Origin of the sequence: Paucibacter sp. M5-1, from assembly GCF_027498415.2 — a bacterium.
Lineage (GTDB): Bacteria > Pseudomonadota > Gammaproteobacteria > Burkholderiales > Burkholderiaceae_C > Roseateles_E.
In genome coordinates, this window is the sequence record NZ_JAPZLM020000001.1 from 3588408 (window position 1) to 3641605 (window position 53198).

At 68.9% G+C, this 53198-nt stretch carries 59 protein-coding genes (2 of these 59 cut by a window edge); 20 read left to right on the plus strand and 39 right to left on the minus strand.

Annotated elements, in window-relative coordinates; all coding sequences use genetic code 11:
• A protein-coding gene (locus tag O5M90_RS16850; protein ID WP_440402195.1) for an L-glutamate gamma-semialdehyde dehydrogenase crosses the window boundary here: on the plus strand, window positions 1–60 show its final stretch. Its footprint begins 3543 nt before the window's first position; the window shows 60 of its 3603 coding nt (coding positions 3544–3603); its start codon lies beyond the left edge, outside the window; it ends in the stop codon at window positions 58–60.
• Window positions 61–212: 152 nt separating this feature from the next.
• Here O5M90_RS16850 and O5M90_RS16855 read toward each other — a convergent pair whose 3' ends face one another.
• From O5M90_RS16855 to O5M90_RS16875, 5 genes are all read right to left on the minus strand, one after another.
• Window positions 213–656 carry a DUF4826 family protein gene (locus tag O5M90_RS16855; RefSeq protein ID WP_269839651.1) on the minus strand — a complete coding sequence of 148 codons (444 nt, stop codon included), beginning with the start codon at window positions 654–656 and terminating at the stop codon, window positions 213–215.
• Window positions 657–1039: 383 nt separating this feature from the next.
• Window positions 1040–1279 carry a tautomerase family protein gene (locus O5M90_RS16860; protein WP_269839652.1) on the minus strand — a complete coding sequence of 80 codons (240 nt, stop codon included), beginning with the start codon at window positions 1277–1279 and terminating at the stop codon, window positions 1040–1042.
• Between the two features lie 30 nt (window positions 1280–1309).
• Window positions 1310–2023: an SDR family NAD(P)-dependent oxidoreductase gene (locus tag O5M90_RS16865; RefSeq protein WP_269839653.1), complete on the minus strand. Its 714-nt coding sequence runs from the start codon at window positions 2021–2023 to the stop codon at window positions 1310–1312.
• A 244-nt stretch (window positions 2024–2267) separates the two neighbouring features.
• Entirely contained in the window at window positions 2268–3200 is a 933-nt protein-coding gene (locus tag O5M90_RS16870) for a LysR family transcriptional regulator (RefSeq protein ID WP_269839654.1), read from the minus strand.
• 120 nt (window positions 3201–3320) lie between these two features.
• The gene (locus O5M90_RS16875; RefSeq protein WP_269839655.1) at window positions 3321–4259 is read right to left on the minus strand and encodes a LysR family transcriptional regulator; all 939 of its coding nucleotides are present in this window, start codon (window positions 4257–4259) and stop codon (window positions 3321–3323) included.
• A gap of 167 nt (window positions 4260–4426) precedes the next feature.
• Between O5M90_RS16875 and O5M90_RS16880 the strand changes: the two genes are divergently transcribed.
• Complete coding sequence (locus tag O5M90_RS16880) at window positions 4427–4831, plus strand: RidA family protein (RefSeq protein ID WP_269839656.1); 405 nt, start codon at window positions 4427–4429, stop codon at window positions 4829–4831.
• A gap of 9 nt (window positions 4832–4840) precedes the next feature.
• Here the strand turns inward: O5M90_RS16880 and O5M90_RS16885 are convergent, their stop codons facing one another.
• From O5M90_RS16885 to O5M90_RS16895, 3 genes are read right to left on the minus strand one after another with little or no spacing between them, the layout of a single operon-like run.
• Window positions 4841–6868, minus strand: coding sequence for a DEAD/DEAH box helicase (locus O5M90_RS16885; RefSeq protein ID WP_269839657.1), 2028 nt, complete (start codon window positions 6866–6868; stop codon window positions 4841–4843).
• Window positions 6865–7302: a c-type cytochrome gene (locus O5M90_RS16890; protein ID WP_440402197.1), complete on the minus strand. Its 438-nt coding sequence runs from the start codon at window positions 7300–7302 to the stop codon at window positions 6865–6867. The genes O5M90_RS16885 and O5M90_RS16890 overlap by 4 nt, the downstream gene beginning before the upstream one ends.
• A gap of 5 nt (window positions 7303–7307) precedes the next feature.
• Entirely contained in the window at window positions 7308–7700 is a 393-nt protein-coding gene (locus tag O5M90_RS16895; protein WP_137944341.1) for a hypothetical protein, read from the minus strand.
• 372 nt (window positions 7701–8072) lie between these two features.
• Here O5M90_RS16895 and O5M90_RS16900 point away from each other — a divergent pair, with 372 nt between their 5' ends.
• A complete protein-coding gene (locus O5M90_RS16900; protein WP_269839660.1) occupies window positions 8073–8546 on the plus strand; it encodes an Lrp/AsnC family transcriptional regulator in 474 nt (157 codons plus the stop codon).
• A 16-nt stretch (window positions 8547–8562) separates the two neighbouring features.
• Here O5M90_RS16900 and O5M90_RS16905 read toward each other — a convergent pair whose 3' ends face one another.
• Window positions 8563–8901 (minus strand): hypothetical protein, encoded by a 339-nt coding sequence (locus O5M90_RS16905; RefSeq protein ID WP_269839661.1) that lies wholly within the window; start codon window positions 8899–8901, stop codon window positions 8563–8565.
• Between the two features lie 184 nt (window positions 8902–9085).
• On the opposite strand from O5M90_RS16905, the gene O5M90_RS16910 reads away from it, so the two are divergent.
• From O5M90_RS16910 to O5M90_RS16935, 6 genes are all read left to right on the plus strand, one after another.
• Window positions 9086–9682, plus strand: a complete 597-nt coding sequence (locus O5M90_RS16910; protein WP_137944338.1) for a hypothetical protein — start codon at window positions 9086–9088, stop codon at window positions 9680–9682.
• 4 nt (window positions 9683–9686) lie between these two features.
• Window positions 9687–10238, plus strand: a complete 552-nt coding sequence (locus tag O5M90_RS16915; RefSeq protein ID WP_269839662.1) for a hypothetical protein — start codon at window positions 9687–9689, stop codon at window positions 10236–10238.
• A gap of 31 nt (window positions 10239–10269) precedes the next feature.
• Entirely contained in the window at window positions 10270–11568 is a 1299-nt protein-coding gene (locus O5M90_RS16920) for a hypothetical protein (protein ID WP_269839663.1), read from the plus strand.
• 87 nt (window positions 11569–11655) lie between these two features.
• Window positions 11656–11796 carry a hypothetical protein gene (locus tag O5M90_RS16925; RefSeq protein WP_171018366.1) on the plus strand — a complete coding sequence of 47 codons (141 nt, stop codon included), beginning with the start codon at window positions 11656–11658 and terminating at the stop codon, window positions 11794–11796.
• Between the two features lie 24 nt (window positions 11797–11820).
• Window positions 11821–13554: an ExeA family protein gene (locus O5M90_RS16930; protein WP_269839664.1), complete on the plus strand. Its 1734-nt coding sequence runs from the start codon at window positions 11821–11823 to the stop codon at window positions 13552–13554.
• Window positions 13555–13560: 6 nt separating this feature from the next.
• A complete protein-coding gene (locus tag O5M90_RS16935) occupies window positions 13561–14190 on the plus strand; it encodes a general secretion pathway protein GspB (RefSeq protein WP_269839665.1) in 630 nt (209 codons plus the stop codon).
• A gap of 1 nt (window position 14191) precedes the next feature.
• Here O5M90_RS16935 and O5M90_RS16940 read toward each other — a convergent pair whose 3' ends face one another.
• Together O5M90_RS16940 and O5M90_RS16945 are read right to left on the minus strand one after the other, a co-directional pair.
• Window positions 14192–15097, minus strand: coding sequence for an SDR family oxidoreductase (locus O5M90_RS16940; protein WP_269839666.1), 906 nt, complete (start codon window positions 15095–15097; stop codon window positions 14192–14194).
• A 42-nt stretch (window positions 15098–15139) separates the two neighbouring features.
• Window positions 15140–15988, minus strand: coding sequence for a helix-turn-helix domain-containing protein (locus tag O5M90_RS16945; RefSeq protein WP_269839667.1), 849 nt, complete (start codon window positions 15986–15988; stop codon window positions 15140–15142).
• A gap of 230 nt (window positions 15989–16218) precedes the next feature.
• Between O5M90_RS16945 and proC the strand changes: the two genes are divergently transcribed.
• The 4 genes from proC (at window position 16219) to O5M90_RS16965 (ending at window position 20250) form a co-directional block, all read left to right on the plus strand.
• Window positions 16219–17034, plus strand: coding sequence for a pyrroline-5-carboxylate reductase (gene proC, locus O5M90_RS16950; RefSeq protein WP_269839668.1), 816 nt, complete (start codon window positions 16219–16221; stop codon window positions 17032–17034).
• 12 nt (window positions 17035–17046) lie between these two features.
• Entirely contained in the window at window positions 17047–17580 is a 534-nt protein-coding gene (locus tag O5M90_RS16955) for a chorismate--pyruvate lyase family protein (protein WP_137944324.1), read from the plus strand.
• A gap of 56 nt (window positions 17581–17636) precedes the next feature.
• Complete coding sequence (locus O5M90_RS16960; RefSeq protein WP_269839669.1) at window positions 17637–18209, plus strand: histidine phosphatase family protein; 573 nt, start codon at window positions 17637–17639, stop codon at window positions 18207–18209.
• 193 nt (window positions 18210–18402) lie between these two features.
• A complete protein-coding gene (locus O5M90_RS16965) occupies window positions 18403–20250 on the plus strand; it encodes a diguanylate cyclase domain-containing protein (protein WP_440402198.1) in 1848 nt (615 codons plus the stop codon).
• Here O5M90_RS16965 and O5M90_RS16970 read toward each other — a convergent pair.
• Together O5M90_RS16970 and O5M90_RS16975 are read right to left on the minus strand one after the other, a co-directional pair.
• Window positions 20235–20729 carry a GFA family protein gene (locus O5M90_RS16970; protein ID WP_269839671.1) on the minus strand — a complete coding sequence of 165 codons (495 nt, stop codon included), beginning with the start codon at window positions 20727–20729 and terminating at the stop codon, window positions 20235–20237. The genes O5M90_RS16965 and O5M90_RS16970 overlap by 16 nt on opposite strands.
• Window positions 20730–20732: 3 nt before the next feature.
• On the minus strand, window positions 20733–21077 hold the full coding sequence (locus O5M90_RS16975; protein ID WP_269839672.1) for a hypothetical protein: 345 nt from the start codon (window positions 21075–21077) through the stop codon (window positions 20733–20735).
• 115 nt (window positions 21078–21192) lie between these two features.
• Here O5M90_RS16975 and O5M90_RS16980 point away from each other — a divergent pair, with 115 nt between their 5' ends.
• On the plus strand, window positions 21193–22257 hold the full coding sequence (locus O5M90_RS16980) for a serine hydrolase domain-containing protein (RefSeq protein ID WP_269839673.1): 1065 nt from the start codon (window positions 21193–21195) through the stop codon (window positions 22255–22257).
• Window positions 22258–22341: 84 nt separating this feature from the next.
• Window positions 22342–23088: a substrate-binding periplasmic protein gene (locus O5M90_RS16985; RefSeq protein WP_269839674.1), complete on the plus strand. Its 747-nt coding sequence runs from the start codon at window positions 22342–22344 to the stop codon at window positions 23086–23088.
• Here the strand turns inward: O5M90_RS16985 and O5M90_RS16990 are convergent.
• The 5 genes from O5M90_RS16990 to O5M90_RS17010 are packed head-to-tail and all read right to left on the minus strand — an operon-like array spanning window position 23085 to window position 27685.
• Window positions 23085–23564: a Fur family transcriptional regulator gene (locus O5M90_RS16990; RefSeq protein ID WP_137944317.1), complete on the minus strand. Its 480-nt coding sequence runs from the start codon at window positions 23562–23564 to the stop codon at window positions 23085–23087. The genes O5M90_RS16985 and O5M90_RS16990 overlap by 4 nt on opposite strands.
• Window positions 23561–24346, minus strand: a complete 786-nt coding sequence (locus tag O5M90_RS16995) for a metal ABC transporter permease (protein ID WP_262972134.1) — start codon at window positions 24344–24346, stop codon at window positions 23561–23563. The genes O5M90_RS16990 and O5M90_RS16995 overlap by 4 nt, the downstream gene beginning before the upstream one ends.
• Window positions 24346–25251 carry a metal ABC transporter solute-binding protein, Zn/Mn family gene (locus O5M90_RS17000; protein ID WP_269839675.1) on the minus strand — a complete coding sequence of 302 codons (906 nt, stop codon included), beginning with the start codon at window positions 25249–25251 and terminating at the stop codon, window positions 24346–24348. The genes O5M90_RS16995 and O5M90_RS17000 overlap by 1 nt, the downstream gene beginning before the upstream one ends.
• Window positions 25232–26395, minus strand: coding sequence for a hypothetical protein (locus O5M90_RS17005; RefSeq protein ID WP_269839676.1), 1164 nt, complete (start codon window positions 26393–26395; stop codon window positions 25232–25234). The genes O5M90_RS17000 and O5M90_RS17005 overlap by 20 nt, the downstream gene beginning before the upstream one ends.
• Before the next feature lie 18 nt (window positions 26396–26413).
• Window positions 26414–27685 (minus strand): hypothetical protein, encoded by a 1272-nt coding sequence (locus O5M90_RS17010; protein ID WP_269839677.1) that lies wholly within the window; start codon window positions 27683–27685, stop codon window positions 26414–26416.
• A gap of 98 nt (window positions 27686–27783) precedes the next feature.
• Here O5M90_RS17010 and O5M90_RS17015 point away from each other — a divergent pair, with 98 nt between their 5' ends.
• Entirely contained in the window at window positions 27784–29262 is a 1479-nt protein-coding gene (locus O5M90_RS17015; protein WP_269839678.1) for a protein adenylyltransferase SelO, read from the plus strand.
• A gap of 18 nt (window positions 29263–29280) precedes the next feature.
• Here O5M90_RS17015 and O5M90_RS17020 read toward each other — a convergent pair whose 3' ends face one another.
• From O5M90_RS17020 to O5M90_RS17030, 3 genes are read right to left on the minus strand one after another with little or no spacing between them, the layout of a single operon-like run.
• Window positions 29281–30075 (minus strand): substrate-binding periplasmic protein, encoded by a 795-nt coding sequence (locus O5M90_RS17020; RefSeq protein ID WP_269839679.1) that lies wholly within the window; start codon window positions 30073–30075, stop codon window positions 29281–29283.
• A 10-nt stretch (window positions 30076–30085) separates the two neighbouring features.
• Entirely contained in the window at window positions 30086–31000 is a 915-nt protein-coding gene (ubiA, locus tag O5M90_RS17025; RefSeq protein WP_269839680.1) for a 4-hydroxybenzoate octaprenyltransferase, read from the minus strand.
• On the minus strand, window positions 30997–31512 hold the full coding sequence (locus O5M90_RS17030) for a GNAT family N-acetyltransferase (protein WP_269839681.1): 516 nt from the start codon (window positions 31510–31512) through the stop codon (window positions 30997–30999). The genes ubiA and O5M90_RS17030 overlap by 4 nt, the downstream gene beginning before the upstream one ends.
• A 78-nt stretch (window positions 31513–31590) precedes the next feature.
• On the opposite strand from O5M90_RS17030, the gene O5M90_RS17035 reads away from it, so the two are divergent.
• A complete protein-coding gene (locus O5M90_RS17035) occupies window positions 31591–32298 on the plus strand; it encodes a YebC/PmpR family DNA-binding transcriptional regulator (RefSeq protein ID WP_262972127.1) in 708 nt (235 codons plus the stop codon).
• Between the two features lie 3 nt (window positions 32299–32301).
• On the opposite strand, the gene O5M90_RS17040 is transcribed toward O5M90_RS17035, so the two are convergent.
• The 6 genes from O5M90_RS17040 to O5M90_RS17065 form a co-directional block, all read right to left on the minus strand.
• Window positions 32302–33297, minus strand: a complete 996-nt coding sequence (locus O5M90_RS17040; protein ID WP_262972126.1) for a branched-chain amino acid ABC transporter permease — start codon at window positions 33295–33297, stop codon at window positions 32302–32304.
• A complete protein-coding gene (locus tag O5M90_RS17045; RefSeq protein ID WP_137944308.1) occupies window positions 33294–34181 on the minus strand; it encodes a branched-chain amino acid ABC transporter permease in 888 nt (295 codons plus the stop codon). Before O5M90_RS17045 ends, O5M90_RS17040 begins: the two co-directional genes overlap by 4 nt.
• A 26-nt stretch (window positions 34182–34207) precedes the next feature.
• A complete protein-coding gene (locus O5M90_RS17050; RefSeq protein ID WP_137944307.1) occupies window positions 34208–35428 on the minus strand; it encodes an ABC transporter substrate-binding protein in 1221 nt (406 codons plus the stop codon).
• Window positions 35429–35467: 39 nt separating this feature from the next.
• A complete protein-coding gene (locus O5M90_RS17055; RefSeq protein ID WP_137944306.1) occupies window positions 35468–36181 on the minus strand; it encodes an ABC transporter ATP-binding protein in 714 nt (237 codons plus the stop codon).
• Between the two features lie 2 nt (window positions 36182–36183).
• A complete protein-coding gene (locus O5M90_RS17060; protein ID WP_137944305.1) occupies window positions 36184–36954 on the minus strand; it encodes an ABC transporter ATP-binding protein in 771 nt (256 codons plus the stop codon).
• Between the two features lie 104 nt (window positions 36955–37058).
• Entirely contained in the window at window positions 37059–37634 is a 576-nt protein-coding gene (locus O5M90_RS17065) for a LuxR C-terminal-related transcriptional regulator (protein WP_262972125.1), read from the minus strand.
• A 112-nt stretch (window positions 37635–37746) separates the two neighbouring features.
• Between O5M90_RS17065 and O5M90_RS17070 the strand changes: the two genes are divergently transcribed.
• Window positions 37747–39921, plus strand: coding sequence for a 3-hydroxybutyrate oligomer hydrolase family protein (locus O5M90_RS17070; RefSeq protein ID WP_269839682.1), 2175 nt, complete (start codon window positions 37747–37749; stop codon window positions 39919–39921).
• A 22-nt stretch (window positions 39922–39943) separates the two neighbouring features.
• On the opposite strand, the gene O5M90_RS17075 is transcribed toward O5M90_RS17070, so the two are convergent.
• The 5 genes from O5M90_RS17075 to O5M90_RS17095 form a co-directional block, all read right to left on the minus strand.
• Window positions 39944–40717, minus strand: coding sequence for a ParA family protein (locus O5M90_RS17075; protein ID WP_269839683.1), 774 nt, complete (start codon window positions 40715–40717; stop codon window positions 39944–39946).
• 96 nt (window positions 40718–40813) lie between these two features.
• Complete coding sequence (locus O5M90_RS17080; protein ID WP_137944301.1) at window positions 40814–41002, minus strand: hypothetical protein; 189 nt, start codon at window positions 41000–41002, stop codon at window positions 40814–40816.
• A 14-nt stretch (window positions 41003–41016) separates the two neighbouring features.
• Entirely contained in the window at window positions 41017–41547 is a 531-nt protein-coding gene (locus O5M90_RS17085) for a GNAT family N-acetyltransferase (RefSeq protein WP_269839684.1), read from the minus strand.
• A gap of 41 nt (window positions 41548–41588) precedes the next feature.
• Complete coding sequence (locus tag O5M90_RS17090; protein ID WP_269839685.1) at window positions 41589–42356, minus strand: substrate-binding periplasmic protein; 768 nt, start codon at window positions 42354–42356, stop codon at window positions 41589–41591.
• A 70-nt stretch (window positions 42357–42426) separates the two neighbouring features.
• Window positions 42427–44067: a peptide chain release factor 3 gene (locus O5M90_RS17095; protein ID WP_269839686.1), complete on the minus strand. Its 1641-nt coding sequence runs from the start codon at window positions 44065–44067 to the stop codon at window positions 42427–42429.
• A gap of 464 nt (window positions 44068–44531) precedes the next feature.
• Between O5M90_RS17095 and O5M90_RS17100 the strand changes: the two genes are divergently transcribed.
• Window positions 44532–44972, plus strand: coding sequence for a hypothetical protein (locus O5M90_RS17100; protein ID WP_440402204.1), 441 nt, complete (start codon window positions 44532–44534; stop codon window positions 44970–44972).
• On the opposite strand, the gene O5M90_RS17105 is transcribed toward O5M90_RS17100, so the two are convergent.
• Window positions 44947–45564: a DJ-1/PfpI family protein gene (locus tag O5M90_RS17105; protein ID WP_269839688.1), complete on the minus strand. Its 618-nt coding sequence runs from the start codon at window positions 45562–45564 to the stop codon at window positions 44947–44949. The genes O5M90_RS17100 and O5M90_RS17105 overlap by 26 nt on opposite strands.
• A 79-nt stretch (window positions 45565–45643) precedes the next feature.
• On the opposite strand from O5M90_RS17105, the gene O5M90_RS17110 reads away from it, so the two are divergent.
• Window positions 45644–46399 (plus strand): NAD-dependent epimerase/dehydratase family protein, encoded by a 756-nt coding sequence (locus O5M90_RS17110; protein ID WP_269839689.1) that lies wholly within the window; start codon window positions 45644–45646, stop codon window positions 46397–46399.
• Here O5M90_RS17110 and O5M90_RS17115 read toward each other — a convergent pair.
• The 6 genes from O5M90_RS17115 to katG all read right to left on the minus strand — a co-directional run.
• Window positions 46365–47528, minus strand: coding sequence for an ABC transporter permease (locus tag O5M90_RS17115; protein ID WP_269839690.1), 1164 nt, complete (start codon window positions 47526–47528; stop codon window positions 46365–46367). The two genes, O5M90_RS17110 and O5M90_RS17115, sit on opposite strands and share 35 nt — an antisense overlap.
• On the minus strand, window positions 47528–48706 hold the full coding sequence (locus tag O5M90_RS17120; protein WP_269839691.1) for an ABC transporter permease: 1179 nt from the start codon (window positions 48704–48706) through the stop codon (window positions 47528–47530). The genes O5M90_RS17115 and O5M90_RS17120 overlap by 1 nt, the downstream gene beginning before the upstream one ends.
• Window positions 48703–49680 (minus strand): HlyD family secretion protein, encoded by a 978-nt coding sequence (locus O5M90_RS17125; RefSeq protein ID WP_269839692.1) that lies wholly within the window; start codon window positions 49678–49680, stop codon window positions 48703–48705. Before O5M90_RS17125 ends, O5M90_RS17120 begins: the two co-directional genes overlap by 4 nt.
• A gap of 17 nt (window positions 49681–49697) precedes the next feature.
• Window positions 49698–51086 (minus strand): TolC family protein, encoded by a 1389-nt coding sequence (locus O5M90_RS17130; protein WP_269839693.1) that lies wholly within the window; start codon window positions 51084–51086, stop codon window positions 49698–49700.
• Entirely contained in the window at window positions 51087–51587 is a 501-nt protein-coding gene (locus O5M90_RS17135; RefSeq protein ID WP_137944291.1) for a Dps family protein, read from the minus strand.
• Between the two features lie 226 nt (window positions 51588–51813).
• Window positions 51814–53198, minus strand: partial view of a catalase/peroxidase HPI gene (gene katG, locus O5M90_RS17140; RefSeq protein ID WP_269839694.1) — the 3' portion only. It continues 766 nt past the right edge of the window; the window shows 1385 of its 2151 coding nt (coding positions 767–2151); the start codon falls outside the window, past its right edge — the gene reads right to left on this strand; it ends in the stop codon at window positions 51814–51816.

Consider the following 53198-nt stretch of genomic DNA (forward strand, 5'->3'; position numbering starts at 1 on the left):
CTGACGATCAATACCGCTGCCGCCGGGGGCAACGCGGCGTTACTGGCTGGGGGGCATTGAGGCGGGAGGGAGCGCCGTCAGCTGCCCTCTCGCACAGTCATGAGATGTTTGCAGTCGATCGCTAGGGTCACCGATCGGGGGTCAGACTCAAGACATGACCCCGATGTGGTACCCCAATTCCGTAGCTGGTGCACGTCCGCTTGATCAACCGTTCAAGCATCCTCGTCTTCCCAGGCTTCTGGATCATCAACCCATTCGAGCAAGAGAGCGGCCCTCGATGCCAGCATGGGTGCGAGCTCCTCGTCTTGCTCGCCCGAACCAATACGGAACGTCGGATGCTTCTCTCCGCGCGCCATGTACTGCGCGGCTTCTTGCCAGAGTGAGGCTATGGCTTGAACCGCTTCGCGCGGGTTGCTGGCCCTGCTTCCGGAGACATAGTCGTTGGGCATGTCACCGGAGATCGCCCACCAGCCAACAGAGGTCTGGGATGCAAGATTCTCTATGGCCCAAACAGAAACAAACGGCGCGACATGCCAAGCCGGGTTCTCGCCGATTCGGCCGTGCGATAGCCCCTCGCCGCGCAAATATTCGGCAACTTCACGGCGGCGCTCAGCGCACCATTGAGCGTCAATCTCTGGATCGTCGAAGTCGGGCATTTGATGACGTTTAGGCAGTCAGCGCTTATCTGGCGCCGCAAGGCATATACCAAGCGGTCGAGCACAGCCGGGGGCAGACAAACCGCATCGAATTGACCACCCGCCCGATATCGCCGGCTCTTGGGGATTGGATCGAATCTGACGAGGCCATGCGCCGAATTATGGGCGTGCGGCTGGTTGCGAGGCTGCGGAATTGCCCTCGCCACCCCTTTGGGGGAGCGTCCGGCGTGGTCAGCGACACGCATTTGGCAAGACCTGTCACCGGACGAGCCTAGGGACCGGGTTGAGGGTCAGCTCACGAGCACACGCTGACGATCAACCCGGCCGTCACCGGGACAAGCGGCACCGACGAGCAGCCGCTTGCGCCGCTGCATTGCCGTCCGTCAGTTGCCGGCAGCCTCGGCAAGCCGCCGTCGATGCTCCAGGGTTGGCAGACCGCCACGGCCCCAGTTGTCGGTGGGGACTTCTTCAATGACGACGAAGGTGCTGTCGAGCGGTTTGCCGAGGACATCCCTGAGCAGTTCGCTGACGCCGCGGATCAGGGTGGCCTTTTCTTCGGCGGTGGCGCGGTCCTGGCCGGGCTTGGAACCCTCGCGGGTGATCTGGATGGTGACGATGGGCATGATGGCTTGCTCCTGTGGCTTGTCTCGATCTCAGTGGCCGGCGCTTTGGCCACCATCGACATGCAGGATCTCGCCGGTCACGAAGTTCGCACCATCGAGGTAGAGCACGGCGTCGACGATGTCGGCGATCTCGCCGTTGCGGCCGACCGGGTGCAGCGCGGCCAGCCACTCGTGCGTGGACTCGTGATGCATCGGCGTCTTGATGATGCCGGGCGAGACCGCGTTGAAACGGATGCCCTTCTTCGCGTACTCGATGGCCAGCGATTTCGTCGCGGCGTTCAGCCCGCCCTTGGTCAGCGAGGCGGTGACCGAGGGCACGTTCGAGTTCGCATGGTCGACCAGGCTGGTCGTGATGCTCACCACATGGCCCGAGCCCTGGCGTTCCATCTGGGCGACGGCGGCCTGGGTGATGTGGAAGAAGCCGGCGACATTGGTCGAGATGTTCGCTTCGAAATCCTCCAGCGTGTACTGCGTGAAGGGCTTGGCGGTGAAGATGCCCGCGTTGTTCAGCAGCAGATCGATGCGGCCGAAGCGTTGCAAGGCTTCGTCGACGACGCGGCGGGCGGTGTCGGCCGAGCCGATGTCGCCGGCCACCGTGACCACGCCCGGATCGTCGGACGGCTTGATCGAACGGGACGTGGCGACGACGCGGTAGCCGCGCTCACGCAAGCCCTTGACGACGCCGGCACCGATGCCTTGGGATGCGCCGGTGATGACGGCGACCTTCTGTTGTTGATTGCTCATGTTTCATTGCTCCTGATGGGACGCCATAAAGAGAGTGGCGACGGCTCCGTGGCCGAAATCGACCATGGCCTGAATCTAGGGATGCCGGGCCGGCAGCAGAAGTCACCACGATGGAACGACTGAATTGCGCGCTGAGGTCACCCGGTTGTGCCGGGCTACGCCGGCGCTGCGGACATGCTCGACAGGATTAGCGCGCTGCGCGAGCGCTTCGAGGGGGGCGGCGGTCAGCCGCTGAACCCAGGCTTCAGCGTTCGGCGCTGACGGGGCCGTGCGCGAGCTCCTCGATCAGGAACTCGATGAAGGCCCGCACCCGCAGCGCGGTGTGCTCGCGGTTGGGATAGATCAGCGAGAAGGCGCGGGAGCGCCCGCCAAATGCCGGCAGCAGTTCCTGCAGGCGTCCCGAGGCGAGGTCTTCCTGAACGATGTAGCGGTAGGTCTGCAGCAGTCCGGCCCCCTGGCGCGCCAGCGTCACCATGCCCAGGTAGTCCTCCACGCAGCGGTAGCTGGGCGGCGTGGCCAGGTCGACGTCGCGGCCGTCGACGCGGAATTGCCATGCGACGAACTGCCCCGTGCTGGGCAGCACGAATTGCAGGCAGTCATGCCGGGACAAGTCGTCCAGCGACTGCGGCACGCCCGCGCGGGCCAGGTAGGCGGGCGAGGCCACCAGCACCAGTTCCGCATCCTCCAGCTTGCGGGCGATCAGCGAGGAGTCGGGCGGCGTGCGGCCGCGTATCGCCAGGTCGAAGTCCTCGGCGGTGAAGTCGACGTTGCGGTTGCTCAGGTTCAGCTCGAACTGCACCAGCGGATAGCGCAGGCGGAATTTCGGCAGCAGCGGCAGCACCCGGTAATGCCCGTAGGGCGAGGCCATGCTGATGCGCAGCAGTCCGCTGGGTGCTGTCTGCGCGCCGGTCAGCTTGCTTTCGGCCTCACGCATCAGGCTCAGGGCCTGACGGCAGTGGTCGTAGTAGGTGCGCCCGCTGTCGGTCAGGTGGATGCGCCGCGTGCTGCGCACAAAAAGACGCACACCCAGGCGCTGTTCCAGGCGGGCGACCGACCGGCTGACCGCCGCCGGGTTCAGCCCCGCCGCCTGCGCCGCCGCCGTGAAGCTCTGCATCTCGGCCGCCAGGCAGAACAGTTCGAGACTGCCCAGCATCACGTCGTTGAGATGGCGTTCCATGGCTTGCGTCGCGCGGTGGGGATTCATGATTCTATGGAGCAGCTGGGGCCTGTTGATCCGCTTTCCCCTGGGCGATCCGGCGGCGCACGCAATCTCGCCGTGCCGGCCGGGACAGGCCGCTCAGGGACGGCTCGTCCCCAGCGCATCCTCCGCCATCAACTCCTCAATCCAATCCATGAACACCCGCAGCTTCGCGCTGACATGCCGTGTCGGCGGGTAGGCGAGGTACATGGGCATGGCGTCGATCTGCCAGTCGTCGAACAGGGGCAGCAGCTCGCCGCGTGCCGCATGGGGCTCGGCCATATAGCGCGGCAGCCAGAGCACGCCCATGCCGGCGAGGCCGGCCGCGAGATAGGCGTTGCCGTCGTCGGCCGCGACGATGTAACGGCCACTGACCTCGACGGACTCCCCGGCGGCGCCCCGGCCGCGTCGCATCGGCATCGTCGCGACCCGGCCGCTGCCGGAGCGCAGGAAGCCGACGATGCGGTGGGGCGTGGCGGCGTCGTTCAGCTCGGCGGGATGGGTGGGTGTTCCGGCGCGCTGCAGGTAGTCGGGCGCGGCATAGACGCCCAGCTGCAGTTCGCCAACGCGCCGTGCGATCAGCGAGGGCACGGTGACCTCGCCGCCGCGCAGCACGCAGTCGACCTTGTCGCCGATCACATCGACGATGCGATCGCTGACGCCCATATCGATCTGGATCTCCGGATAGCGCGCATGGAACTTGGGTAGCGCCGGCATCAGGACCAGGCGTGCGAACGGGCTCGGCACGTCCACCCGCAGGCGGCCGCGCGGCGCCGCCGTGAGGCCGGCCAGCCCGGCGTCGGCTTGCTCCAGGTCCGCGAGCACGCGCACGACCCGCTCGTAGTACGCGGCCCCCTCGGGCGTCACCGTCACCCGGCGGGTCGTGCGGTGCAGCAGCTTGACGCGCAGCCGCGCCTCCAGCTGCTGCACCAGCTGGGTCACGGTGGTCTTGCTCAGGTGCAGGGTCTGCGCCGCTTTGGTGAAGCTGCCCGCCTCCACCACGCGGGCGAAGGCTTGCAGCGCGTCGAATCGGTCCATCGGCAGGGTCAGCTTGTGAGAGGCAGGGGGTGAGGGCTTGGCGGCGATTGTCCTGAATCGCCAAACAGTCATTGTGCGAGCTGCTTGTTTATCGCGCGGCGCGGTCTCCCTAAAGTCCGGGCATCCGGTCCCTTTTCACTTCATTCATCCCTTCAAGGAGTTTGCGCATGTCCACACGCGATGTTGTCATCCCCGCCGGCCGCCACGCGCTCTACGAGCTGCACCGCTACTCACCGGCCATCCGCTCGAACGGTTTGCTGTTCGTTTCGGGCCAGGTCGGCAGTCGGCCAGACGGTTCGCCCGAGCCTGAACTCGATGAGCAGGTGCGCCTGGCCTTCCGCAATCTCAACGCCATCCTGGCCGAGGCCGGCTGCAGCTTCGCCGACGTGATCGATGTGACGGTCTTCATGGTGAACCCGCAGGACCATTTCGAACGCGCCTGGGCTGTGGCTGCAGAGTACTGGGGCGAGGCGCCGTATCCGACCGCCACCGCCGTCGGTGTCACCTGGTTGTCCGGCTTCCAGTTCGAAATCAAGGTGATCGCCAAGCTGCCGGAGGCCGGAGCGCGCTGAAGCGCGGGCTTAGCCCTCCGCCAGGGCCCGCGCGCGCCAGAACCCCGCATCGATCAGCTGCTCGGCGCCGCTGACTTCGTTGACCAGCCAGAACTGTCGCCCGTCCGGGCTTAGCCGGCTGACCTCGCCGGTGTGGCGGCCGGCCCGCACGCGACGGCCCAGGGCATTGGCCGGGAAGTCCGGCTGCCGCGCCAGATCCCTGAGATCCAGCGCCACGCGCGCATCGCCGGCCAGGCGCAGGCGCTGCACCAGGGGCGCGAGCAGGGGGCTGGCCGCGTCGCTGGCCGACAGATAGATGATCAGCTTGGCCTGGGCCCGGCTGAACGCGACATTGAGCAGGCGCTGCGCCTCCTCGCCATGCAGAAAAGGCTGGCTGCCGTCGACCGGATCGAACAGCACCACCGGCGCCTCGCTGCCCTGGGCGCGGTGCACGGTGCTGACCTTGACGGCCGCGTCGGGCACGCCGTGCTCGCGCAGGCAGCGGCGTATCAGCGCGCGCTGGGCGCGAAACGGCGTCAGCACGATCAGCTCCTGCGCCCGCCAGTCGCCGCTGGCGAGCGCTGCTGCCACGGCCTCGGCCATCGCCTCGGCCGATTCGCGCCGCACCGGCCCGCGCTCGGCCGCCGACCAGGCGCCGTCGCTCCTGACGCGGCGCAGCTGCACATGGGTGTCGGCATCGGCCTCGCCCAGCGCGCGCCGGCGCGCCGCTGCCCAGGCGGGCGCGGCCTGCGCGTCGGCGGCCACCCGCAGCGCGCCCGCGTAGAACAGCGCGCTGACCAGTTCGCTGATCGGCGCGGCCATGCGCGACTGCTCGTCCAGCAGGGCCACCGAGGGGCCCTGGCGCGGCATCTCGGCAAAGGCCGAGCGGCCCAGCCAGCGGCGCGCGCCGCGATCCGGGCTGCGCAGCACCGGCGAGAGCTGCTGCGGGTCGCCGGCGAACAGCCGGGCGCGGCCTAGCGGCATCAGCGCCAGCGCATGGGCCAGGCTGACCTGGCTGGCCTCGTCGAAGACCAGCAGGTCGAACGGCGGCTCGTCGGCATCGCTGCCACTCAGCTCGCGCAGCGTCTTCAGCGTGAAGGCGGCGCGGGTGGTGGTCATGCTGGCCAGCCGGCAGCGCCGCAGCACCTGCAGCGAGGCGGCGCGCAGCTCCTCGCGCAGCGCCGCGACACGGTCGGCCCAGGCCTTCAGCGCGCCGGCGTCGCCGCGCGCCGAAGGCCGCGCCGCCTCGGCCCGCGCCAGCTGGCCGATCAGGCCCTGGTCGTCGCTGGGGATCAGGTGCTCGCGGCCGGCATAGGCCGCTGCATCGAAGCGGGTGCCCAGGCGCTGCACGCTGGCCCGGTACTGCTCGCGTCGGCCTTTTTCCAGCGCCTTGTCCACCGCGATGGTGGCCAGGTCCACCGCCTGGTTGGTGGTCGAGAGCAGCAGCACGCGGGCCTCGGGCCGGCGCTCCAGGTACTCGGCCAGCAGCACGCCCAGAGTCGTGGTCTTGCCGGTGCCGGGCGGGCCCCACAAAAAGGCGCTGCTGTGCTGCACCAGGGCCAGCGCGGCGCTCTGCGCCGGGCGCAGCCAACGGAACGGCGCGCCGCTCAGCGCCGTGGCGGCGTCCACCGGGCGGGGCCGGCCCAGATCGGGCAGGCAGGCCAGCGCGCGCTCGGCCCAGGGCGTGTCCCACCAGGCCTCGGCGACGGCGTTCAGAAAGCGGGTCGGGTACAGGCGTATCAGGCAGTCCGGCCCCGGCGGCGCGCTGCTGGCGTTCTGCAGCAGCAGCTGGTCCTCTTCGGCCAGCACGGCCAGCACGCTGGCCCCGCCCTTGACCGGCGCGCCCCACCAGGCCGAGGCCCCGTCCAGGCTGTCGTCCAGCAGGACCTGGGCCGAGGCGGCGCCCGGCCGCTGGCCTTCGGCATAGACATAGCCCGGCTCCAGCGTGACGCGCCACAGCGCGCCCTCGCGCTCGCTGCGCAGCACCTTGAAGTCGTAGAACTCGGGCGTCGCCGCCAGCTCGGCGGCCAGCGCCGCGCGCAGATCGGCCAGGCTCATCGGGATGAGGGAGGGGAGGCCGGCAGGCTTGCCAGATAGACCAGCAAATTCGCCATCTTCTGGTCGTTGTAGCCGATGCTGAAGAAGCGCATCTTGGTGCCCGGCACACTGCGCTCGGGGTCGCGGATAAAGGCCGCCAGGCTATTCGCCGACCAGACGATGCCGGAGTTCTTCATCGCGGCCGAGTAGCTGTAGTCGGGCGTGGACCCGGCCGGCCGCCCGACGATGCCGTTGAGCTGCGGCCCGAAGCCGCCGCGCGCCGAGGGGCCGAGCTGATGGCAGGACGCACAGGCGGCGATAAAGGTCGCCTTGCCGGCGGCGATATCGCCCACCGGGCCGGCCGCGCTGGCGCCCGAGGGGCCGAGCGCGAGCAGGGCGGTGAGGGCCAGGCTGGCGTAGGTCGACAAAGTCTGGGAAGGCAAGGCCGCGAGCACCGGGGTCAGGACTTGATCTGCCCGCCGCTTGCACTGCTGTCGTGGGGGCGCTTGGTCGCGGGGCTGTCAGGGCAGCCCACGAACTTGGCCGGCTCGACAGGCACAGGCCCGAACCACTCGACAGCGCCGGCAATGCCACCGAAGCGAACAATCCATGCCCGCGTCCCGCCCATATCGACCAGGCCGTTGTATTTGTAGCCATCCATCGCCAACGGCGAGTCGAACAGCACGAAGCGCTTGAGCTGGGTCTCGAGCTTTGCCGGAAATTCCGGTGCGGCGCCAAGCGCCGGCGCCTCGCTGAACTTTGCCAGCAAGCCGGCTCGATCACAGGGCGAGGCAGTGGCCGCATGAGCCGAGACGGCGAGCATCAGCGAGACGGCGAGGGTGGGCTTGCGCATGTGAGTGATCTCATGGATTGCGTTGATCTGCCACTGCGAGGCGCAGGGCTGATGACGACAGTATCCCAGCGCCAACGACGACGCTGCCTCGCGGATGCGGATGGCTTCATGCGATCTGGCTCGGCGACATGCCCCCCAAAGCGAAACCCCAAGCCACATCGCTGTGCTTGGGGTCGGGTGGCGTTCAAACCGGTGCTCTTGTGAAGCGGTGGTCCTGACGCGAGATCGGGCGGGTGGCCTGGGCGCTGTCGGAGTGGGTAACTCAGTGACTTCAGTGTAGGGAACAGGGCCTGGCAGATGATTGCGAAGATGGCTTTGAATTCATTCAATGCGCAATAATCTGCCAAGAATCAATTTTTTTGGGGTTGCTGATTGGCCATCGATAAGTTTGACAGGCAGATTCTGGAAATTCTTCAGAAGGAAGGCCGCATCCACAACCAGGAACTGGCGGACCGGATCGGGCTGTCGCCCTCGCCCTGTCTGCGGCGGGTGCGGGCGCTGGAGGAGGCCGGGCTGGTGAGCGGCTACCGCGCGGTGGTGGACGCCAAGAAGCTGGGCCTGACCCTGATGGCCCTGGTCCATATCTCGATGGATGTGCACACGCCGGAGCGCTTCGCTGGCTTCGAGGCCGCAGTGGCCTCGCTGCCCGAGGTGCTGGAGTGCCTGCTGATCACCGGCCAGGCCGCCGACTACCAGCTGAAGGTGGCGGTGCGCGATATGGACCATTACCAGGCCCTGCTGCTGGGCCATCTGACCCGCATCCCCGGGGTGACCGGCGTGCACAGCAGCTTTGTGCTGCGCAATGTGCTGAAGGACTCGGTGGTGCCGGTCCATCTGGCGGCTTGAGCGCCAACATCTGGGCTCAGGCCTGCCAGACCGCGTAGCCGGCCTCGCGCAAGCCGATCGCCAGCTCGACCTCCATCTCGCGGGCGGCCTCGTAAGGCATGGGGTTGTAGACCGCGTAGAGCTCGGGCAGCAGGCGCAACCCGTAGTCGCGCACCAGGCGGTTGGCCTGCACGCCGGCCTTGTGGCGGTCGAAGCGCAGGTCCGGGTCGAGCCCGGTCATGCCGACATAGACGCAGGGCTTGCAGATGTCGTGGTCGGGATTGGCGCGGCGAAAGCTTGCCAGGTTCCAGACGCGGTCGGACAGTTCGACGACGTAGACGTGGTGATGATGGTGTTGGCGCGGGCGCGGCGGCATCGTGCCGCCATTGTCCCGTGGCGCGTGCCTCGAAGAACGTCATGAATTCAAGCCAGCCCGTCATCAAGTCGTAGGAGGCCGGCCGTCGGCGATGGCTTGCGGGGGGCCGACAGGTCCCTCAGACTGGCCCGATGGCTGGGTCACAAGCCATCCAGATGCTGCAAGAGCCGGGGGGATTTGCACGATGACGCTGCTCACATCGCCTGTCGCCGTGGCGGCGCTGCTTCTCGCCGTGGCGGCGGAGGGTCACGCCTCAGGCGCGCCCTGCGCTCCGTCCTCTGCGGCCGAGCGTGTCCCTGCGGCGGCCCGCGCCATGGCGGACTGGGAGACGGGGCACAAGATCCGGCTGACCCTGGCGGCGCGGCAATCCATCCTGGTGGAGATGTGCGAAGCCGCTGCGGCGGCGGCACCCGGAATGCCGCCGTCCAAGCTGGCGGCGGCGAGCGAAACGGCCATGCGCGACTACCTGGACCGCGAGCTCAATCTGTCATTGCCGCCGCGCACGATCAGTGCGTCGCTGCGTTCGGCGCTGGGCGCCTCCGGCTTCTCCCGACCCGCGCTCAGGAAGCTGGGGCGGCTGAAGATCGAGGGGGGCGCAGGCCCGTTCAAGATCCGGGTGGAGGGCCCGATCGGCAGCGAGGAGACCGAGGCACCGATCGAACTCTTCCTGGCGCCCGGCTCGGTGAAGATTTTCAGGCTGGCGCCGTCTGCCGGCGCTCGGCTGTGTGGCGGCCAGGTGGTGGTGGTCAGTGCCGGTGCCAACCCTGCCTTGCAGTGCTGATGCCATGCGTGCCTTGCCGCAGCGCTACATACCTTACTGGCTGATCTTTCTGCTTCTGGTCGCCTTGCTGTATGCCGCATCTTTGCTCGTCCCTGACGGTCTTTTCTCGCCTGTGCACAGTTTCGGGCCGGGCGAGGCTGCCAAGGCAACCGTGGATCAGCTGAATCTGCTGTCCACGCTGATGGTGACGCTCAATACCTCGCTCATCACCGGCAGCCTGGCCGTGGCGGTCAACGGGCATGTCTGGAACCCGCGCTGGAGCGTGATGGACCGCCTGGCGGTGCTGCTGGTGCTGAGCAGCGGGGCCACCGTCTACTACGGCGTTTACATGGCTTTTGCGGTGACGCTCGAGATGATCGCGGCCGGCTTTGTGGACCCGTTTCAGCGCCGACTGGCACTCTCTCTGAGCATTCAGTACCACGCCTTCATGGCGGGCTTCCTGATGCTGGGCATTGTGTTCTGCCGGATTCTCGAGTTCCGGCTGGCGCCACCGGCGCAGGCCGAGTCCGCGCGCGGTTCCGCCGGCAGAAAACTCATCCGGCGCCCGCGCGTCTGATCTTCGATCAATGTCCAGAGGGAGCTGCACCATGACCAAGCCACGGACAAGCATCTGGCGCTATGTGTGTCTGGCCCTGCTGCCAGCCTCCGGCTTGGCGCTCGCGGACGTGGCTGCCGAGAACCGGGGCGCGCAGCGCTATATGGCGCAGCTCGAGCAGCGCTTCAAATGCCCGGAAGCTGTTTTTCGCAAGGTGCAGCAGGCCCTGGATGCCAAGGATCTGCCCGTACATCTGCAGGCTTCGCAGGCCGCCCGTCGGCAGACCAAGCTGGTTTTCTATGTGGAGTACTTCAAACAGATGCCGAAGATGAACCAGCAGATGCTGCTGGCCCAGCCGGAGGCTTTGCAGCAGATGGCGGGCGAGATGGGCATGTCGGCCGCGCAGCTGAAGGCAGCGCTGACCAGCGGGGTCGCTGCGGTCGCCAAGCCGGCTCAGTTCATGTCCAGGCGTTCAGCCGAGATTTCGCTGAAGAGCGATCTGGGCCCGCTGTGCGACGCACAGTGCCTCGACAACCTGCGCTGGAGCCTGATCATGGCCCTGACCGGCTGGAAGACCGCCTGCCTGAGCTGCTCGGATGACTTCTTGTCCCTGGTCGTGATCGATGGCCGGCTCTGGCTGGATCAGCGGGTCGGCAAGTGGCTGCGGCAGGCGCCGGTTCTGTCTCCCGAATTGTTCCCGCTGAAGGGGGAGGCGAATGCGACGCGCGCCCGGGTGTCCGCGCAAGCCCATGGCATGGCTGCGCTCGAGCCGCTCAGCAAGCCGATGGAGGCGGTGCCCTTCGAGCTTGTTGACAGGGGCGACCCCAGCTTGCGCCGCGTCTGCACGGCGCCCAAGCCGGCCGCCGGACAGACGGATGTGCTGCAGCGGGTGCAGGGCATGGTCTGCGGCACCGACCGCAGCGCGCACCTGGCGACGGCCGCCCGCATGCAGCTCCAGCTCAAGAACGGCCCCACCTCCTGCGGCGCATCAGAGGCCTTTCTGGGATGTGGCCAGCCTGACAACACCATCGAGATCACCTTCGACAAGACCCGCTACAGCTTTGCCAACGTCTTTGGCGCTAAGGATATGGTGGTGGGGCCGGGCGACTCGCCCGCCTTGTCGGGCATGGCGGTGCTGTTCCATGAGGTGGGTCATTGGTTCGGGCTGCCGCATCTGGGCTACAAGCTCGACGCGATTCCGGACATGATGCAGGACACCTATCTGGACAATGCCTGCGCCAGCGAACTGAACCTGTTGCTGATGTCGAATATGAGCGACGAAGCACATGCCCAGCGATTCAGAACCGGCGGCGGCTACAAGCGTGCCAGGCAGGGGACGGGCCGACAATAGCGGTGCTCATCCAGCCTCCTTGCCGGCGCCTGTTGGGGTTTGGCGAGCTCGGTATGGGGCCGGTCGCTCAGCCCTTACCATCACGGCATGAAAACAAGCTATCTCTTCGGCGCCATCCTGGCCTGCAGCGTCATCGGCGCCGTGCTGGGCAACCGCTCGGCCAAGACCCTGGCCCTGATCGCCTCGGGCGCGCTGTCCATCTACGGCCTGGCCCGCGTGCTGGGCTGATGAACCCGGGCTGACATCGCCGCCATGTACGCGAACTTCTTCGGCCTGCAGCAAGAGCCGTTCTCGATCGCGCCGGACCCGCGCTATCTGTTCATGAGCGAGCGCCATCGCGAGGCGCTGGCCCATCTGCTCTATGGCCTGCGCGGCGGCGGCGGCTTCGTGCTGCTGACCGGCGAGATCGGTGCCGGCAAGACCACGGTGTGCCGCTGCTTCCTGGAGCAGATCCCGGCCCAGGACTGCAATGTCGCCTACATCTTCAACCCCAAGCTGACCGTCACCGAGCTGCTGAGGACGGTGTGCGAGGAATATCACATCGAGCTGGGCCCGGGCGAGCTGCGCACGGTCAAGCCCTATGTGGACGCGCTGAACACCTTTTTGCTGACCCAGCATGCGGCCGGCCGCAACACGGTGCTGATCATCGACGAGGCGCAGAACCTCGCGCCCTCGCTGCTGGAGCAGCTGCGTCTGCTGACCAATCTGGAGACCCGCGAGCGCAAGCTGCTGCAGATCATCCTGATCGGCCAGCCCGAGCTGCGCACCATGCTGGCCGCCCCGGAGCTGGAGCAGCTGGCCCAGCGCGTGATCGCGCGCTTTCATCTGCAGGCCCTGTCCGAGGCCGAGACCGCGCAGTATGTGCGGCACCGGCTGGGCGTCGCCGGTTTTGGCGGCGCGCTGGCCCTGCCCTTTGACCGTGCGGCGCTGCGCCAGATCCACCGGCTCTCGCGCGGTGTGCCGCGGCGCATCAATCTGCTGTGTGATCGGGCCCTGCTGGGCGCCTATGCCCAGGGCCGCCAACGCATCGATCGCAAGACGCTGGACAAGGCCGCCGCCGAGGTGTTCGACGACGCGGCCTCGCGGCCCAATTCCGGTTTTGGACGGCGCCGGGCCTGGATGCTCGGGGCCGGCGGCGCGCTGACCGCCGCCGCCGTGTTCGCACTGGCCACGCGCGCGCTGGGGCCCGAGGCCGAACGGCCTGTCGCCGTCGTTGCGGCGGCTGCCTCGGCTGCGGCCAGCGCTGCGCCGAGCGCTTCTTCCGTGGCTGCTGCGTCCGCCGCCAGCGCGGCCGCCTCCGCCCCGGTGCCGCGACCCGATCCGGCCGCGACGATCACACTGGCCTTGCGCAGCGAGGCCGATGCCTGGCGCGAACTGGCTGCGCTCTGGGCACTGCCGCCGCCCAGGGCCGAGGCCGACTTCGCCGAGCTTTGTGCGGGCCTGCGCAAGACCGCGCAGACCAGCACCGATCCGGCGCCCCAATGTTTCACCCAGAGCGGCGCGGCCGACGGCGGACTGGCCCTGCTGCGCCTGCTGGACCGCCCCGCCATCCTGACCCTGCACGACGCCAGCGGCGAGCCCGCCTATGTGCTGCTGCAAAGCCTGGGCGGCCAACACGCCACCGTCAGCGCCGGCGGCCACACGCAGACCGTCAGCCTGCTGGCTTTGGACCGGCAGTGGCGCGGCGAGTTCAGGACTCTGTGGCGGGCGCCGCCGGCCTACCAGGGCCGCATCACCAGCGGCCCGCTGCCGGCCTGGCTCGACGCCCGGCTCGACCAGGCTTTCTCCGGCGCGCCCGCTGCGGATGGGGCGCCGGCGCCGCTCGGCCTCAAGTACGACCAGGCGCTGCGTGCCAAGGTGGCGGCCTTCCAGCGCGCCCAGGGCCTGCGCAGCGACGGCCTGGCCGGCCCCGTGACGCTGATGCTGCTCAACCGCGCCAGCGGCATCGACGAGCCGCGCCTGCAACAAGCCCTGGCTGGGCACTGAAGCACCATGTCCTACATCCTCGATGCCTTGCGGCGCGCCGAATCCGAACGGGAGCGCGGCAACGTGCCCGGCCTGCACGCCAACCCCATCCCCGCCGACCATGCCGATGATGACGAGGCGGCCGCGCCGGCCCGGCGCTGGCTGTGGGGCGCGGCCGCGCTGCTGCTGGGCGCAGCGGGCCTCGCGGCCTGGCTGCTCTCGCCCGGTGCCGCGCCGGCCCCGGTGCAGCTGGCCAGTGCGCCGCCACCGATCCAGCGCCCACCGGCCGCCGCGCCCCAGCCCGGCCCCGAGCTGAAGCGGCTGGAGCCGGCCCCGTTGATCATCGAGACGCCGGTCGAGACCCGAGCCAGCCCGGCCCCGCCCGTCATGGCCAGCGCCCCGACCACCCCGCCTGCCGCCACCGAGCGCGCGGTGCCCGCACTGGTCGAGCTGCCCGAGGCCTTCCGTCGCAGCCTGCCGCCGCTGGCGACCAGCGGCGCGATGTACTCCGACGCGCCCGCCCAACGCATGCTGATCGTCAACGGCCAGCTGTTCCGCGAGGGCGACAAGATCGCCGAGGGTCTGGTGCTCGAACAGATCCAGCTCAAGCGCGCGATCTTCTCGGCGCGCGGGCAGAGTTTCAGCGTCAGCTATTGATTCAGCCCTGCGGCAGCTCGAAGGCCTCCACCTGGCGGCCATCGACATCGCTGAAACCGTACTCGCGTGCCAGATCGGCGACCCGCAGCACCCGGCCGCTGCGCGCCAGCACCTGCGGGTCGGCCGCCAGCGCGGCCACCGCACGGCCCAGATAGCGCGGCGACTCGGTCCGGGCCAGCGCCGGACTGTCCTGCCAGTGCGCCTCGTCGGTCCGGTGCCCGCTGAGCACGAACTCGGTCCGCATCCAGCCGGGCGACAGCGCCAGCGAGGCCACGCGATGCGGTCGCAGCTCCTCGGCCATGCCGAAGGCCAGCCGTCCGATCGCGGCCTTGGCCAGGTCGTAGAACAGATTGCCGCGCAGATAGCGGTCGCGGTCCCAGAAGGTGGTGCCGATGATCAGGCCGTGGCCCTGTTCCACCATCAGCGGCGCCGCATGGCGGCCGGCCAGCAGATGGTTGCGCACGCCACGGTCCATCATCGCGTCCCACTGGGCCAGCGGGTGCTGCCAGAACGGCGCCTCGAAGACCCCGTCAAAGCACTCATGGCCGCCCCAGGCGTTGTTGACCAGCAGATCAAGCCGGCCCTGCTCGCGCCAGACCCGGGCGAACAGCGCGGCCACCTGCTCGTCCTGCGTGTGATCGCAACGCAGGGCGATGCCGTGCCCGCCCAGCCGGGTCAGGTCCTCGGCGCAGTCGTCTATCGTGCCGGGCAGGCGCTCTAGCCCGGACAGCGCCAGGATCTGGCCATAGCCGTCGGCCGGCTGCTCGCGGGTGCTGCGCCCGGTCACATAGACGGTGGCGCCGGCCGCGCCCAGTTCCAGCGCGATGCCGCGCCCGGCACCGCGGCTGGCGCCGGTGACCACGGCGACGCGGCCTTGCAGCGGTCGCGGTGTTGGAGAGTCCTGCATGGCTTGTCCTTGCTGATGTCGAAGCCACACGGTAGCGCCGGCTCAGGACCCTGTCTTGGAAGAACCCGAAACGGCGCGGGACAGGAACTCGGTGGGGCTGAGGCCGCACAGCGCGCGGAACTCCTTGGCCAGATGGGCCTGGTCGTAGAAGCCGCTGTCCAGCGCCAGATCGACCCAGCCCGGCGTCGCGCCCTGCAGCCGCAGCCGGCGCAGGCAAGCCTGCAGCCGGGCCAGCCGGGCCCAGGCGCGCGGCGACAGACCCACCTCGAGCTGGAACAGCTGCTGCAGCCGGCGCTCACCGACACCCATGGCCGCCGCAATCTCGCGCAGCGGCCGGCGCCCCTCGGACCTGCCAATCAGCTGCAAGGCTTGCATCACCGCCGGCCGGCTGGTGATCGTCGGCCCCGGCAAGCGCCGTTGCAAAAAGGCCTGCAGCACGGTCAGACGAGCGGTGTCACCCTGGCTGGTGCCGAGACGCTCGCCCAGCTCGGCCCCGGCACCCCGCCACAGGCTGTCCAGTGGCAAGACCTGACCCGTCAGCTCGCCGGCAGGCAGCCCGAGCAAGGCCGCTGCGGCACCCGGGCGCAGGGTCAGCGACAGGCCCTCAAGACGACCTTGCAAGCGCAGCAGCACCGGTGCTGCCGAGGCGCCCAGCACCTGGACGGTCGGCGCATCGCCGAACTCGACGATCAGGCGCAGCGCGCCATCCGGCAGCACCCGCTCCAGGATCTCGGAGCCGGCCGGGATGGTCTCGCGGTAGGCCAGGATGTGCGACACATAGGGGCGCAGCGGCGCCGCCACCGGGCAGGCCTGCAGCGTGCCCGCTGGCATGTGGGCTTCGGGCCCGTGCAGCTCGTCGCCGTCCAGGCGCAGAAACAGGCGTTCGCTCATGGTGTGTTCGGATGCTAGCGGCTGAGGCGGCGGCGAGCTGGCACGGAAGCTGCTGTAGTGAAAGTACTTTCGTTTGTCTCCTCCATCCGCCTGGATGGATTCAGGCCCGGGGCTCACGCCCCGGGCCCTTTTTTTGCCCGCTGCGGTGCGCCCACCCTGTTCGGGGGCAAGACCCGCACCCGGCTGGTGCATGGGCTGGGTCGGTGAGCCGGGCTCTACACTTGCGCCCCATGAGCACCCCCATTGCATTCATCGGCGGCGGCAATATGGCCAGCGCCCTCATCGGCGGCCTGTTGCGGTCCGGCCGGGCTGCGGAATCGCTGATCGTTGTCGAGCCCTTCGAGGTCCAGCGTGCCAAGCTGGCAAGCGACTTCGGCCTGCATGCACTGGCGGCCCCCGATGCCAGCCTGGCCGGCGCCGGCCTGGTGGTCTGGGCCGTCAAGCCCCAGCTCTTCGCCGAGGCCGCCGCGCCCTGTGCCGGCCTGCTGGGCCAGGCCCTGCAGCTCTCGGTGATGGCCGGCATCCGCAGCGATGCGATCGCCGCCGCCACCGGCAGCGAGCGGGTGGTGCGCGCGATGCCCAACACCCCGGCCCTGATCGGCCAGGGTATTGCTGGTCTGTTCGCGCGCGGCGCCGTGTCGGCGACCGACCGGGCTCTGGTCGAGCAAGTCCTGGCCCCCACCGGCGCGACGCTTTGGGTGGACCAGGAGGCGCAGCTCGACGCGGTGACCGCGCTGTCGGGTTCGGGCCCGGCCTATTTCTTCTTTGTCGTCGAGGCGATGATGGCGGCTGCCCAGCAGATGGGCTTGTCGGCCGAGCAGGGCCGGCAGCTGGCGCTGGCCACCTGCGGCGGTGCGGCGGCGCTGGGCCTGCAATCGAGCGATTCGCCGACCGTGCTGCGCGAGAAGGTCACCTCCAAGGGCGGCACCACCCATGCTGCGATCAGCAGCCTGCAGGCCGACGGGGTCGACGCCGCCATCGTGCGCGCGGTGCGCGCGGCCGAGCAGCGTGCCCGCGAGCTGGGTGACGAGTTCGGCAAGACCTGAGCGCAGCGTTCCGTGGGGATTGCTAGCCGTGACGGCCTGCGCGACTGGCTGCGCGCGCCGGGCTCCTTGAGCCGGCGCCTGGCGGCGCTGGGCCAGCGCTACGAGGTCCAGGTCTTGCGGCAAGAGGTGGCCCCGCTGCGCGGCCCCGAGCGCGCCGCACTGGGCTTGCCGCGACGCGGCTGCACCGTGGTGCGCGAGGTGATCCTGCGGGTCGACGGCCAGCCGCTGGTCTGGGCTCGCTCGGCCCTGCACGCCAGCGCGCTGGCCGGGCCCTGGAAGGCGCTGAAGGGCCTGGGCGCCAAGCCGCTGGGCCATCTGCTCTATGCCGACCGGCGTGTCGCCCGCAGCGAGCTGCAGCCGCGCCGGCTCGCGCGCCACGGCCATACGCGGCGCCAGATGCAGAAGCAGTGGCTCGCTGCTACCGGCACCGAGGCCTCGCCGCAGATGCTGTGGTCGCGCAACTCGGTGTTCCGCCGCTGTGGCGCGCAGCTGCGGGTGATGGAGTTGTTCGCGCCGGCGCTGGCCGGACACAAGCCCCGGCGCTGAGCAAGGAATAACGACTTGCCCGCATGATGGGCGCGCAATTCAGGAGCGCCGCCACCATGCCGACTGTTGACCGCCGCCATCTTCTTGCCGCCGCCGCCGGCCTGGCCCTGCCCGCATGGGCGCAGCCGGGTGATGCGGCCGCGCTGCTGAAAACCGGCGGCGTCGTGATCGCCTTCCGCCATGCGCTGGCGCCTGGCACTTTCGATCCGCCCGGCTTCAAGCTCGGCGACTGCGGCACGCAGCGCAATCTCAATGACGAGGGTCGGGCCCAGGCGCGCCGCATCGGCGCCTGGTTCCAGACCCGGGGCCTGCGGCCGGCGGCGGTGCGCGCCAGCCCCTGGTGCCGCTGCGTCGAGACGGCCGAGCTGGCCTTTGGCGCGGCTTCGGCCTGGGCCGCGCTGGGCTCGCCGCGTGCCGGCACCGAAGCGACCAATGCGCAATCGCTGGGCGAGTTGCGCCGGGCCTTGCTGGCGGCGACGAAGCAGCCGGGCCGTTTCGAGGTCTGGGTCACGCATATGTTCGTGCTCGCCGATCTGCTGGGTGCCAACACCGCGTCGGGCGAAGGTCTGGTGCTCGGGGTGCAGGCCGATGGCACGCCGCGCCTGCTGGGCCGGCTGCTGGTGGACTGAGCCCGCAAGTCCCTTGAACAGGGCGGCCGGCGAACCTTGCGGCCCCGCCATAATCCCGCTGAAACACAAGTGACGACGCCTTGCTGCTGCGGCAGGCGTGCGATCAGGGTGAATCTTGCAGACGGGAATGGCCGAGATGCCCTTCAGGCGCAGCCTATCGAGGCAGGAGCCCAACTCCCTCGGGCGCGGAGTGATGCTGCTGTTGCTGGCCCTGCTGGCGATGGCGGTGGTGACGACGGTGCTGGCCTTGCGGGCCAGGCAGGCGGCGGCGCAGATCGAGCGCCAGGACGCCATCAATATCGAGCTGCGTTCGCACAACAATCTGTTGATCGATCTGCTGAATGCGGAAACCGGCCAGCGCGGCTATCTGCTGACCGGCCGCGCCCACTATCTGCAGCCTTATCTGGCGGCCATGGAGACGCTGGATGCCCGGCTGGCGGCGGTGCTTCAGCTGTATCCGCAGGGCCAGCAGCGCCAGGATCTGCAACGGGTGCGCGAGCTCGTCAGTCTCAAGCTCGACGAGCTGACGCGCACGATCGCGCTGCATGACGCCGGCCGGGCTGAACAGGCCCGGGCCGTGGTGCTCAGCGACGAGGGCCAGCGGCAGATGGACGAGCTGCGCCGCCTGCTGGGGTCCACGATGACCAGGCTGCGTGCCGAGCGCACGGCGCTGACCGAGCAGCTCGGCCGTGATGCCGGTCAGACCAAGCTGTGGCTGCTGCTGGGCTTGTCGCTGCTGGCGCTGTTCGCCGCGCTGGCGCTGTGGCAGGTGCTCAGCGCCGGCCGGCGGCTCAAGGCCGCCGAGCAGCGCATGCGCAGCATTGCCGACAATGTGCCGGCGCTGATCACCCAGTTCGATGCCGCCCAGCGCCTGGTGTTCGCCAATGCCCAGGTCAGCAAGGTCTACGGCCTCACGTCCGAGGAGCTGCTGGGCAAGACCGTGGCCGAGGTTCGCGGCGAGGCAGCGGCGGCCAAGGTGCAGCCCCAGATCGAGCGTGTCATGCAGGGCCAGCGGGTCGAGTTCGAGAGCAGCTCGACGATCGCCGGGCGCGAACACCACTTCCAGCAAAGCTATGTGCCCGATGTCGATGCCGACGGCGCGGTGCGCGGCTTCTACTCGGTCTCGGTCGACATCAGCGAGCGCAAGGCCATCGAGGCGCGCGTGCTCGCCAGCGAGCAAGGCATGCGCGCGATCGCCGACAGCCTGCCGGTGCTGATCACCTATCTGGACGCGCAGCTGCGCCTGCGCTTTCTCAACGCCACCTTTCTCGAATGGCTGGGCATAGACCCGGCCGCCGCGCTGGGCCGGCCGCTGCAGGAGGTCATCGGCCCCGAGCTGTTTGCCCAGCGCGAGGCGCGGCTGCGTCAGGCGCTGGCCGGCGAGCGCCAGCAGTTCGAACTCTGCTCGACCGCGCTGGGCATCACCCGTCACATCCAGAACACCTATATCCCCGATCAGCGTCCCGATGGTCGCGTCGTCGGCATCTACGCGCTCAGCACCGACATCACGCCGATGAAGCTGGCCGAGCAGCGCCTGGCCGAGCTGGCCCGCTCCGACACCCTGACCGGTCTGCCGAACCGGCGCCAGTTCGACGAGCGCCTGGCACTGGCGCTGGCCCGTGGCCGCCGCGATGCCGACAGCCTGCTGGCCCTGCTGTTTCTCGACATCGACCACTTCAAGTCCATCAACGATGGCCACGGCCATGGCGTCGGCGATGCAGTGCTGCAGCAGTTCGCCGCGCGGCTGCGCGACTGCGTGCGCAGCACCGATCTGGTGGCCCGGCTGGCCGGCGATGAGTTCGTGCTGGTGCTCGAAGGCCTGGCCGAGGCCGAGGATGCGGCCGCCGTCGCGCAGAAAATCCTCGACGCAATGCGCGAACCCGTGGACATCGGCGAGGGGGGAGCTCTCAGCGTCGGCACCAGCATCGGCGTGGCCACCTTGCGCGGCGGCACGGCGACGCCCCAGCAACTGACCGCGCGCGCCGATGCGGCGCTCTACCGCGCCAAGCGCGAGGGCCGCCGGCGCTACGCCTTCGACTGAGCCGCCAGCAGCGCCGCGCGTCGTACCAGGCTTTCGGCCGGCCAATGCGTCTTGCGGTCGTAGTACTCGGGCATGGCCGGCATGCCCGGCGGGAGCAATACCCAGGGCTGCTTGGAGGCGGTGAAGATATGGATGTCGGGCGGCAGATGGTCAGGCTCATCCAGCGTGCCCACGCGCACAAAGCTGACCGAGCGGCCGGCGCCGGCGTAATGGCTCCACAGCGCGATCCGGCATTGCGGGCAGCGCGCGATCAGCTGGCCCTTGCCGCTGGCCGAGGGCGTATCGACCAGCTCGGGCGTGCCGGCCAGCAGGCTCAGGCGCTCGGTCTCTATCATCGCGTTGAGCGCGAAGGCCGAGCCGCTTTCGCGCTGGCACCAGCGGCAATGGCAGCAGTGGACGAACAGCGGCGCGCTCTCGAGCTGGTAGCGGACGCTGCGGCAATCGCAGCCGCCGACCAGTGGATAGGCCGGCGTGCTCATCGCTCAGGATTGGTGCAGCACCGAGGCCGCCGGCGTGGCCAGCGGCGCGGCGGAGCGGGCCGGCAGCCAGCCGAGCTGACCGGTCTTGATGTGGCGCATGCACTGGGCCAGCAACCGGCTCGAACTCAGGCCGGGGCAGCCGACGGCGGCCTGCAGCTCATGCTCGGCCGCCAGCGCGATCGGCACCGCGCCAAACTGGCCCTGGGCCACGGCACTGGCATCGGGCGCGCTGGCGTACAGGGCCGCCACCGTGCCAAAGCTACCGTCGCCATCGAGCTCGGCAAGGCTTTGGCAGCCGCTGCACAGCAGGACCAGCACGAGGAGGGCGGACTTGGAGGGCAGGAACATGATGGCGTGATTTTGCGCAGCGCCGCGCCGCACTGACCATCGGTACTAGCCCGGGCGAGCCTCGCACGGCTTTGCCCGGATGGTCATGCCGCGCGGCGCGGGCTCTAATGCGGGCATGAACGCCATACCCGACCTCAGCGCCGCCATCGCCCTGGCCCAGGCCCATGAAACCCCCTGGCCGCGCGATCCGCTGGCCGATCCGGCCGCCTGGGGCGTGCACCACGAAGACCCGCCGCCCTACAACCGGCTGCGCGGCCCGGTCTATGCGCGCGGCCCGCAGTCCGGCGTGATCCTGCAGCACGGCCGCGAGATCGCGGCCTGGGGCGAGCCGGACCGCGCCGATCTGACCTTCAGCGTGGCCAAGACCTATCTGTGCCTGCTGGCCGGCATCGCGCAGCGCGAGGGCCTGCTGCCCGATCTGCAGGCGCCGGTGGCGCAGCGCCTGCCCGGCATCGGTTTCGATGGCACGCACAACGGCGCGATCCGCTGGGCCCAGCTGCTGGACCAGACTAGCGAATGGGAGGGCAGCTGCTTCGGCCTGCCTGACACGGTGGATCGCTGGCGCAAGGTGGCCAATGACCCGCGCCCGGCCGGCGGACCCAAGGGCGGCGCGCGGCCGCTGCAGGCGCCGGGCAGCTATTGGGAATACAACGATGTGCGCATCAACCAGCTGGCGCTGGCTCTGCTGCAGTTGTTCCAGAAGCCGCTGCCCGAGGTCTTTCTGGACGAGATCCTGAAGCCCCTTGGCGGCGGTGCGGGCTTTGCCTGGCGCGGCTATGACGATGCCTGGGTGACGCTGGCCGATGGCCGGCGCGTGCAGTCGGTGCCGGGCGGCACGCACTGGGGCGCGGGCGTCTCGATCAGCAGCCGCGACCAGGCCCGTGTCGGCCAGCTGCTGCTGCAGGACGGTCGCCACGAGGGCCGTGCTTTGCTGCCGGCGGGCTGGGTGGCGGGCATGACCGAGCCCTGCGCGATCGCGCCGTTCTACGGCCGCCTGGTCTGGCTCAATCGCGAGGGCAAGGCCTTTCCCGGCGCCTCGCCGCAGGCCTTCTTCATGATGGGAGCGGGCGGCCATGTGGTGTGGATCGAGCCGGCGCTGGATGCGGTGGTGGTGCTGCGCTGGCTGGACGGGGCCCACCATGCGGCGGTGATGCGGGCCATTGCCGCTGCGCTGGCCTGAGCGCAGGCCGGAATCGTCGGAGCGCCAAACTTGATGAGGGAAACCCGTCAGCGGCTTGGCAGCCAGGCCCGCTAAATTGAGGCCATGACGCTCCGCTGGTTTCCTCTATTGCTGCTGTCCTTGCTCCTGCTGCGCCCGGCGCTGTCCGCGCCGCCGACCCTGCGCATGGGCGGCTTTGCCGTGGCGCCGCTGATGCTGGGAGGGCCGGAGCAGCCGGTGCACGGGGCCTTGCCCGATTTCATCCGCAGCGAGATCGCGCCGCAGACACGGATCCGTTTCGTCTGGCAGCCGGTGATGAGTTTTGCCCGCGCCCTGCGCAGCCTGCGCGATGGCAGCGTCGATGTGCTGCTGATGTACAGCGCCGATGGCGCGCAGTCCCGCGAGATCGGCCGTTACGACTGGGTCTATCTGCAGACGGCGCCGCAGCTGGCGGTGCTGGAATCATCCAGCCTGCGCGAGGTCGGCTCGCTGGACGAGCTGGCCGGCCTGCAGATCGGCTGGGTCTCGGGCAGCAAGGCGCCGCGCGAGCTGGCGGCCCTGCCCATCCACTGGCAGCCGGCCTCGGGGCAGAACTGGCAGACGATCAATCTGCGCAAGCTGGCCGCCAAGCGCATCCAGGCGGCCTATTACGCCAACCCCTATTCGCCCGTCTATCTGGCGCGCCAGCAGGGCGTGGCGATACGCCTCGTGCCGCTGCCGATGCCGGCCCGGCCGTTCACGATGGCTTATTCGATGAAGACCGACCCGGCCCTGATTGCCGAGTTCGGGGCGCTGGCGGCCAAGGCCTTCAAGGGCGAGCGCTTCAAGCAGTACCTGGAGGCGTATCGCTAGCCGCCGGTCGAGGCGCAAGCCGCGCAGCGGCCCTTGATCTCGATCGCGGCCGGTGTGAAGCCGCTGGCGTCGGCGCGCAGCGCGGCCTTCAGCCCCTCGAACCAGCCCGGCGCCTGCCACTCCTGGATGCTGCCGCAGCTGCTGCAGATCAGCATCATCGTCGGGTGCGCATGGTGGCCATGCTCGCAGACCACATAGCTATTGGTCGTGTCGACCTTGTGGACCAGATGCTGGTCGATCAGGAAGTCCAGCGCGCGGTAGACCGTGGTCGGCGCGACCCGGCCATGGCGGCTCTGCATGTCTTCCTGGATGTCATAGGCCTTGGCATGGCCGGCGCGGCGCAGCAGCAGCTCCAGCACCTCGCGGCGCTGCTCGGTCAGCTGAGCGCCGCGCGCCTCGCAGTGGCTGCGCGCCTCGTCCAGCCGACGGGCCAGCGCCGTTTCGGCGGACTTGGTTTTGGTGGCGCTGCTACTCATGCGGGCAGTTTAGCCGGGCGCAGCAGGGACAGGCCGGCCAGGCCCACCAGGCTCAGCACCACCATGGGCCCGGCCGGCAGATCGAGCCGCCAGCTCAGGCCCAGACCCAGGGCATAGGCAGCCGCGCCCAGCACCGCGGCCAGCCAGGCCGGCAGCCGCCGCGCCGCGACCAGGGCCGGCACGATCAGCGTGGCGAACACCAGATAGAGGCCCAGCAGCGGCACGCTGAGGCTGACCAGCAGCGCGAAGGCCGGGTAGAAGCCCGGGCCGCCGTCCAGCAGGCCGGGCTTGAGGCGGCGCAGGCCCAGATAGAACGCGCTGGCCCCGGCCAGCGGCACGAGCGCCGGCCAGTCCACCCACAGCACATCGCCGGACAGCAGGGCGCCGAGCTTTTGCGCGCCATGCGGGTCGGCGCTGACCCAGAGCACGGCGGTGGAGGCGGCCGCGATATAGAGCAGGCCGATCAAGGCCTCGCGCCGCTCGGGCCACAGCCGCGAGAGCCCGGCCACCAGCAGCGCACCGGCCAGGGCCGCCGCCGCACCGCAAAGCTGGGGCAGTACGGGGGCCAGCGGCTCCAGCCAGGCCGGCAGCTCGTTCGGATGCTCGGGGTGCCCCAGCAGCTGGCCGGCCATCAGCACGCCCAGGCCGGCCATCTGCGCGATCGCCAGGTCGATGAAGACGATGCCGCGCGCCAGCACCTGGCGGCCCAGCGGCAGATGGGTGGCCAGCACCAGCCAGCCGCCCAGCAGCGGTGCCAGCAAGAGGGTCAGGTCTTGTGGCATCAGGGCTTGCTGCTCGCGAGCAGCTGCGCGAGCAGCTGGTCGAACAGGCCGGCCAGGGTCGCGGCGGGGCCCTCGTCGGTCACGGTGGCCGGCAGGCGCAGCAGCGGCAGCTTCGTCTGCTCGGCCAGCCAGCGGCCGGGCTTCTCGTCCTGGTAGAGGCTGGTGACGATGGCCAGCGGTTTCTCGCGCGCCACCTGCTGTTGCAGCTGCTGCAGATGGCTCATCGTCGGCGGCAGCCCCGGCTTGGGCTCCAGGTCGGCCACCTGCCGGAGCTTCAGCCACAGCCACAGATAGGCGTAGGTGCTGTGCTGGCCGACCACGGCCCGGCCCTGCAGCGGCGCGGCGCGCTGCTCCCAGGCCGGGATGCGGCGCTGCCAGTCGGCCGCCCAGGCGGCGTGGCGCTGGCGGATCTGGGCGGCGCGTGGCGCGTCCAGCGCGGCCAGGCGCTCGGCCAGCGCCGCCGCCACGCTCAGCAGGCGCCGCGGGTCCAGCTGCAGATGCGGGTTGCCCTCGGCGTGCACATGGCCCTCGTTGAAGCCGACCGCGCTGCGCTTGTCGATCAGCTCGACCACGTCCTCGATATAGAACATGCCGGGCTTGCCGTCCTGCACCCGGGCATTGCCGGAGCGCTGCTGCAGCATCGGCAGCCAGCCGGCCTCCAGCGAGGCCCCGGTGCAGATGGCCAGATCGGCGCGGCGCAGCGCTGCGATCAGGGCCGGGCGGGCCTCGATATTGTGCGGGTCCTGCAGCGCATGGGTAGCACTGGTGACGCGGGCCTCGGGCGCCAGTTCGCGGGTCAGCGCCGCCCATTCGGGCTCGCAAGTGAAGACCTCCAGCGCCTGGGCCGGCAGGGTGGCGCAGGCGCTGATCAGCAGGCCGGCCAGCTTAGAAACTGTGCGCACCATGGGCTCCGAAGCTGACGATGTATTGCAGCTGCAGCGAGCGCTTGGCGGCCGCATCGAAGCCGCCTCTATCATCCTGCCGGCTGTACTGCAGGCGCAGCGACTGCGCATGCGAGGGCTTCCAGGCCAGCATCAGGGTCTGCTCGCGCAGCTTGGCCGGGTGGAAGTGGTCGCCATGGGGCTCGCGCAGCGACAGGCTGTCGACGCGCAGCCCGGTCTCCCACTGCGGTGAGAAGCGCCAGACGGCGGCCAGATAGGCCGAGCGGTGCTTATCGCCGGACCCTGCGAACTCGTTCAGGCGGCTGACCTGGGCCAGCTCGCCCGACAGGCGCAGCTGCTGCGCGCCGTTGTTGCCACCGGGCGACCACTTCCAGACCCCGTCGACGATCCACAGATGGCGGCCCTGGTAGCGCGCGCCATGGGCGTGGTCGTGGCCCTCCTCTTCTTCGTGGGCCTCCTCGTGTTCGTGCTCATGGGCACCGCTGCCCGGTGCCTTGTTGCGCAGATAGGAGAGGCCCAGCTGCCAGCTCTGGCTGCGGCCGATATCGCCGCCCAGCTTGGTGTTGGCGGCCCAGGCGGCGATGCTGGGGCGGGCGCCGTTGTGCTCACTCCCTGCATCCGGGTTGAGCTCGCGGCCGCTCAGCAGCTCGATACCGCTGCGCCAGTACAGCGCGGTCGGTGCGGTCCAGGACAGGCGCAGGCCGTTGTCGAAATAGTGGCCGCCGAGAAAGCTGCGGTAGAGCAGCGGACGCTCGCTGAAGTCGTCGGCATGGGGATGCTGCTCGTTCAGATAGCCCAGCTGGGCCAGCATGCGGCCACCACGCAGCTGCAGGCCCGCCGGCAGGCTGCGGGTCTCGATCCAGGCTTCCTCCAGCTCGGACTCGACCTTCTTTTTGCCATCGTGGCTGTGGCTGTGCGCGGCCAGCGTGGCGCGGCCGGCGAAGTGCTCGCCCAGATGGCCGGCCACGCCCAGCTCCAGCCCGCCCAGGTGGGCGCCCTGGGGCCGCGCACCCAGGGCCAGCTCGCGCGAGGCCGCGCCGACATCGAGCACCAGCCCCCACTGCAGCGCATCGGACTTGGCGAACTGGGCCTGGGCGTTGGCCATGAGCGGGGTGGCCAGGGCCAGGGTCAAAAGTTTCAGTTTCATGGGCTCAGGTCTGTTGGTTTAGCGTTTGATACCCAGCCAAGCCAGGCCGGCGGGCGCGAAATCGAGCTTCAGGGCCGGGCGCAGCGTGGCGGCGGCGGTGTCGACGGGCAGCAGCTGGCGGCCCAGCGGGTCAGAGATCCAGGCCTCGTCGCGGGCCTGGCTGGTGGCAATGGCCGGGAAGGGCGCGGCCGTGGGCATGGCCGGTACGGCGGCCAGACTCTTGATGGCGGCCCACTGCCGGCGCGCGTCGAGCAGGTGCAGCGTGCCCAGATCGTCCAGCAGCATCAGCTTGCCGCCCTGGCGATCGAAAGCGTGGGCGCGGCGGGTGCGGCCCTCGGCCCAGGCGATCCTCTTGAGGCTGCCGGCCACCGGGTCGATCTCATAGACCAGGCCCGGTGAGGCCAGGCCCACCAGGGTGGTCAGCTGGCTGTGGCCGATGACGGTGCCGATGCGCGCATTGGCCGGCATATCGGCCGGATTGGCGAGCTTGCGGGCTGTGAAGCTCTCGCCGCTTTGCGTCACCAGCAGCACGCCGTCGCTGCAACCGAAAGCGCTGTGGTCCTTGTTCGAGAAACTACCGTGCAGATCAGGGCAGGGGGTGTCGAAGCGCTGCACGAACTGCCAGCTGCTGCCGCTGCGGCGGTAGAGCTCGACATGGCTGGGCAGGGTGGAGGTGGCCGTCGCGGCGCGCCAGGTGCTCAGCAGGAACATGCCGCGCGGCTCGGCCGTGCCGTGCATGGCCAGCGGCAGCGTGAGGCTGGATTCGGGCGTGCCGCTGGCGATGGCGGCCTCGTTGAAGACCTGGACCTGGGCGCTGCGGTTCTCGGCCGCGACCCCGTCCATGAAAAAGGCGGCGCGGCCCTCGTGCGTCTCGTAGTGGGTCGGTCGGGCGCCGCTGATGCGGGCGGCGAGCAGCTTGGGCGCCTGCTTGTAGTCGTGCAGATGGTCGACATGGTCTTCCTGCCACAGGCCGCCGTCTGCGATCTGCACCAGGTCCTGGGTGCGCTGCACCGCCAGCGCATGGCGGTAATTGGGGCTGGCCAGCACGGCCGAGGGCGTGTTGGCCAGCGCGAAGCTGCTCAGCACACTGGCGCTGTCCAGCTCGTACAGGCGCAGGCTGGGCGAGTTGGACTCAATCAGGGCCAGGCGGCCGGCGCTGTCGATGCGCAGCGCCTCGTCATGATCGTCGTCGCCGTCCCCCGACCCGCCGCCGCAGGCGGCCAGCAGCAGGGAGGACAAGGCAGCCAGCAGGTGCAGCCGGGGCTTGGAGAAGGGGGCAGCAGGGGTCATGGATATTGAATCTATAAAGATGTAATAACGTTACTGTAACAGTATAACGTTCGCATGAAAAGGCGACAGCGGCGGCAGGAACTGGCAAGCTGTGCACCATGACGATCACGCCGCTCCCCTCTTTCCCTTCCTTCGACAACAGCTATGCCCGCGAGCTCGACGGCCCCGCTTTCTATGCCGCCGCCCGGCCGGAGGCCGCGCCGGCACCGCGCCTGCTCTATCTGAACCAGGCCCTGGCCGATGAGCTGGGCCTGCCGCCGCTGGCTGCCGAGCAGGCGGCCGCGCTGTTTTCCGGCAACAGCCTGCCTGCCGGCGCTCAGCCGATTGCCCAGGCCTATGCCGGCCACCAGTTCGGCGGCTTCTCACCCAGCCTGGGCGACGGCCGGGCCCTGCTGATCGGCGAGCTGATCGACCGCGAAGGCCGGCGCCGCGACCTGGCCTTCAAGGGCTCGGGCCGCACGCCCTTCTCACGCAACGGCGATGGCCGGGCTGCCGTCGGGCCGATGCTGCGCGAGCTGCTGATCGGCGAGGCCATGCAGGCGCTGGGCGTGCCGACCACCCGGGCGCTGGCCGTGGTGGCCACCGGTACGACGGTGCGCCGCGAGCAGCCGCTGCCCGGCGCGGTGCTGACCCGGGTGGCGGCCAGCCATCTGCGCGTCGGCACCTTCCAGTATTTCTCGGCGCGCGGCGACATCGATTCGCTGCGCCGCCTGCTGGTCTATGCGCTGGCCCGCCATGATGCGGAGCTGACCGACGCGCCGGTGCCGGCCCTGGCCCTGCTGGGCGCGGTGGCGCGGCGGCAGGCGCGGCTGATCGCGCAGTGGATGAATTTGGGCTTCATTCACGGCGTGATGAATACCGACAATATGACGATCTCGGGCGAGACCATCGACTACGGGCCCTGCGCCTTCATGGAGCGCTACGACCCGGCCACCCGTTTCAGCTCGATCGACCAGCAGGGCCGCTATGCCTATGGCAATCAGCCGGCGATTGCGCGCTGGAACCTGGCCCGGCTGGCCGAGGCGCTGCTGCCGACCATGGTCGATCCGGACGGTCCGGAGGCCGAGATCGAGCAGGCCATCGCCCAGGTCAGCGAGGTCATCGATGCCTTCCCGGCCTGGTACCAGACGGCGCTACGCGAGGGCCAGCGCCTCAAGCTGGGCCTGGACGCGCCCGATGCGGCGCTGGCCGACGCCTGGCTGGCCCTGCTGCAGCGAGGCGGCGCCGACTTCACCCAGGCCTGGCGCGCGCTGGCCGAGGCCCGCGAAGGCAATGAGGCCGCGCTGCATGCGCTGTTCGATGACAGCACCGGTCTGGCCGCCTGGCTGGCGCACTGGCAGGCCGCCTGCACGGCCACGCCGGCCCAGCTGCGCGCGGCCAACCCGCGCCTGATTCCGCGCAACCACCGCGTCGAGGAGGCGCTGGCCGCCGCCTCGGAGGGCGGCGATATGGCGCCGACCGAAGCGTTGCTGGCCGCGCTGCGCCAGCCTTTCAGCGTCGACCCGGCGCTGCAGCGCTATGCCGAGCCGGCACCGGCGGCGCAGGCGGCGGGGTATCGGACGTTCTGCGGCACTTGAGCATGCGCTGAGCCGTCCTCAGGGCTGGTGGCGCGCCAGCAGGCGCTGTAGCTGGCCGCTGCTCTCCATCAGCGCCAGCTCGCGGTCCACCAGGGTCTTGAGGCGGGCGCCCAGCGGATGGTTCTTGCTGAACATCATGTGAAAGAGGTTGTCGCCGACACCGGGCAGCGGCGCATGGCCCAGCGCCGGGTCGCCGGCCAGCGGATCGGCGCCCAGCTTGGACAGGCCCTGGATCACCTCGATGTCCTCGGCAAACACATCGATGCGACCCAGCTGCAGCATGCGGATCAGGGACGGGTAGTTGATGGTGCGCTGCATGCGCGTCAGGTCCACGCCCTCCAGCCGTGAATAGGCATAGCCGTTGATGCCGCCCAGCGCGTAGCGGTTCAGGTCGCCGGGGGCCTCGATGCGCAAGCCCTCGGGATGACGCAGCCGGGAATAGAAATAGTGATAGCGGGTGCGGTAATAGGGCTGCGACAGCAGATAGCCGGCCCTCCGTTCCGGATTGGCGCTGGCGCTCAGCAGCATCTGATAGCGCTGGCCGGCGGCGAGCTCGGACAGGCAGCGCTTCCAGGGCAGCAGCTCGATGCTGAAGGTGATGCCGTGCTTGGCGAAGATCGTCGTGATCACGTCGACCGAGTAGCCCTCCAGCTGGGCGGTCTTGCGGCCGGCCTCACGGCGGTAGTAGCTGTAGGGCGGCCACTCGGCGGCGTCGTCGCAGATGCGCACCGTCGTGCCGCGCAGCTCGGTATCGGCCAGCGCGGTGCCGGTGGCCACCAGACCGGCCAGCATCCACGCGATCCAGCCGGCCATCATGTGCTCCTCAGCCGCGCAGCGCCAGGTCGGCCACCGTGCCGGCGAACAGCGCGAAGCCCAGCCAGTGGTTCTGCCGGAAGGCCTTGAAGCAGCCCTCGCGGCTGCGGTCCTTGATCAGCGTGTAGTGCCACAGCACCTGGGCGGCGGCTGCCGCCACGCCCAGCAGAAAGACCCAGCCCAGGCCGAAGCGCAGGCCCAGCCAGGTCCAGCTGGCCAGAAAGATCGCGTAGAAGGCCATCACGCCGGCCACATCGAAGCGGCCCAGCGTCAGGGCCGAGGTCTTGATGCCGATGCGGATGTCGTCGTCGCGGTCCACCATCGCGTACTCGGTGTCATAGGCCAGTACCCAGAACAGATTGGACAGCAGCAGGGCCCAGGCCGACAGCGGCACCGCACCGCTGAGTGCCGGCCAGCTCCAGTTGTTGCCGCCCAGTGCGGCCGAGAAGGCCATTGGGATGCCGAAGCTGAAGGCCACGCCCAGCACGGCCTGCGGCATTGCGACCAGACGCTTGGCATAGGGATAGATCAGCGCCACGGCCAGCGCGGCGAAGGACAGCACGATGGTCGGCGCGTTGGTCGTCAGCACCAACGCAAAAGCCACCAGCGCAAGACCTGCCCCCAGCAGCAGCGCTTCCTTGACCGACACCGCGCCGCTGGTGACCGGGCGGTTGGCGGTGCGCTTGACATGCTTGTCGAACTCGCGGTCGGCCACATCGTTGACGCAGCAGCCGGCCGAACGCATCAGCACCGTGCCCAAGGTGAACACGATCAGCAGATGCCAGCCCGGCCAGCCATCGGCCGCGATCCACAGCGCCGACAGGGTGGGCCACAGCAGCAGCAGCCAGCCGGCGGGGCGGTTCCAGCGGATCAGGTCCAGGTACCGCGACAGGCGGGACGGGGTGGTGGGGACGACGGTACTCATGACCCCGGCATTGTCTCAGCTGGGCGCAGCGGCTTGCGGTAGATCGTCAGCGCCTGGCCCTCGTGGGCGATGTGCTCGATGGCCTGCCAGCCGGCGCGCCGCAGCAGGCTGTCGGCGCTGCCGGTGGCGCAGTACAGATGCTCGAAGCCCTGCGCGGCCGCCCGGGCCTCCAAGCCGCGCAGCAGTTGCAGGCCGATGCCTTGGCCGCGTCGCGCCGGGTCCACGCAGCCGGCCGCCGCCCAGGGGGACAGATGGCCGTGGCTGGCGATGGATTCGGCCTTCAGCGCCGCGATGCCCAGCAGCCGGCCCTGCTCATCGAGCGCGATCAGGCCCAGCGGCAGCCCTTCCAGCCGCGCGAAGCCCTGCAGATCGGCCGCCGCATCGCCACGCCCGCTGCAATACCAGCCGGGCCACTCGGCCTCGAACCAGGCCACCAGCGTCGGCAAGGCCTCAGGATGGTGGGCGAGGGCTTCGATCCGCAGGGAAGAGGGCTTGTGGGCGTGCTGGGGCATGGTGCGCGCATTGTGTGCCAGCGGCGAGGGTGTATAACCCCGCCCCACCAACCCGCAGATCAGCAAGGAGCAGCCGCCATGGGCGCACAGTGGAAAGCCAAACACAAGGACCTGGCGGCCAATGCCAAGGGCCGCATCTTCACCAAGCTGTCCAAGGAGATCATGCAGGCCGCGCGCGGCGGCGCCGATCCGGACATGAATGCGCGGCTGCGCATGGTGGTCGAGCAGGCCAAGAAGGCCTCGATGCCGCGCGAGACGCTGGAGCGCGCGATCAAGAAGGGCGCCGGCCTGCTGGGCGAGGCGGTGCAGTTCGAGCGTGTCACCTATGAGGGCTTCACGCCGCACCGCGTGCCGCTGATCGTCGAGTGCCTGACCGACAACGTCAACCGCACCGTGTCGGAGATCCGCGTGCTGTTCCGCAAGGGCCAGCTGGGCGCGGCCGGCTCGGTCTCATGGGATTTCGACCATGTGGGCCTGATCGAGGGCGCACCGGCCGCGGCCGGCGCCGATGCGGAACTGGCCGCGATCGAGGCCGGCGCGCAGGATTTCGAGCCGGGCGAGGAAGAGGGCCAGACCCTGTTCATCAGCGAGCCGGCCGATCTGGACGTGGTCGTCAAGGCGTTGCCGGCCCATGGCTTCAACGTCCTCTCGGCCAAGCTGGGCTACCGGCCCAAGAACCCGGTAGCGGGTCTGGGCGCGGCCGAGCTGGAGGAGGTGGAGGCTTTCCTCGCTGCCATCGACGCGCATGATGATGTGCAGGAGGTCTACGTCGGTCTGGCGGGATGACCGCTAGGCGGGTCGCTTGGCCTTGAGCTTGTCCCAAAGCGCCAGCGCCTCGCCCACCACGCCGCGGCGGAAGGCCAGCACGCAGATGATGAAGATCAGGCCGGTGACCAGGCTGACCGATTCGCCCAGGCCGTTGAACCAGTTGATGCCGGTGATCTCGGCCAGGGCCTTGCCGGCGTCGCCGATCTTGTTCTCCAGTGCGATGATGATCAGCGCGCCGACGATGGGGCCGATCATCGTGCCCATGCCGCCGACCAGTGTCATCAGGATCACCAGGCCCGAGGTGGTCCAGATCGCATCGGTCAGGGTCGCGAAGCCCAGCACCAGGGTTTTGGTGGCGCCGGCCAGGCCGGCCAGCGCGGCCGACAGCACGAAGGCGACCAGCTTGAAGCGGTCGACGTCATAGCCCAGCGAGGTGGCGCGCGCCTCGTTCTCGCGGATCGAGGTCAGCACCTGGCCGAAGGGCGAGTGCACGGTGCGGTAGATCAGCCAGAAGCCGCCGCCGAAGATGGCCAGCACCACGTAGTACAGGCTCAGGTCGCTGCTCAGGTCAATGCCGAAGAAGCTGCCGCGCGGCACCGACTGCAACCCGTCCTCGCCGCCGGTGAACGGCGCTTGCAGAAAGAAGAAGAACAGCATCTGGGCCAGCGCCAGTGTGATCATCGAGAAGTAGATGCCCGAGCGGCGGATCGCCAGCAGGCCGAACACCAGGCCCACCGCGGCGGCCGCGCCGGCGCCGAACAGCAGGCCCAACGGCGCCGGCAGGCCCCAGACCTTCAGCGCATGGCCAGCGCCGTAAGCGGCCGCGCCCAGAAAGGCGGCATGGCCGAAGCTCAAGAGGCCGGTGAAGCCGATCAGCAGATTGAAGGCGCAGGCGAACAGCGCATAGCACATGACCTTCATCACGAAGATCGGATAGACACCCAGCCAGGGCAGGATGGCGACGGCCAGGAACAGCGCGCCGTAGCCGATCAGGGGGTTGTTCTTTTTGTCGTTCATTTCTCTTTACCGAACAGACCGGCGGGGCGCACCAGCAGGACGATGGCCATCACGACAAAGACCACGGTGTTGGAGGCCTCGGGGTAGAACACCTTGGTCAGGCCCTCGATGATGCCCAGGCCCAGGCCGGTCAGGATGGAGCCGAGGATCGATCCCATGCCGCCGATCACGACCACCGCGAACACGACGATGATCAGATTGCTGCCCATCAGCGCGGTGACCTGCAGGATGGGCGCGGCCAGCACGCCGGCAAAGGCCGCCAGCGCGACGCCGCCGGCATAGGTCAGCGTGATCATGCGCGGCACATTGATGCCGAAGGCCTGCACCAGCTTGGCGTTCTCGGTGCCGGCGCGCAAGGTAGCGCCCAGCGAGGTCTTCTCGATCAGGGCCCAGACCGCGAAGCAGACGATCAGCGAGGCGACGACGACCCAGGCGCGGTAGTTCGGCAGGATCATGAAGCCCAGGTTCGTCGCGCCCTGCAGGGCCTCGGGCACGTTGTACTGCTGGCCCGAAACGCCGTAGAAGCTGCGGAAGATGCCTTCCATCACTAGCGTGATGCCGAAGGTCAGCAAGAGGCCGTAGATGTGGTCGAGCTTGTAGAGCCACTGCAAGAGCAGTCGCTCGATCAGGATGCCCAGCAGGCCGACGATCAGCGGCGCCAGCAGCAGCATCACCCAGTAATTGAGGCCCAGGTATTCCAGGCCCATCCAGGCCAGGAAGGCGCCCATCATGTAGAGGGCGCCATGGGCGAAGTTGATGATGTTGAGCATGCCGAAGATCACGGCCAGGCCCAGCGACAGCATCGCGTAGAACGAGCCGTTCACCAGGCCCAGCAGCAGCTGCCCGAGCAGCGCCGGCAAAGGAATGCCAAAAAAGTCTGTCATGTCTTCAGCAGCTCAACGTCGTCAGGTCACTTCTTGATCAAGGGGCACTTGCTCTCGGAGATCTTCGTATAGGCCTCGTTGGCCGGGATCACCTGGGCGACCTTGTAGTAGTCCCAGGGCTCCTTCGATTCGGCCGGGGTCTTCACCTGCATCAGGTACATGTCGTAGCGGTGCCGGCCGTCGGGGCCGATCTCGCCGTTCTTCGCGAAGAAGTCGTTGACCTTGGTGGCCTTCATCTGCGCGATCACCTTGTCGGCGTCGTCGGTCTTGGTGGCCTCGACGGCCTTCAGGTAGTGCGTCGTGGCCGAGTAGTCACCGGCCTGCAGCATCGAGGGCATGCGCTTCATCTTCTCGAAGAAGCGACGCGCCCAGACGCGCGATTCGGGGCTCTGGTTCCAGTACCAGCCGTCGGTCAAGTACATGCCCTGGGTCGCTTGCAGGCCCAGCGAGTGGATGTCGTTGATGAACATCAGCAGGCCGGCCAGTTTCATCGTCTTCGTGATGCCGAACTCGTTGGCCGCCTTGATCGAGTTGATCGTGTCGCCGCCGGCATTGGCCAGACCGAGGATCTGGGCCTTGCTGCCCTGGGCCTGCAGCAGGAAGGAGCTGAAGTCGCTGGCCGACAGCGGATGCTTGACGCTGCCGACGACGGTGCCGCCGGCCTTCTGCACGACGGCCGTGGCATCGCTTTGCAGCGAGGCGCCGAAGGCATAGTCGGCGGTCAGGAAGTACCAGCTCTTGCCACCGCTCTTGACCACCGCATTGCCGGTGCCGTTGGCCAGGGCCACGGTGTCATAGGCGTAGTGGATGGTGTAGGGCGTGCAGTCTTCGTTGGTCAGGCGCGAGGAGGCGGCGCCGACCGAGATGAAGGGCTTCTTCTTCTCGGCCGCGATCTTGGCCATCGCCAGATTGGCGCCGGAGTTGGTGCCGCCGATCAGCAGGTCCAGGCCCTGAGTGTCTATCCACTCGCGCGCCTTGGACGCGGCCACATCGGCCTTGTTCTGGTGGTCGGCATAGATCAGCTCGATCTTCTTGCCGGCGACCATGCCCTTCATATCGGCGATGGCCAGCTTGATGGCCTCGACACCGCCAGCGCCGTCGATGTCGGCATAGAGGCTGGACATGTCGGTGATGATGCCGATCTTGACCACATCGCCGGAGACCTGGGCCTGGGCCTGGAAGGAACCGCCGGACAGCGCGCAGGCTGCGGCGGCGGCCAGGGCAACGCGTTTGAGAGAGTAGGTCATGCTTGTCTCCTTGATGGGCATGTGAAGGTGATGGGGGACTCAGACACTGAGCAGCTCGTCGAGCACGGCTCTCTTGGCCTCTAGCTCGGCGGCGGGGAAGGATTCGACGACGCTGCCATGCTCGATCACGACGAAGTGATCGGCCAGCGGCGCGGCGAAGCGGAAGTTCTGCTCCACCATCACGATGGTGAAGCCCTGGGACTTCAGCGTCTTGATCATGCGGGCCAGGGCCTGGACGATCACCGGGGCCAGGCCCTCGGAGATCTCGTCGAGCAGGAGGATGTCGGCGCCGGTGCGCAGGATGCGGGCCACGGCCAGCATCTGCTGCTCGCCGCCGGACAGTCGTGTGCCCTGGCTCTGGCGACGCTCGGCCAGGTTCGGAAACATCGCGTAGATCTCGGCTTCGCTCATCGGCTTGCCCCGGCCGCCGGGCAGGCGTGGCGGCAGGCGCAGATTCTCCTCGGTGGTCAGCGAGGCGAAGATGCCGCGCTCCTCCGGGCAATAGCCCAGCCCCAGATGGGCGATGCGGTGGGTCGGCAGGCCGATGGTTTCCTGGCCATGCACCTTGATCGAACCCTTGCGCTCGCCGGTCAGGCCCATGATGGCGCGCAGGGTGGTGGTGCGGCCGGCGCCGTTGCGGCCCAGCAAGGTCATGACCTGACCCTTGGGCACGCTCAGATTGATGCCGTGCAGGATATGGCTTTCGCCGTACCAGGCCTGCAGATCGGTGATTTGAAGTGCAATCTCGCTCATGCTCAGTGGGCCCCTTGGAGCTCGGTCGCCTCGCTGCCCATATAAGCCTCCAGCACCGCCGGGTGCTTGGACACCTCGTTGTAGTCGCCCTCGGCCAGCACGGCGCCGCGCGCCAGCACGGTGATGCGGTCGGCAATCTTCGAGACCACGCGCATATTGTGTTCAACCATCAGCACGGTGCGGCCCTCGGCCACCCGCTTGATCAGATCGGTGACACGCTCCACGTCCTCATGGCCCATGCCCTGGGTCGGCTCGTCCAGCAGCATCAGCGCCGGCTCCATCGCCATCGTCGTTGCGATCTCGAGCGCGCGCTTGCGGCCATAGGGCAGGTCGGCCGCCTTCAGCGCCGCCATCTCGCGCAGGTCCACCAGTTCCAGCAGGGCCAGCACCCGGTCGTCAAGCTGCTTCAAGCCGGTCAAGCCCTTCCAGAAATGGAAGCTGGTGCCGGTGAAGCGCTGCAATCCGATGCGCACGTTCTCCAGCACCGTCAGATGCGGGAACACCGCCGAGATCTGGAAGGAGCGGATCACGCCGCGCCGCGCGATCTGGGCCGGCTTCTCGCCGGTGATGTCCACACCGTTGAAGACGATGGCACCGCGGGTCGGTTCCAGGAATTTGGTCAGCAGATTGAAGCAGGTGGTCTTGCCGGCGCCGTTGGGGCCGATCAGCGCATGGATATGCCCGCGCTGGACCCGCAGATCCACGCCATCGACGGCGGTAAAGCCCTTGAACTCTTTGGTGAGTCCACGTGTCTCCAGGATGAGTTCGCTCATCGGCATTTCTTAGAGTTGGAGGCTCAATGTAGGGCGATCCCGGGTGGCCGGGGCAGGGTGAAGACCTTTACGTACGATTGCGCAAGGGCTTACCCGGATGACGTTCACGGCAATCCCAGCACCCGGCCCATCAGCCCGGCGGCGGTGTGCACGCCATAGCGCTGACGCAGCCGGCCGCGCAGCTTTTCGACGGTGCGTGGCGACAGCCCGAGCTCGCGCGCGCACTCCTTGGCGGTCTGGCCGCCGACCATGCCGGCCAGCACCTCGCGCTCGCGCGGGCTCAGCGCGTCGGGCGCGACACCACCGGTCAGCGGCTCGAAGACCCACGCCGCCTCTCGCAGCGGCGCCGAGCGATCGCTGGTGTGGCCATGGACGCGAAACCACTGCAGCCGGCCGTCTCGGCAGCGCATCAGGCGCTCGTCCTGGTAGTGGCCGCTCTGGCCCAGCGCGGTCTGCATGCGCAGGCCGATGCGCTCGAACTCGGTCCTGGTCGCGAACAGCAGGCAGAAGCTCTGGCCGATCAGGTCCTCGCGGGCATAGCCGAACATCGTCGCAAAGGCCTCGTTGACCCACAGCAGCACGCGCTCGCGAGCCAGCACCAGGCCTAGTGGGCTCAGGGCCGCAAAGGTCTCGGCTGGGGAAAACCCGGGCGTAATCACGGGGCTGTTGCTGATGTGCATGGCTGCCTAGCCTAGCGGACTGCCAGCCGTCCCGACTCGGGATTGTCACCATGGGCTGAGCGGATCAAGGCCCCCATCGAGAGGCCCCACCGAACCACCGGAGACATCATCGATGAAACGCTTCACCGCAACCTCCTCCTGCCTGGCCGTCGCTTTGCTGAGCGCCTGCGGCGGTTCCGACGATCCGGCGCCGCCGCCGGCCCCACCGCCGGCTCCGGCACCGGTGGTCAACACCCTGCCCAGCTTCGTCAGTGGCGCCGTGGCGGCGGCCAGCTATGACGGCGCCAGCGACGACCTCTTGACCGGCGGCCTCGGCAAGACCGGCCTGCTGGCGGCCGCCGCGCCGGCCTTTGCCAACCCGCTGGCGCCCACCGTCGCCGAGGCGCGCCGCAACGCCATCTTCACCAACTACCGCGCCCTGGTCGACTACACCGCGTCGGGCGGCTTCGGCCGGCTCTATGGCCCCAATATCGATACCGCCGGCGCCGACACGCTGGGCGAGGGCAAGGTGGCCGGCAGCGAGCACATCGCGGTGGCCGACGACGGCTCGGGCAAGCAGAACGTGGTCATGATGGTCCAGGTGCCGGCCGGCTTCGATGCCACCAAGCCCTGCATCGTCAGCGCCACCTCCTCGGGCTCGCGCGGCGTCTACGGTGCCATCGGCACGGCCGGCGAATGGGGCCTCAAGCGCGGCTGCGCGGTGGCTTATGTGGACAAGGGCTCGGGCAACGGCCTGCACGACCTGACCAGCGACAATGTGATCCAGATCGACGGCACCATCGCCAGCGCGACGGCGGCCGCCAAGAAGGCGCACTTCAAGGCCGATCTCAGCGAGGCCGAGCGCCTGGGCTATATCGCGGCCTTCCCGAACCGGGTCGCCTACAAGCATGCGCACTCGCAGCAGAACCCCGAGAAGGACTGGGGCCGCGACACCTTGCGGGCGATCAAGTTCGCCTTCTATGTGCTCAACGAGAAGTACGGCAAGGACATCGCCGCCCAGCCTGGCAAGAAGGAAGTCGTGATCACGCCGGCCAGCACCACGGTGATCGCGTCCTCGGTATCCAACGGCGGCGGCGCCGCGCTGGCAGCGGCCGAACAGGACACCGAGAGCCTGATCGACGGCGTGGCCGTCACCGAGCCGAATGCCCAGCCCGGAGCCAATACCGGGCTGACGATCAAGCAGGGTGCGGCCACGGTGGCCACGCACAGCAAGCCGCTGATCGACTACTTCACCTTCGCCAATATCTACCAGCCCTGCGCGGCGCTCTCGGCCCAGGCCGGGCTGTCGCTGAACGCGGCCTTCTGGCCGGCCGCCTACACCACGGCCGCGCAAAACCGCTGCGCCGCGCTGAAGACCCGAGAACTGCTGGCCGGCGCGAGCCTGGCCGAGCAGGCCGACGAGGCCCTGGCCAAGATGAATGCCTACGGCTGGATGGCCGAGACCAACTATCTGCAGCAGTCGCACTTCCGCTTTGCGACCAACTCCATCGTGATGACCTATGTGAACAGCTACGGTCGCTTCAAGGTCACCGACAACGTCTGCGGTTTCAGCTATGCCAACACCAATGCCACCGGCGATGTGGTCGCCCAGGTGCCGGCGGTGCAGGCCTCGCTGTTCTCTGGCGGCAACGGCGTGCCGCCGACCTCGGGCGTCAACATCGTCTACAACGACGCCGTTGGTGGCGCCAAGCTGGACTTCCTGGCCGTCTCGCCGACCAGCGCCACGGCCGACTTCGCGCTCGATGGCGCGCTGTGCATGCGCGCGCTGGTGACGGCCAAGGATCCGGTCAGCGGCGCCGGCCTGTTCGGCAATATGAAAGCCTGGTCGGACCGCGTGATCGCCGGCATGAACGAGGTGCAGCTCAGCGCCAAGCTGCGCGGCCTGCCCACCATCATCGTGGCCGGCCGCAACGACACGCTGATCCCGGTCAACCATGCGGGGCGGGCCTATTACGGCAAGAACCTGGTGCAGGAGGCGGCCACGGCCAAGACCCGCTATTACGAGGTCACCAATGCGCAGCATTTCGACAGCTTCATCGCCTTCGGCGCGCTCTTGGGCTATGAGACCCGCTACATCCCGCTGCACGTCTACTTCGTGCGCGCGATGGACCAGATGTGGGCCCATCTGAAGAACGGCACGGCCCTGCCGGCCAGCCAGGTGGTGCGCACGACGCCGCGCGCCGCCGCGACCGCGCTGGCGGCCAGCGATGTGCCGCCCTGGGCCGCGACACCGGCCGCTGCGGACGCGATCGGCTTTGACGCCGGGGTGTTGAGCGTGCCGCAGTAAGCCTTGTGCCCGGGTGCCGGTTTCAGGCGCCCGGGTTCAATCCTTCATACAAGGCGACAAATTCCAGGCTCAGCTTGTGGCGCGGGTCCAGATGGATCATCGGCCGCGCCAGCTCGTGCGACTCCTTGATCTTGACGCTGGCGCTGAGGTAGGGCTGCAACACCGGCAGGCCCTCGTCGATCAGCTCCTGCACGGTGCGCTGCGGCAGGCTGGCGCGCGGCTGGAACTGGTTGACCACGATGCCCTCGACCCGTAACTCCGCATTGTGGTCGGCGCGGATCTCCTGCACGCTGTCCAGCAGGCCGTAAAGAGCGCGGCGCGAGAAGTCGTCGCAGTCGAAGGGGATCAGGCAGCCCTCGGCCGCGATCAGCGCCGAGCGGGTGTAGAAATTCAGCGCCGGCGGCGTGTCGATCCAGATTTCGTCGTAGTCCTCGGCCAGCTCGAGCAGCGCGTCGCGCAGCTTGTAGATCTTGTAGCGGCTCTCCAGCTTGCCGTGCAGCTCGTCCAGCGCCGGGCTGGCGGGCATCAGCTGCAGACCGGGCCAGGGAGTCTCGACGATGAAGTCATCGGTCTTGGGCGCGCGCACGCTGAACTTCAGCGTGCTCTCGAAGAACTCGGCCGCCCCGGCAGCCGCGTCGTCGGCCGTGTCGCCCAGCAGATAGCGGCTGCTATTGCCCTGCGGGTCGAGATCGATCAGCAGCGTGCGCCGACCGCGCGCGGCCGCGATGGCGGCCAGATTGCTGGTGATGGTCGACTTGCCGACCCCACCCTTCTGATTGAAGACAACGCGGCGCATGCAGGCTCCCGAGGCTGGTGGAGCACCTATTGTGCACTGCAGCAATGTCCGGTTGATGATGATGGCTGCGCCCCGGCCGGCGCAGCATCGCGGCGACTACTGGCTGGTGGCCAGGTCCGCGTCGAAATCCATCAGCACGCTGGCCTCCTCCAGTGCCCGCCACAGATGGGGCGGCATCTGCATGATCTTCTCGGGCGTCTTGGCCCGGCGCGCCCAGGCGCGGATTTCGTCATGCTGGTCGGGGGTCAGCAGCTTCAGCGTCAGCATCTCGTCGAGGGTCTGCATCGTGGGCCTCCTGACTAGGATCCGGTCCGTATCTGCCAGTCCGCGCGGCTGATCTCGTAGACCGCCGTGTCCATCACGTACCAGCGCTCGATCCCACGATAGCTCATGCCCAGGCGCTGCATCACGCGCGCCGAGCCCTTGTTGTCGGGGTGGCAGACGGCGCACAGCTGCGGCGTGCCCAGCGTGTCGAAGGCGAAGGCGGCCATGACCTGAGCCGCCTCCGAGGCCAAGCCCTGGTGCCAGCGGTCGCGCCGCAGCCGCCAGCCGATCTCCAGCGGATTGGCCTTGTCGCGGGCCAGGTGCTGGATGCAGCCGGAGCCGATGATCTGGCCGCTGTCCTTCTCGATGAAGGCCCACCAGGAATAGCCCCACTCGGCCCAACGGGCCTTGACCCGGGCGATCCCCGCGGCCGTGTCCTCGCGCGTGTCGGGCTTGCCGCTGATGTAGCGCATCACCTCGGGGTCGCTGTCGATCGCGTGCAGACCCTCGAAATGATGGTCCGCAAAGGGTTCCAGGCGGAGTCGTTCGGTCTGCAGAATGGTCATGGGCGGCCTCGGGCGACGGTGGGCCGTGCCAGTCTAGCGGCTCAGGCGAAGTAGCGCTGCCGCAGCTGCGCATAGCGGCCGTCGCGTTTGATGCGGTCCAGCGCCGTCTGCAGCCGCTTCACCAGGGCCGGGTCGGCATCGGGCGGCAGGCCGTACCAGTAGGACTTGTCGGTGTCGTAGGGCAGCACGGCACTCAGTGTGTCCAAAGGCAGCTGCAGCCGGCGCAGATGCCAGGCGGCGGCCCAGTCCAGCATCAGCAGCAGCGACATTCGGCCCGCCAGCAGCTTGCGAAGATTGCTCTCGTCATCCAGCGCCCATTCCAGATGCTCCTCGGGCCGCAGCCCGTCGGCTAGCAGCTGGCGCGCCGCCGCCGAGTCGCGCACCACGCCGATGCGCTGGCCCTGCAGCTGCTGCAGGCTGCTCGGGCGGATGTCGGCGCGGCTGTCGAGCCGGTAAATCATGATGCGGCGCGGGCCGATCGGCCCCACCCACTGGAACTGCGCTTCCCGCTCGGGCGTGCGGGTCAGCGAGAACAGCAGGCTGGCCCGGGTCTGCGCGGCACCCTGCTGAGCGCGCGGCCAGGGCATGACCTCGATGTTGATCGGCAGCTCCACCTCGGTGGCGATCAGCCGCAGCAGCTCGACGCTGAAGCCGCCGGCCCGACCCTCGATTTCATGATTCAGCGGCGGCAGGTTTTCGGTGAAGCCGCGCAGCCGGGTGTCGGCCGCCCGCGCGCCCCCCAGTCCCATCAAGGCCAGTGCCGTGAACGCCCGTCGATCCAGCCGGGTGGCTCCCTGTTTCTTCTGCATCGGGCCAGTGTAGGCAGGCCCGGTGATGGCCCGATGACGCCCGAGCGCCGGCAATGCCAAGCTTTTCGCGTCAGCCGTCGATTCGTTTCTGGAACACCAGCCCCGCATGCTCGCGCAGCGCGTGGAACTTGATCTTGGGCCAGTTGGCCTCGATCGCGCGCAGCTCGGGCGCGTACTCGACCAGCACGGTCGGCGCGTCCACCGCGTCATAGGCCATGCGGTGATCGTTGGCGTCGATGAAGCGCTTCAGCTCTTTCTCATCGTCGCAGGTCACCCAGCGCGCCACCTGGAAGCGGCTGCCGGTGATGCGGGCCTTGACGCCGTACTCATGCTCCAGCCGGTGCGCGACCACCTCGAACTGCAGCTGGCCGACCGCGCCCAAGAGCAGCACGCTGCCGACGATGGGGCGGAACACCTGGATCGCACCTTCCTCGCCCAGCTGGGTCAGGCCGGCCTTCAGCTGCTTGGTCTTCAGCGGGTCGGCCACCTCGACGCTGCGGAACATTTCCGGCGCGAAGAAGGGCAGGCCGGTGAACTGCAGGGCCTCGCCCTCGGTGATGGTGTCGCCCAGCTGCAGCACGCCGTGGTTGGGGATGCCGATGATGTCGCCGCCGAAGGCTTCGTCCAGCAGCTCGCGGCGCTGGCTCAGGAAACTCACCACCGTGTTGGGCCGCAGCTCCTTGCCGGAGCGCACCACCTTGAGCCGCATGCCGCGCTCGAAATGGCCCGAGGCCACGCGCAGGAAGGCGATGCGGTCGCGATGGGCCGGGTCCATGTTCGCTTGAATTTTGAACACCACGCCGCTGAATTTCGTCTCCTCGGGCTTGACCACGCGCTGCAGCGCGGCCCGCTCGCCGGGCGCCGGCGCCAACTCGACCAGCGAGTCCAGAATTTCCTGCACGCCGAAGTTGTTGACCGCCGAGCCGAAGAACATCGGCGTCTGCCGGCCGGCCAGGAAGTCGTCCAGGTCAAAGGCCGGCGCCGCCTCGCGCACCAGCTCGATCTCGCCCTGGGCCTGCTCATACTGCATGCCGAAGCGGCCCGCGTACTCGGGGTTGTCCAGGCCCGCCAGCACCTCCTCCTCGCCGGCGGCCCTGTCCTCGCCCGGCGCGAACACCCGCATCTGCTGCTTGCGCAAATCCATCACGCCGTGGAAGGCCTTGCCCATGCCGACCGGCCAGGTGAAGGGTACGACCGTCATGCCCAGCTCGCGCTCGATCTCGTCCATCAGCGCCAGCGGGTCCTGCACCTCGCGGTCCATCTTGTTGACGAAGGTCAGGATCGGCGTGTTGCGGGCCCGGCAGACCTGCAGCAGACGGCGGGTCTGCGGCTCCACGCCGTTGGCCGCATCGATCACCATCAGCGCCGCATCGACCGCAGTCAGCACGCGGTAGGTGTCTTCCGAGAAGTCCTGGTGGCCCGGGGTGTCGAGCAGATTGATCACGCAGTCGCGATACTCCATCTGCATCACCGACGAAGCCACCGAGATGCCGCGCTGCTTCTCGATCTCCATCCAGTCCGAGGTCGCATGGCGCGAGGCCTTGCGTGCCTTCACCGAGCCGGCGATCTGGATCGCACCCGAGAACAGCAGCAGCTTCTCCGTCAGCGTGGTCTTGCCGGCGTCGGGGTGGGAAATGATGGCGAAGGTGCGGCGGCGGCGCACTTCGGTTTCGATACGCGTCTTGACGGGATTGGGCTGGTCGGCGGACATGGGCGGGTGCTTCAGGAGGGCAAGCGGCGGATTATCGCGCTTGCATGTGCTGGACATCGCTCGGAGACTATGCCGGCCCGCGTTGTCGCCAGCCTAGGCTTTGACAAGCGTGTTAGTGGATTGCTCGCCGTGTTGGCATTTCTGCCTTTGCTTGAACAGGCCCTTGAGGCCAGCCACCATGGACGATGTCATCACGATGATCGATATCGGGTCCTGCGCGAGATGCCGCGTTGGTGACCGTCGCCTCGCCCGCAACGCCTGCTACCTGATCGTCCAGACCTGCTTTGCCCTGCAGACGCGGCGCCAGGCGTTGCAGAACAGCGCCAGCTTCGCCCGGCTCAGCAAGAACGCGAGGCGTCGGGCCGTGACAATGAGCTGGCCGTCACACATCCATCGGTTTAGATCTCAGAAACATGCTCAGGCGTACATCCTTCAGCCTCCCTGCGAGTGCGGTGCATGGAACCTTGCTTCGTTATCAAGTGCGGCTTGCACTCGCCGCCGGACTGCTGATGCTGCTGGGCTTCCTGAAAGAAGGCGTGTTGGGTATCGCAGACCTGCTCTTGAGCATGGGTGCCGCGCTACTGATGTACTTCTTTGCCAGGACGTTCACCTGGATCACGCTCACAACGGAGGGCATTGAAGGGGCGATGCAAGCGAGTGGAGGTAGGACCAGGTTGGACTGGCAGGACAATTTGGTTGTTCGCCGCACGTCCTACATCGGCCTTCAATGCATAGACTTGGTCACGCTCGATGGAAGCCAATCGATCCGTGTACCCACTGAGATCACCCGATCCTCTGCTTTCCAACGAGCGGTGAGCGAGCTGGCACCTCCGGGACATCCTCTGCGCAGGCTGAGCAAGAGTAGTTCTGCGAACGACCTCAAAGGCTCGCGTCCCCCGACCTAACCCTGGCCAGCAGCCGCTCCACATAGGCCTGCTTCTCCCCCACCGGCGCCACATAGTGCAGCGCCTCGCGGGCGGCGGCCTCGCCGGCTTTCTTCAGCATCACCCAGGTGGCCAGGTATTGCGAGGCCAGGCAGCCGCCGGCGGTGGCGATGGGGCCACGGGCGTGGAAGGGTTCGTCCAGCACCACGGCGCCGGCCTCGACGACCCAGGGCTTGGTCGTCAGATCGGTGCAGGCGGGGCAGTCGCCCAGCAGACCCAGGCGGGCCATCAACAGGGTGCCCGAGCATTGCGCGCCGATCAGCTGGCGCACCGGGTCGAGCTGCAGCCGGTCCAGCAGCGCGCTGTTCTCGGCGATCGCGCGGGTGTAGAGGCCCGAGCCGAACAGCACGACATCAGCCTCGTTGGCCCACTCCAGCGGCCGCTGCAGCTGCACCGTGACGCCGTTCATCGATGTCACATGGCTGCCCGGCCCGCACAGCTCGGCGCTGAAGCCCTGTGGCCGCAGCCGGTTAAGCAGACCCAGCGCGATGAAGCTGTCGAGCTCGTTGAAACCGTCGAAGCTGAGGATGGCAATGCGGGTGGGGCGGAGCATGAGCCATTGTGACCTGTGCCCGCGCGCGCGCCAATGTGGCTGGCACACTGCGCTCCGAGCAAACCAGGGCCACCCCATCATGAGCACACCGAGCCAGAACAAGATCCTGATCACCGGCGCCGCCGGCCGCATCGGCCGCGCCTTCTGGCGGGCGCAGCCGGACCGCTCGGCCCTGCGCCTGGCCGATATCGCCACCGCCGGCCTGGCCGACTCCGGCGCCGAGGTGCTGGCGCTGGACATCAGCGATGCCCAGGCCTGCCTGCGTGCCTGCGCCGGCATTGACACGGTGATCCATCTGGCGGCCGACCCCTCGCCGCAGGCGGACTTCATGGGCTCGCTGCTGCCGGTCAATATCGTCGGCAGTTACAACCTGTTCACAGCCGCCCGGGCCCAGGGCTGCCGGCGCTTTGTCTTTGCCAGCAGCGCCCAGGCCGTCGAGGGCTATGCGCTCGATGTGCAGGTGCAGGAGCAGATGGCGCCGCGCCCCAAGAACCTCTATGGCGCCAGCAAGGCCTTCGGCGAGGCGCTGGCTGCGCTGTTCGCGCAGGACGGCATGATGACCACCGTGGCGGTGCGCATCGCCAATGTCGCCGAGTTTGCGCCGGGCCAGCGCCACAGCCCGCGCGATGTGGCCGCCTTCATCAGCGAGCGCGATGTGGTGCAGCTGCTGCAGCGCTGTGTCGAGGCCGAGCTGAGCGGTTTTCATGTGGTGCACGGCGTGTCGGACAACCGCTACAAACGCCTGGCCATAGACCGGACGCGCCGGCTGCTGGACTACCGGCCGGCCGACGACGCCTTTGTCATCCTGGAAGGCCAGGCACCGCCGCAGACCTGATCGCGGCCGCCCGGCGCCGCAGCGCCCAGGCCGCCAGCAGGCTGTAGCCCAGCGCCTGGCCGCCAAGCGCCAGCAGCTGCGGGACTACGGCCTGCAGCGGCGCGCCCATCTGGTTGAGCCGCACAAAGCCCTGGATGCCCGGCACCGCCGGGATCAGGAGCTCGCCCAGCCACCACAGCGGCGCCGGCAGGGCCTCGCGCGGCCACGAGAAGCCGGCCAGAAAGGCCATCGGCAACGAAGTGCAGAGCAGCAGCTGCATGGCCCGCTCGCGCTCGGCCAGCAGCGCACCCAGCGCCACACCGGCCGCCGCGATGGCCCAGCAAAAAGGCAGCGCTGCCAAGGCCGCGCCGGCCGGGTTGCCGCCATGGGCATAGCCGAAGAAGGGAAAGATCAGCACAAAGAACCAGGCCGCGCTGAGCCCGCCGAAGCTGGCGAAGGCGGCGGTGCGGGCGCTCCAGATCGCAAGGTCCTCGGCGGGCCGCGCGCGGTCCTCGAAGCGCTGGCCCGCCCACATCGCGACACCGATCAGCAGCAGCTGCTGCACGATCAGCACCGCCACCGCCGGCACCACGGCGCTGCCATAGCCCTCATGCGGGTTGTAGAGCGCGGCCAGCTCCACATTCAGCGGGCTGCGGCTGGCGGCGGCCTGCAGCGGTGACTGGTCCTGGGCCTGCAGCTGGCGCAGCTCGATGCCGGCCGACACGGTGCCCAGCACCTCGGCAAACCCCAGCAGCACGATCTTGTTGGCGAGGAAGTAGGCGCCGTCGGCCAGCACCGGCACGACCTGAGCCCGGCCACGGCCGGCCTCGCGCTTGAGCCCGGCCGGCAGCAGCACATAGCCCTGGATCTCGCCGGCCGCCAGCGCGGCCCGGGCCCGGCCCTCGTCGGCCGTCAGCAGCGCCAGCTCCAGACGCGGGCTGGCCTGTGCGAAACGCTGGATCTGGCGGCTCAGGGCGCTGTGATCCTGGTCGACGATGGCCACTGGCACCCGCTGCAGCTGCTCGCTCGCATAAGGCCAGGGGTAGAAGAAGGAATAGATCAGCGGCGCGACCAAAAGCATCAGCAGCACGCCGGGATCGCGCAGCACCGCGCGCCAGGTGCCGACAACTTCGCGCAGCCAGCCGCTCATCAGCGCTTGCCCCAGGCGGCCGGGTCATGGGCCACTCGCGGCAGCCGCCAGACGGCCAGCGCCAGCAGGGCCAGCGCAGCGGCCGTCAGCGCGGCCAGCAGCGGCAGCGCGCGCTGCGCCGTCCAGCCCTGCTGCAGCAGGCCGACCTGGGCCTGCATCAGCCAGGTCAGCGGCAGGGCCTCGGCCCAGAGCCGCGCGCCCTCGGGCATGGCCATCAGCGGAAAACCGATGCCGGAGAAGGCAAAAGCTGGCGCGGTGATGAAGCCGGCCGCCGACAGGGCCAGGCGCAGCGAGCGCGCCAGCAGGGCCACCGCCGCGCCCAGCGCCAGATACAGCGCCAGCAGCGCCGCATGCAGGGCTAGCAGCATCGGAGCGCCCGAGGGCAGCAGACCCAGGCCCAGCAGCGCCAGCATCAGGGCCGCATCGACCGCGCCCAGCAGCAGCCAGGCGGGGGCCAGTTTGGCAAGAAGGGCCGGCCAGGTCTGACCCCCGGCAGCGTCCAGCCAGGCCGGGCTCGTGCCGTCGCGCAGCTCGCGGCCCACGGTCCAGGCGCCGGCCACCATGGCCAGCAGATGCAGCAGGGCGGGCATCAGCGCGGTGGCGAGGAACTGCTGGTAGTTCAGCGCCGGGTTGTACTGCGAGCTCAGGCCGGCGCGCAGCGGCTCGAAGCCCTGTGTCGCGGCCTGCGGCGCCTGGCCGCGCTTCTCGCGCGCCAGGATCTCGATGCCGGCCGACATCGTGCCGACCGCGCCGCGCACATCCTTCTGGATCAGGCCTGAGTGGGTCGCGAACTGGGCGTTGTGCAGCAAGGTGACGCTGGCGGCCCGGCCGCTCTTGAGCTCGCGGGCCAGGCCTGTCGGGATCACCAGCACTGCATAGACCGCGCCGCCCTGCAGCGCGCTGCGGGCCTCGGCCGCATCGGCCAGCGGCCGGGCCAGACGCAGGCCTGGCGCCGCATCGAGCAGGCGTTGCAGCTGGCGCGAGGCGGCGCTGTGGTCCTGGTCCAGCACGGCGATGGGCAGCCGGCTCGCCAGGCCGGCCGAGAAGGTCCACAGCATCAAGAGGCCCAGCAGCAGCGGCACCCAGGAGAGCATGGCCAGGTCCAGCGGGCTGGCGCGCAGCTGTGCCCATTCGCGCGCCCAGACCTTGGCCCAAGCCGAGCGCCGGCCCGAAGTCACGGCAGCAGCACGCTCATGCCCGGGCGGGCGCCCTGGATGGGCTGCAGCGGCCGCGCCTTGACCTCGAAGGTGCGCAGGTCATAGCCCTGGTTGCCGCGGGTGGCGCGCCAGGTGGCGAAGTCGGGCAGCACCTTGGAGGCCGTGACCTTGAAGCGCAGGCGTGGCTGCTCGGGCAGGGCCGGCAGGCGGGCCTCGAACTCGGCCCCGATCGCGAAGCGCGCCAGCTGGTCCTCGCGCACGTTGAAGACAGCCCATTGATCGGCCAGGTCGACAACGGTCACGACCGGCACGCCGGCCGGCGACAGCTCGCCGACCTTGGCCAGCAGCTTGGCCACGGTACCGGCCACCGGGCTCGTCAGCTCGGTCTCGGCGCGGGCCGCCTCGACCTCCTGCACCAGGCCGGCCACCTGGCGGGCCTGGGCGCTGGCGGCCGCCTGGTCCTCGGCACGGGCGCCCGCCTGGGCCAGCTCCCATTGCGCCTTGGCGGCCTCGGCCAAGCGTTCGCTGGCGCGCCAGTTGGCCTCGGCCTCGTCGCGTTTTTGCGTGGCCACCAGGCCCTCGCGGTGCAGGCTCTCGACCCGCTCATGGCTTTTCCTGGCCAGCTCGGCGCCGGCCTGGGCGCGCTCGTAGTTGGCGCGTGCCATCCGGATCTCCTGCGGGCGGGCGCCGTTGTGCGCCTTCAGCGCCACCGCCGAGGCTGCGGCCTCGGCATTGCTGGCCTGGGCCAGCTTGGCCTGCACCTCGGGGCTGTCGATGCGCAGCAGCAACTCGCCCTTGGCGATGGCCTGGCCCTCTTGCACCCGCAACTCGGCGATGCGGCCGGTCAGCTTGGGCGCGATATCGGTTTCCTGCGCTTCCATCATGCCCTGGATCGGCGCCTGCTCGGGGCCACGGCCGGCCTGCCAGAGCGCGTAGATGCCCAGGCCGGCGGCCAGGGCGATCAGCAGCGGGGTCAGGACTTGCTTGGCGTTCATGGCGGTGTGCTTGCTCTTCATTCGATGCGCAGGGCGGCCTGGTTCAGATAGTCGCCCAGGCTGTCGAGCTGAGCGCAGGCCTGCAGCAGGCCGGTCAGCGCCATCACATAGTCATAGGCGACCTGGGCGCGGGCGGTGCGCTGCTTGGCGAGGTTCAGCTCGGCGTCGATCAGGTCCAGCGTGGTGCTGGTGCCCTGGCGCAGGCCGGCCTGACGCAGGCGCAGCAGCTCATGGGCCAGCTCGTCCTGGGCCTGCAGGCTCAGGTATTGCTCGCGGGCGTTTTCGGTGGCCCGCCACTGGCGCTCGACCAGCAGCGCGATATCGCTGCGTGCCTGCGCGTCGGTCGCGTCGGCCTGGGCGATCTGGCTGGCGTGCGAGCGGTCCAGCGCGCCATGGTCCAGCGAGTCCCACAGATTCAGGCGCAGGCCGACGCCGGCCACCCAGTCGCCGTTGTGCGTCAGCGAGCGCTGGCCGAAGGCGAACAGCTGGGGCTTGTTGAGCGCCTTGCCGGCGCGCTGCAGTTCGCTGGCCTGCTCCTTCTTGGCCGCCACCTTGGCCAGGCCCGGATGGTTGGCCAGGGCCACGATGATGAAGTCCTGCAGCGGCGGCAGCGGCCGCGGGCTCAGCGCCAGCGGCGTGCTGGGCTGGGGCGGGGCGTCGAGCTTGAGGCTGCGTGCCAGCGCCAGCGCGGCCAGGTCCGCATCGCTGCGTGCCTTGCGCGCCTGGTAGCGGGCGTCTTCCAGGGCGGCGCGGGCCTGCAGCCGCTCGAGCCTGGACAGCACGCCGGTGGCGAGCATCTTCTCGGCTGCCGCATCATGGGCCGCGATGCCCTCGGCGGCGGCCTCGCGCAACGCCGCGGCGCGGCGCGCCAGCTGCGTCAGGAAGTAGCGCTGTGCCAGCAGTGCGGCCGCCTCATGCTCGCTGCTTTGCAGATCGGCGCTGGCCTCGGCGGTCTGGGCGGCGGCCAGGCCGCGCGCGGCCTCGGTCGCGCCACCCAGATAGAGCGGCCAGACGGCCGAGAGCGAGGCGGTGCTGCCGCTGTTGCTGCGCTCCAGCGTGTAGCTGTGCGGCAGCTGCGGCAGGGCAGGCAAGACCTGACCCAGTAGCGGCGGCAATTGCGGAACGATCTGGTCCAGGCGCTGGGACAAGGGGTCCAGATCGATGTCCAGGCTGGCCTTGTAGCGGTAGGCCGCGCCGCTCAGGCTGACGCTGGGCCCGCCCAGGCCGGCGATGCCCTCGGCGCGCGCCTGCTTGTGGGCCAGGCCGGCGCGGGCGGCGGCCAGTTGGTCCGAGCCGCCGCGCAGACGCTGCAGGGCCTCGTCCCAGCTTAACTTCTGGACGTGGGCCTGGGCCTGGACCGCGCCTGCGACCAGCAGCAGGGCCAGCGGTGCCGCTGCCAATCGCATTTACTCTTCCAACAAGCTGCGCAGCATCCAGGCGGTTTGTTCGTGCACGGTCAGGCGCTGGGTCAGGATGTCGGCGCTGGGCTCGTCGCTGGCCTTGTCGACCAGCGGGAATAGGCTGCGCGCGGTGCGCGCCGCGCCTTCATGGCCCTCGACCAGGATGCGCACCATCTCCAGTGCCTTGGGCGGCGTTGCCGGTGCGTCCTTCAGCGAGCTGAGCTTGGCGAACTGCGCATAGGAGCCCGGGGCGGGGTGGCCCAGCGAGCGGATGCGCTCGGCAATCGGGTCGACCGCGTTCCACAGCTCGGTGTACTGGGTCATGAACATCGCATGCAGCGAGTTGAACATCGGCCCGGTGACGTTCCAGTGGAAGTTGTGGGTGGTCAGGTAGAGCGTGTAGGTGTCGGCCAGCAGCTTGGACAGGCCGGCGGCGATGGCGGCGCGGTCCTTGTCATCGATGCCGATATTGATGCCGGTGCCCGGGGCCGCTTTCTTCTTGCTCATGAATGTCCTTGGAGGTTGACTGAGTGGATGTCAGCAACTATAGGACGAGCGGGGGTCAGATATTGCTATGCCGCATCCATTCGACCAGGTATTGCGCGTTCAAGGCGGTGCCGCCCAGCGTCACGGCCAGGCCCAGCAGGGTTCGTCCCTTCTTCAGCATCATCATGTCCTCTCTCAAAAGGGGTGGGCCAGGCCCACCCCAGGTTCTCTCAGCAACGCCGCGCGATCACGCCAGATCGAAGCGGTCCAGGTTCATCACCTTGGTCCAGGCGGCGACGAAGTCGGCGACAAACTTCTGCTGGCCGTCCGCGCTGGCGTAGACCTCGGCATAGGCGCGCAGCACCGAGTTGGAGCCGAACACCAGATCGTTGCGGGTGCCGCTGTACCTGACCGCGCCGGTCTTGCGGTCCCGGCCTTCGAACAGCTCGCCCTCGCCATCGACCGCCTTCCACTCGGTGCTCATATCGAGCAGGTTGACGAAGAAGACATTGCTCAGCACGCCGACCTGCTCGGTGAACACGCCGTGCTTGCTGCCGTCGGCATTGGCCCCGAGCACGCGCAGGCCTCCGACCAGGGCGGTCAGCTCCGGCGCGGTCAGCGTCAGCAGCTGGGCCCGGTCGATCAGCAGCGCCTCGGTGGCCGCGCCGATCTTGCCCTTCTTGTAGTTGCGGAAACCATCGGCCAGCGGCTCCATCAGCGCGAAGGACTCGACATCGGTCTGTTCCTGCGTGGCATCGACCCGACCCGGCGCGAACGGCACCTCGACCGCGACGCCGGCCGCCTTGGCCGCCTGCTCGAGGCCGACGCTGCCGGCCAGCACGATCACATCGGCCAGCGAGGCCTTGCCCGAGGCCTTCTGGATCTCGACCAGGGTGGGCAGGGCGGCGATGGCGCGCCGGTTCACTTCCCAGTCCTTCTGCGGTGCCAGGGCCAGGCGCGCGCCATTGGCGCCGCCACGCTTGTCACCGCCACGGAAGGTCGATGCCGAGGCCCAGGCCACCGACACCAGCTCGCTGATCGACAGGCCGGAGGCCGCGATCTTGGTCTTCAGCTCGGCGATGTCCGCTGCGGACGGGTTGTGCGTGGCGGCCGGCAGCGGGTCTTGCCAGATCAGGTCTTCCTTCGGCACCTCGGGGCCGAGGTAGCGGGCCTTCGGGCCCATATCGCGGTGGGTCAGCTTGAACCAGGCGCGGGCGAAGGCCTCGGCAAAGGCCTGCGGGTCTTCCAGGAAGCGCTTGGAGATCTTGCCGAACTCGGGGTCGAAGCGCATCGTCAGGTCGGTGGTCAGCATCTTGGGCTTGTGGAACTTGCCCGGCACATGGGCGTCCGGAATGATGTCCGGCGCGTCCTTGGCCACCCACTGCTTGGCACCGGCGGGGCTCTTCTCCAGCTCCCACTCGAACTTGAACAAGTTCTCGAAGAAGTTGTTGCCCCACTGCGCCGGGGTCGTGGTCCAGGTCACTTCGAGGCCGCTGGAGACGGTGTCCTTGCCGTGGCCTTGCCCGAAGTTGCTGTTCCAGCCCAGGCCCTGGGCCTCGATGCCGGCACCCTCGGGCTCGGGGCCTTTGTGCGATTCGGGGGCGGCGCCATGGGCCTTGCCGAAGGTGTGGC

What these genes read in the sequence shown, in the direction of transcription:
- O5M90_RS17030 (WP_269839681.1), bottom strand. Translation starts at nt 31,512, where the DNA reads ATGCCCCAGCACGCCCACAAGCCCTCTTCCCTGCGGATCGAAGCCCTC.
- O5M90_RS16970 (WP_269839671.1), bottom strand. Translation starts at nt 20,729, where the DNA reads ATGAGCACGCCGGCCTATCCACTGGTCGGCGGCTGCGATTGCCGCAGC.
- O5M90_RS16875 (WP_269839655.1), bottom strand. Translation starts at nt 4,259, where the DNA reads ATGGACCGATTCGACGCGCTGCAAGCCTTCGCCCGCGTGGTGGAGGCG.
- O5M90_RS16930 (WP_269839664.1), top strand. Translation starts at nt 11,821, where the DNA reads ATGTACGCGAACTTCTTCGGCCTGCAGCAAGAGCCGTTCTCGATCGCG.
- O5M90_RS17095 (WP_269839686.1), bottom strand. Translation starts at nt 44,067, where the DNA reads ATGTCCGCCGACCAGCCCAATCCCGTCAAGACGCGTATCGAAACCGAA.
- O5M90_RS17065 (WP_262972125.1), bottom strand. Translation starts at nt 37,634, where the DNA reads ATGCACATCAGCAACAGCCCCGTGATTACGCCCGGGTTTTCCCCAGCC.
- O5M90_RS17040 (WP_262972126.1), bottom strand. Translation starts at nt 33,297, where the DNA reads ATGAACGACAAAAAGAACAACCCCCTGATCGGCTACGGCGCGCTGTTC.
- O5M90_RS17015 (WP_269839678.1), top strand. Translation starts at nt 27,784, where the DNA reads ATGACGATCACGCCGCTCCCCTCTTTCCCTTCCTTCGACAACAGCTAT.
- O5M90_RS17085 (WP_269839684.1), bottom strand. Translation starts at nt 41,547, where the DNA reads ATGACCATTCTGCAGACCGAACGACTCCGCCTGGAACCCTTTGCGGAC.
- O5M90_RS17020 (WP_269839679.1), bottom strand. Translation starts at nt 30,075, where the DNA reads ATGGCCGGCTGGATCGCGTGGATGCTGGCCGGTCTGGTGGCCACCGGC.
- O5M90_RS17005 (WP_269839676.1), bottom strand. Translation starts at nt 26,395, where the DNA reads ATGAAACTGAAACTTTTGACCCTGGCCCTGGCCACCCCGCTCATGGCC.
- O5M90_RS16905 (WP_269839661.1), bottom strand. Translation starts at nt 8,901, where the DNA reads ATGCCGCCGCGCCCGCGCCAACACCATCATCACCACGTCTACGTCGTC.
- O5M90_RS16995 (WP_262972134.1), bottom strand. Translation starts at nt 24,346, where the DNA reads ATGCCACAAGACCTGACCCTCTTGCTGGCACCGCTGCTGGGCGGCTGG.
- O5M90_RS17035 (WP_262972127.1), top strand. Translation starts at nt 31,591, where the DNA reads ATGGGCGCACAGTGGAAAGCCAAACACAAGGACCTGGCGGCCAATGCC.
- proC (WP_269839668.1), top strand. Translation starts at nt 16,219, where the DNA reads ATGAGCACCCCCATTGCATTCATCGGCGGCGGCAATATGGCCAGCGCC.
- O5M90_RS16980 (WP_269839673.1), top strand. Translation starts at nt 21,193, where the DNA reads ATGAACGCCATACCCGACCTCAGCGCCGCCATCGCCCTGGCCCAGGCC.
- O5M90_RS17055 (WP_137944306.1), bottom strand. Translation starts at nt 36,181, where the DNA reads ATGAGCGAGATTGCACTTCAAATCACCGATCTGCAGGCCTGGTACGGC.
- O5M90_RS17090 (WP_269839685.1), bottom strand. Translation starts at nt 42,356, where the DNA reads ATGCAGAAGAAACAGGGAGCCACCCGGCTGGATCGACGGGCGTTCACG.
- O5M90_RS17135 (WP_137944291.1), bottom strand. Translation starts at nt 51,587, where the DNA reads ATGAGCAAGAAGAAAGCGGCCCCGGGCACCGGCATCAATATCGGCATC.
- O5M90_RS16935 (WP_269839665.1), top strand. Translation starts at nt 13,561, where the DNA reads ATGTCCTACATCCTCGATGCCTTGCGGCGCGCCGAATCCGAACGGGAG.
- O5M90_RS16920 (WP_269839663.1), top strand. Translation starts at nt 10,270, where the DNA reads ATGACCAAGCCACGGACAAGCATCTGGCGCTATGTGTGTCTGGCCCTG.
- O5M90_RS16965 (WP_440402198.1), top strand. Translation starts at nt 18,403, where the DNA reads ATGCTGCTGTTGCTGGCCCTGCTGGCGATGGCGGTGGTGACGACGGTG.
- O5M90_RS16945 (WP_269839667.1), bottom strand. Translation starts at nt 15,988, where the DNA reads ATGAGCGAACGCCTGTTTCTGCGCCTGGACGGCGACGAGCTGCACGGG.
- O5M90_RS17105 (WP_269839688.1), bottom strand. Translation starts at nt 45,564, where the DNA reads ATGCTCCGCCCCACCCGCATTGCCATCCTCAGCTTCGACGGTTTCAAC.
- O5M90_RS17110 (WP_269839689.1), top strand. Translation starts at nt 45,644, where the DNA reads ATGAGCACACCGAGCCAGAACAAGATCCTGATCACCGGCGCCGCCGGC.
- ubiA (WP_269839680.1), bottom strand. Translation starts at nt 31,000, where the DNA reads ATGAGTACCGTCGTCCCCACCACCCCGTCCCGCCTGTCGCGGTACCTG.
- O5M90_RS17115 (WP_269839690.1), bottom strand. Translation starts at nt 47,528, where the DNA reads ATGAGCGGCTGGCTGCGCGAAGTTGTCGGCACCTGGCGCGCGGTGCTG.
- O5M90_RS16855 (WP_269839651.1), bottom strand. Translation starts at nt 656, where the DNA reads ATGCCCGACTTCGACGATCCAGAGATTGACGCTCAATGGTGCGCTGAG.
- O5M90_RS16880 (WP_269839656.1), top strand. Translation starts at nt 4,427, where the DNA reads ATGTCCACACGCGATGTTGTCATCCCCGCCGGCCGCCACGCGCTCTAC.
- O5M90_RS17070 (WP_269839682.1), top strand. Translation starts at nt 37,747, where the DNA reads ATGAAACGCTTCACCGCAACCTCCTCCTGCCTGGCCGTCGCTTTGCTG.
- O5M90_RS16925 (WP_171018366.1), top strand. Translation starts at nt 11,656, where the DNA reads ATGAAAACAAGCTATCTCTTCGGCGCCATCCTGGCCTGCAGCGTCATC.
- O5M90_RS16885 (WP_269839657.1), bottom strand. Translation starts at nt 6,868, where the DNA reads ATGAGCCTGGCCGATCTGCGCGCGGCGCTGGCCGCCGAGCTGGCGGCG.
- O5M90_RS16865 (WP_269839653.1), bottom strand. Translation starts at nt 2,023, where the DNA reads ATGAGCAATCAACAACAGAAGGTCGCCGTCATCACCGGCGCATCCCAA.
- O5M90_RS16895 (WP_137944341.1), bottom strand. Translation starts at nt 7,700, where the DNA reads ATGCGCAAGCCCACCCTCGCCGTCTCGCTGATGCTCGCCGTCTCGGCT.
- O5M90_RS17080 (WP_137944301.1), bottom strand. Translation starts at nt 41,002, where the DNA reads ATGCAGACCCTCGACGAGATGCTGACGCTGAAGCTGCTGACCCCCGAC.
- O5M90_RS16860 (WP_269839652.1), bottom strand. Translation starts at nt 1,279, where the DNA reads ATGCCCATCGTCACCATCCAGATCACCCGCGAGGGTTCCAAGCCCGGC.
- O5M90_RS17045 (WP_137944308.1), bottom strand. Translation starts at nt 34,181, where the DNA reads ATGACAGACTTTTTTGGCATTCCTTTGCCGGCGCTGCTCGGGCAGCTG.
- O5M90_RS16940 (WP_269839666.1), bottom strand. Translation starts at nt 15,097, where the DNA reads ATGCAGGACTCTCCAACACCGCGACCGCTGCAAGGCCGCGTCGCCGTG.
- O5M90_RS17060 (WP_137944305.1), bottom strand. Translation starts at nt 36,954, where the DNA reads ATGAGCGAACTCATCCTGGAGACACGTGGACTCACCAAAGAGTTCAAG.
- O5M90_RS16985 (WP_269839674.1), top strand. Translation starts at nt 22,342, where the DNA reads ATGACGCTCCGCTGGTTTCCTCTATTGCTGCTGTCCTTGCTCCTGCTG.
- O5M90_RS16975 (WP_269839672.1), bottom strand. Translation starts at nt 21,077, where the DNA reads ATGTTCCTGCCCTCCAAGTCCGCCCTCCTCGTGCTGGTCCTGCTGTGC.
- O5M90_RS17075 (WP_269839683.1), bottom strand. Translation starts at nt 40,717, where the DNA reads ATGCGCCGCGTTGTCTTCAATCAGAAGGGTGGGGTCGGCAAGTCGACC.
- O5M90_RS16990 (WP_137944317.1), bottom strand. Translation starts at nt 23,564, where the DNA reads ATGAGTAGCAGCGCCACCAAAACCAAGTCCGCCGAAACGGCGCTGGCC.
- O5M90_RS16870 (WP_269839654.1), bottom strand. Translation starts at nt 3,200, where the DNA reads ATGGAACGCCATCTCAACGACGTGATGCTGGGCAGTCTCGAACTGTTC.
- O5M90_RS16960 (WP_269839669.1), top strand. Translation starts at nt 17,637, where the DNA reads ATGCCGACTGTTGACCGCCGCCATCTTCTTGCCGCCGCCGCCGGCCTG.
- O5M90_RS17010 (WP_269839677.1), bottom strand. Translation starts at nt 27,685, where the DNA reads ATGACCCCTGCTGCCCCCTTCTCCAAGCCCCGGCTGCACCTGCTGGCT.
- O5M90_RS17125 (WP_269839692.1), bottom strand. Translation starts at nt 49,680, where the DNA reads ATGAACGCCAAGCAAGTCCTGACCCCGCTGCTGATCGCCCTGGCCGCC.
- O5M90_RS16915 (WP_269839662.1), top strand. Translation starts at nt 9,687, where the DNA reads ATGCGTGCCTTGCCGCAGCGCTACATACCTTACTGGCTGATCTTTCTG.
- O5M90_RS17000 (WP_269839675.1), bottom strand. Translation starts at nt 25,251, where the DNA reads ATGGTGCGCACAGTTTCTAAGCTGGCCGGCCTGCTGATCAGCGCCTGC.
- O5M90_RS16910 (WP_137944338.1), top strand. Translation starts at nt 9,086, where the DNA reads ATGACGCTGCTCACATCGCCTGTCGCCGTGGCGGCGCTGCTTCTCGCC.
- O5M90_RS17050 (WP_137944307.1), bottom strand. Translation starts at nt 35,428, where the DNA reads ATGACCTACTCTCTCAAACGCGTTGCCCTGGCCGCCGCCGCAGCCTGC.
- O5M90_RS17130 (WP_269839693.1), bottom strand. Translation starts at nt 51,086, where the DNA reads ATGCGATTGGCAGCGGCACCGCTGGCCCTGCTGCTGGTCGCAGGCGCG.